The organism is Nitrospira calida, from assembly GCF_976986435.1.
Genome location: NZ_OZ335950.1, coordinates 3,076,511 through 3,131,628, shown reverse-complemented (window position 1 = coordinate 3,131,628; position 55,118 = coordinate 3,076,511). Strand labels below are relative to the sequence as shown.

The window sequence follows — 55,118 nt, the reverse complement described above, 5'->3', positions numbered from 1 at the left end:
CCCTTAACAATAAGTGTGGTGACGGAGCATCGAGACTCGACGACTGTGTCGCGGACCCAACAGATGTAGAGGCGATTGCATACAGTCGTCGCTGCAGCACCGCCGTGGACCCGGGCTTCCTGCCGCGTTACCCCCCATGTTGGATTACGGAACCGCTCGTCTTCTAAAGCGGATGACGGTGCTCGCCTACGGGGGTGTTGCACGAGGATGGGCCGGCGACGCGGATGGCATCCACTTTGCTGTGAAGGTGAAGATGTCCCGTCGTCCCGATGGGAGACGGGCATGACGTGTCGGCGCTTTTTTTATCACAAGTTCATCCCGAAAGGAGGTCTTTCATGCAAGCGAACCGAGTCGGGCTTGTCTGCCTCATCGCGCTGGCGATGCTCATTCCTGTCGCGGCTACCTCGCCCGCGTCGGCTGAGCTATACGTCGGCGGACAGTTGGGATTCACGATTCCGGAGGATTTAGGCGGGGTGAGGGAAGTGGGGGGAGGTATCCGTCTCACCGACCTCGACCTCAACAATTCGTTCACCTACGGTGCCAAGGTCGGCTATTTTCTGGAGCAGGCCAAGTGGCTGGGATTTGAAACCGATCTCTACACTACGACACCGCATCTCGAAGGTCAGGACGCAACGCGGACAAATGCGGCCGGAGTCTCGTCGAATTCTCGGGTCGTGGGGGCGCTGACCAGAGTGACGACCCTGGCATTCAGCATCGTCGGTCGCTATCCAGGCGAGCGGTTCCAACCCTATGCCGGCCTGGGCATGGGGGTCTACTTCGCTAAAGCGACTCAGGCCTTCGCCCGCGACACCGATTCGGCTCCGGGGTTTCATCTGCTCGGCGGGGCGCGGTTGTTCGTGAGCAAGGAGGTCGCATTGTTCGGCGAATACAAGTACGACCGCGCGACGTTCCGATTCCGCGATCTGGATACAAACGGGCCAGGGTCTGCGAACGGCCTGATCGGCGATTACCAGGCGCATACCCTCGTGATCGGGATTTCCTATCACTTCTTCTAAGAAATCGTGCTAGGATTAAGCCCGTCAGCGGCCGGTCGAGGGCGTGCCTGAAGCACCGGAAACCTAACGTGGACCTCATCAGGAAGAAGAACTCCTCTCCTCCGTCCGAGGAAACCATCACGTTCCTTGCGCGTGGCGTGGAACTGAGGGGCGCGATCCGCGTGGACGGCACGGTGCGGATCGACGGGCTTCTCGAAGGAGAGATTCACACCAAGGGCACGGTGGTGGTCGGCGACGAAGGCGTCGTGCGGGGCACGGTCAACACCAGTACCTTCGTGAGCAGCGGCAAGGTCAAGGCGAACATCAACGCGACGGAGAAGGTGCAACTGCTGAAGCCAGGCGTGTTGATCGGCGAGGTGCGCGCGCCTGTCTTTTCCATCGAGGAAGGCGCGTATTTCCAAGGGATCTCGGATATGGGGCCCTGCCCCTGGACCGACCAGGCGCCGCAATCCTCCGGCAACGTACACGACCTCGCCGCGCACCGCGGCAAAACCCCCGCCTTCTCCGAGAAACGGTCCGACCTCTGACACGCGCCCTCCCCACCGCTCTCGCTCACCGTCGATTCTTCCTGACGCGGCCGTTCTGTCCGGCCCGCGGCCCGCCCGGCGCGTGCCGGACGGAACGCGGAGTCGGTCCGATCTCCTTTAACCGGCGAAGGTCCTCCAGGACCGGCATTTCCTCGAAGTCCTTCTCGGTCAGCCGATCCCAGGCGATGCCCGCTGGCGGAGGCGGCGGGTCCGTGACAAGAATCGTTTGCGTCGGGGTGACGATGGCCGAGAGCGGAAGATCGGTCTCGTCCCGGGGAAACTCATCGACGAACTGCAGGTCGTGGACGGTGGTTGCGACCGGCACCGGCGGATGGCCGAGTTCGCGGAGAATCGCATATTCCAGGTCGCTGTAGCCTTCGCCTTTCCCGCAGCGACGCCCGTCGCGCGTGACGGCCACCGATCCGCACACGATCGCGTCCAGCCTGGGCAAGTCTCTCAGCGGCACCTCTTCCGCCCACGCCCGACTCGAGGTGAGCGCCGCTGCCTCGGCGATCTTCTCTTCCGGAATCGTGGCGGGATCGAGCCGCAGGAAGCCGGCCCGCAGGCGCGGCGTCGGGACGAACACGACGATGCCCCGGCGCAGCGCTTCCTCGCGGACATACCGCTGTGGCGCATCGGGGTTCACCTTGATCCGCTTGGCCGTTTTCCACGGCTCCAGCTCGAACAGGCGCTGCGCTGCGTCCCGGGCGCCGGCGAAGTTGGGGATACGCCTGTGCGGAGGAAACGGGAAGCGGGCCGCGCCCTTCTGCTGCAACCGGTCCCAGACCGCCCGCCGTGCGTCGGCTTTCGTGGCAAACCGCTGCGCGCTCAAGGTTCGTGACAAGGCCGGACCTTTCTGCTATCTAGCTACGGGCTCTCACCGTCCTGCGTAAAACGGATATGACCCGCCAACAACTCTTCTCGCTCACCTTCTTCGCGGTGCTGGTGCTGTTGTTGTTCCAGATCGGGCTGATGTTCCGCCCGTTCCTCTTTCCTATCCTGTGGGCGATTATTCTGGCACACCTGACCTTTCCGATCCACGCAAGGCTGTCGCGCTGGCTGGACGGTCGAGAAACGCTCTCCGCGGCGCTGCTGACATTCGCCATCATCGCGCTGGTCATCGTGCCGTTGCTGCTTTTGGGCGTAATGCTGGTGAAGGAAGCGCGCGGCGCCGAGCAGGCGGTGCGGGGCTGGATCGTGTCCGGCGGCATCGAACGGCTACCCGATCAGTTGGCGCGGTTGCCGATCGGAGGGGAACTGCTCAGGGACGCGATCCGGCAGGCCGAAACAAAGCCGGGCAACCTGGAGTCGTTCTTCCTGTCCAGCGCGAGGACGGTGAGCGAGTTCCTGGTGAACGAAGTCAGCGACCTTATCCGCAATGTCTTCCTGTTCGTGGCGGATTTTCTGGTCATGGTCGTCACCCTGTTTTTCTTCTTCAAGGACGGCCGGCGATGGTTGAACTCGGCGTACGAGCTCATCCCGCTCGACACCGCGCACAAGGAAAAGATCTTCCGACGATTGGATCAAACGGTGCGGGCGGTGGTGAAGGGGGTGTTGGTGACCGCCGTCGCCCAGGGGCTCCTGGCCGGCGCGGCGTACTGGGCGCTCGACGTCCCGTTTCCGGTCGTGCTTACGGCGCTGACGATGCTGCTCGCGCCGTTGCCGTTCGGAGGAACGGCGTTGGCGTGGGTGCCGGTGGCGCTGTATCTCTTCTGGGTCGGGCCGGTTGGGAAAGCGCTGGTCATGCTGGCCTGGGGCGCCGGCGTGGTCACCATGGTGGATAACATCCTCAAGCCCGTGTTGATCGGGCAGGGCGCGCAGATTCCGGTCTTTCTCTTGATGTTCAGCGTGCTCGGCGGGCTCGCGTTGTACGGCGTGATCGGCCTTTTCCTTGGCCCGATCCTGGCTGGCCTGCTGATCACCGCGCTTCAGATCTACCGCGAGGAATACTACGGTCAGGCCGCTCCGGTCTCCGAGTCAGAAACAGGCTGAGGGGCGAGCCGTCACTCAGCACTCCCTTCTCTCATTCAAGCGGGATCGTGATGGCGATGCCGCCCATGACTTCATCCAACTTGAAGTCGCGCTTGGGGCTCAACGGGTGACTGTTGTGACAACTCACGCAGGCTTTCGACACGGCGCGGTCGGCGTACACGGCCTGAAAATATCGTTTGCGGCCGCTCGTGACGACGCTGGTGAACGGACGACCCGGTTGGGCGCTGACTGTTTCCAATGCCTGACGTTCCAAGGGGGTCGCCGGCGCGTTGCGTTGGTAGATCGGCCAGAGGCTGATCAACCGATAGCGGATCCCGCTGCCGCCCTCGGCGACCAGTTTGCCGGAATGCTGGAGGAACTGGGCGGGCAAGGGCAGCGCGTTGTTCTGTTCCCAATGTTCTTCGGCGGAGACGATGCCTTTCTCCTGCATGCGATTGACGACCACCGTCGTGTACACGGTACGATCCGCCTCGATCACCGCGTGGACATAATCCGCGACCTTCTCCGGCGGGATGCCGGCCGGCAGGCTGCCGGCGTCTTTGGCGTGCAATGCAACGGCGGCGACGCTGAGCCCCGCCGCGATGATCCCGGCGAGCGCGCAGCGGCCGCTCGCTCTCCTGAACCCGTTCATGGCATCTGGTCCTCCTTGTGCGAGGCGGCGATGGTGGGGAAGGTGATCCAGCAGGTAACGCCCTGCCCTTCCGCGCTTTCCAAGCGGATGTCGCCGCCGAACTTGACGATGATGCGCTTCGCGATCGTGAGGCCGAGCCCGGACCCTTCCCCCTGCGGTTTGGTGGTAAAGAAGGGATCGAAGACCTTGGTGAGGTGCTCTGGAGGGATGCCCGGGCCGGTGTCGCGGATCATGATGGTGACCGCCGACGCGTCGCGTTCCGTCCGCAGCACCAGCGAGCCCTTGCCGCGCATGGCTTGGACGGCGTTGACCAGGACGTTGACGAATGCCTGGCGGAGCTCATCGGGCAGGGCGCTGACGCGCAGGTGCGGCTGGTAATAGGTCTGCATCTCGATGCCGAGGGTTTCGAATCCGCTCTGCACGATCGCCCAGGCCTGGTCGAGCTGTGCGTTCACATCGACGGGCGCGCGCTGATCCTTGGCTTCCCGAAACGCCTGGCCGGCGAAATCGCGGATGACAGCAGCCATCCGCCGGCCGTGCTCGACGATGTCTCTGGCGTAGGATTTGATCCGCCCCAGGTCCGTCTCTTCCTGAATAGCCTCGCCGAGTCCGAGAATGCCGAACAACGGGTTGTTCAATTCGTGTCCAATACCGGCGGTCAGCATGCCGAGGCTGCCGGATTTCTCCGCCTGAATGAGCTGGTCCTGCAGCCGGCTCTCTTCGGTCGCATCCCGCAAAACGAGTCCGATTCGCCGGCCTTCACCAGGGCGACCGCCCAGGCTGAACCATTCGTAGCGATAGAGGTGCCGGCCGAGTTGGAGTTCGCGTCGCCCGCCTCGTACCGCATGAGCCGGCGCGGGATCGAGCGGATCGCGGGCCGGCAACGGGGAAGTGTCCGCCGCGCCGGTCTTCTGCAGCGCTCCGTTGCCAGCGCGCAGGAGCTCCTGCCGAAGCTGTTGCTGTACGGACGGGTTGACACGCAGCAGGTCGAACAGCATAAGCGGCCGCGGCGCGTCGTCGGCCTCGAGCTTGAACGCGTCCTTGCAAGCCCGGTTCAGGTATTGGACCTGCTCGGCCTGGTCGACCATGATGATGGGAGTCGGCATGGCGTCGAGGATCTGGTCTGTCGATTGCTGGAGGTACTGCACTTCCTGACTTTTCAATTCCACCTGGCTGGTCAATCCGGCGAAGGCGGCTTCCAGTTGAGCGTTCATCCGATTGATCTCTTCGGCCAACTCTTCCAGTTCATCGCCGGTCCGGATGGTGAGCCGGTCGCGCAATTCACCCCGGCCGATCGCCCGCGCTGCCTCCTGCAATTGGCGGATCGGTGTGACGATCCGGCCGGCTGCGAAGGAGCCCAGCATGATCAGGAGCCCGACGGCGATCAGGCCGAACACCGACAGCCACGTGAACAGATGACGGATGGGGGCGAACAGCTCGCTGGAGGATTGCCAGACGAACGTGTGCCAGGCGGTGTCGGAGGACCCGTTGGTCGCCCGGCTGGTCTCCGGCAGCGGCGCGAAACCGATGATGGACGGTGTCCGGCCGCCGTGTCCGTCGCTGGGCGCGTTCACCCAGCCGGGCTCCAGTGGCGTGACGAGCGAAACCAAATCCGCGTCCGCCAGCCGCGCGCCGGTCGACAGGATCGGGCAGCTCATCACGACGCCGCGGCTGTCGATCAGCATCACGTGACCGGTTCTGCCGAACCGAATGGGCGCGATGGAGGGCGAGAAGAATTCTTTTGCGTCCACGATGCGGTGGAGGACGCCGATGGCTTCGTAGCGGATGCTGTCCATTACAGGCACCGACAGGGTAAAGACGTAGGACCCGACGCGGTCGTCGAACGCCACGTCTTCGATGTACATGGAGCCGATGCCCTTGTTAAAGGCGCCTTGCCACCATGCGGTTCCGCCGTGGGCGTAGGGAATATCTGAGTTCAGGCTCGCCACCAGCGCGCCCATCTTGTCCGTCAGGAACAGGGCCTTAGTGGCGGAGCGCACCGCTTGCGGCGGGGGTTGGCCGGGCTCGCCATTGGAGCCGGTATAGTACTGGCGCAGCAGCTGCGCGAGCGTGTTGTCGGTGATCTCTTTGATCAAGGCCGGATCACGGGCCTGCCAGCGGGACGCCTGCGCCGCGAGCGCCGCCTGCGCCTGCGCTTCCGAAAGAGCTTCGATCCGGTCCCGCCGCTTCTCCAATTCGGCGACGATGACGGGGTCGATCGCGATGTGCGAGGTGCGACCGATCTCTTCGCCGACGACGAGGTCGAGCTTGCGGGCCGTCTCGGTGGCGAGAGCCTTGAAGCTTTCGCCGCTGACTTCGCGGATCTCACGCGACCCTTGCAGGAACGCCATGAGCAGGCCGGCGAAGAGCGGCACCACGCCCACCAACAACATGGACAGGATCAGTTTGCCCTTCAGCCCCCAACGGGCCGGGCGTCCTGTGAACGGCCTGGCGCGGATCATGATTCGTTCTCCGGCAGAATCGGTTCGGCCGGCGGGAACTCGATGCGGAATGTGGAACCCATTCCCACTCGGCTCTCCACGCAGATCTTGCCGTGCCACTTGGCGATGATGGACTTCACGTTATAGAGACCCAGGCCTGTGCCTTTTCCCGGCGGCTTGGTCGTAAAGAACGGCTCGAAAATCCGCCCGATCAGATCCTGCGGGATGCCGCAGCCGGTGTCCGACACACCGGCGATCACGGTTCTGCCCTCGACGCCGGTGTGGAGGGTGAGTGTGCCGCCCTGCTCCATCGCCTGGACCGCGTTGGAGATCAAGTTCACGAAAACGTGCAACAATTCGTCCGGGTTGCCCGTCACGATTGGCTCGGGCGCGTAGTGCCGCACCACCGCGATGTCCTGAAACTCGACGGCGTATCGCGCGATCTTCAACGCTTCGTCCAGCTTGACGCTCAGGTCCACCCGCGCGGATTCCTCGCCGAGGGATCGCCTCGCGTAGCGCGTGAGATCGCGGCAGATCGCGCTGGTGCGGTGCACAGCCTGGACGATGTCCCGCGCGTACTCCCGCACGACCGCCGGATCTTGTTCCTCGGCCAGGTACTCGGCAAGGCCCAGGATCAGTTGCAGGGGATTGTTGATGTCGTGCGCGATGCCGGCGGCGAATGAACCCAGCCCGGCTAGTTTCTCGGCATGGAAGAGTTCAGCCTGCAGTTTGGTCTGATGTTGGATCAGATTCCAGAGCAGCCGTGTGGCGGCGCCGCTCAGCACCTCGACGCCAGGACTCTTGTGGGCGAGAACGAACCGTTCCATGTCAGGATCCCCCGTGACGTCCAGGATCAGACTGACGCCGTGGTTGGCGACGAGATCGCACACTTCATCGGTGACGGGAACGTTCAGGTCCCTCGCCCGTTGCAGGCCAGGCGCCGAAGGATTTTTGTCGGTGATGCCGACGATCACAATGCCCGGAATCTGGTGCAGCAGATCCAGGAGGGCGGTTCCGCCCTTGCCGGCGCCCAGTATGGCCACCTTGGTGGTAAGGGGTTGAGCCATCGCGTGCGCCCGTTTGCCGACCCGGAGGCGTGTGGGGGACGCGGAATGTCCCGTGCCGGGGTAAGATCGACTTCTTCTAGAGGTGCGCGATCTCCCGCCGTTCCATGGCGCGCTCGACGGCGGCCCGCAGTTTGTCGCCTTCCACCGGTTTGACCAGGTAGTCCACCACGCCGTCTCGCATGAACGACGCCGCCATATCGGTGTCGGGGAAGCCGGTCAGCACGATCAGGGGAACACGCGGATAGGCGTTGCGGAAATACGCGATGGCTTCCACGCCATTGATCTTGGGCATGCGGATGTCACAGATCACGACGTCCAGCATTACGCGGTTCTCGCCCATGTTGATGATGTCGATGGCCTTCTCGCCGTTCTCCGCTTCGAGCACATCGTAGCCGGCCTTCTGTAGCGTCAAGCGGACCACCTTTCGAATGTCCGGTTCGTCATCGACCACAAGAATGCGGCCGTTGCCGGTTGAGGAGCCGAAGAAGAGATCCGTTTTGTATTCCGTCATGTGACCCTCCTTATCTGTTGAGGTGCGCTGGACCGTGGCCCAACCCTATTCAATCGTCGTCGATCCGATGCGCAACATCGATGCCGTTGCATGTTTGTGCGATTGGATTCGGGTTTTCCGCAGGTTACGGCGAGAGTTGAAGGCAGCGGTTCCAGCCGTTGGTTGAGATCGGCCAGGCGCGCGCGAAAAGCACCACCGCTGAGCGAGCCGAAGACACCGCGACGTTTCATCAGCCAGGATGGTCGTCTTGTCATCGTGATCGTCACCGAGACCAGAGGCTTCGGATGACTAACAGCATTCCGATGGCGATGAGTCCGATCGCCGCGACGATGGTGAACGTCATGCTCCAACCCTCCTGCCGCAGGCTCATGCCCTTGTTGCGGCTCGACCACCGCAACATCCGTACCAGCGCTGCTCGATGATGTATCATGACCGGAGCGCCTGGAAACTTGCCGGTTTTCAAAATGGTTCGAAGGGGTGTCACGAGCGCTTTCTCCGCGCGCCGTTTTGCGGAATGCGCGGCGAGGCGTATCGAAACCGATACCCTGCGTATACGATTCGATAACAGTGAAGAGCGGTTTTCGGGCCGTCGGCGGCATGAAACGAGCCAAGAGCAAGCCGCGAATGGCTCGGAGCAACTTGCTCCGCGACTCGCTGTTTCCAGGGAATTGCGTTTGCCGTGAGGAGTGGGGTATTTTTACGTCGTTCTTTCGGGCACGATGATCACGCAGGACGCGCTGACGGACTATATCCGGCAGGTTATACCGGATGCGAAAGTCTCGGTGACCGATCGCACGGGGACGATGGATCATCTCGTTGTCACGGTCGTGTCGGATCACTTTAAGGGCAAGAACCTCCTGGACCGGCACCGCATGGTCTACCAGGCCCTGGCGGCTCCGATGAAGGACGGTCGGATCCATGCGTTGGAGATCACGACGAAAACGAGCGAGGAAGAATGATTGGATGTTGGCAAGGGGCAAGGGGTGAGAGGCGAGAGGGTCGGACGGGCAGTTCTCGCCAGGCGCGGCCCTGCGCCTTATGCTACATGCCTCGCGCCGGTGTTTTGTAAAAATAAGAGGAGGCCGGATCTATGGGCGACCCGATCGAAGAGGAAATCCAGCGCGAAATCAGAACCCACAAGATTCTGATCTACGGGAAGGGAACGAAGACGATGCCCATGTGCGGATTCACCCGCGAAACGATGCAATTTTTCGACAAGTACGGCTATCCCTACGAAGTCATCGACGTACTGTCGAATCCCGCCAAGCGCGAAGCTCTGACCCGGATGACCAATTGGCCGACGCTTCCCAAGGTCTTCATCGACGGCCAGTTCTATGGCGATACCGACATTCTCGATCCGATGGAGAAAAAGGGGGAAGTCGAGCCGCTGCTCAAGAAGGCGTTTGGCCGTTAAAATTTAAAATTCCCAACGCCGAAGTCTGAATAGACCGCGAGGTGCATGCAGCACTTTCCGTTCGACACTCGGCCTTCGCGCTCAGCATCGGCTGAGCGCGTTCCCACACGACTTTTCACGTTTCACCAAACAAGATTGTTCTACGATGTGCTCCGCTGCGGCGTTATCATTGCAGCGGAATGACGGTTGCTTTGTTTCTTATGCGGAAGACACGCCGAAGGAGAAAGAATGCTGGAAGGGCGTCTATCAGATCGACTGCTCGGGTCTACCCTCCTTGGGCTCGGTCGGACTGCTCCTGGGTCCGGCCGCGGCCCAGGCCGAAACGGGAGCCCCGGCTGTTCACTGGGGCGCGTTGGCCTATCCGGACCGGTCGCCGATTCTGGCGATCGCGGGGAACTTCAATCGGTTCACGGAGTTTAACAGCGAAGGGCAGCGCTTCAACAACATCAACGAGACGATGGGCTTCAACTTCGCCTCAATCAGTTGGACCGAACACCGGAGAAATTAGGAAAACTGGAGCACGAATCTGACCCTCGGCGGCGGCCTGACGGGTAACTAGCCGACCAGTCATCTGGGGAATTCCCAAAGTGCCGGTCCGCCGGATCCGGGAAGAGACGGACTTCATAATCGACGGCTCCGTCACTCGGTGGATCGATCTGGGAACGTGGCGGAACGGACTCTTTGCCGGCGTCGGGGTCTCGACCGGTAGTCTCTATCATGAGGGATTTGCGCGCGCTGGGTTCCGTCGCGCGCCGATCGGGTCGTGGATGCTTCCCGCACCCTGGGAACAGGCGGTTCCTGTTCTCGGTTGGCTGAAGGGATTTCACCTGTCGGGGATGGTGCGGTACGGACGCCTGTACTCGGGCGCTGCCTTTCGCGAGGTCTCGCCGGAATCCTACCTGGCTTAGGCCTCGGTCAGCTGGGGCATCTACGATCCCGCCAATGGGTCTCCATTCTTCGAGATCCAAATCGGGGCGATCATCGATTCCGGCATCTTCTCTGACTTTAAAGGCAACGCGTTGGAAGAACGATTCTGGACCGGCGCCATGCGGATCAGGCGGCTCACGTTTGAAACCTGGAACGACCAGTTGAACCGCAAGGATTACGGACCGACCTACGGCTTCGCGATCACCTACGACATCTATTCGGCCTTGCCGGCGTCGCTGCAATGGCGGTAGGAGGAGGCCGGGCTGGACTGCCTTCGCTTGAGGCCGGAGCCGTTTTGGTCCGCCGTAAGCCTCAGCTCCACTTGGTTGCGGAACTTGTTCCGTTCCGACTACCCGTCGAACGGAACTTCGCACAGTCCTCACCACCCGCTTGGAGCGGGCCGTTTCGCTTCGGTAACGGTCGGAGCACAAATCGGCTCTGATGCCCGCTCCAGCAGTCCAGCCCGGCTGGGGTCAAGTAGAGAAGATCCGAGGTTGTGGCCTCGCCGTGCGTTCGTTCCATCCGAGACGTAGGTGAAGAGTGCTCGTTGTTTGCGGAGCTTCGTTGGGAGCTGCTGTTTGGCCGGTGAGGGTTCCCGAGGGATACTAGCTCATGGCCGCTAAGTCGCGTTCACGTACTGCCAGAGCAGCTTCCCTACAGAAACGCCTGCGCCGGGTCTACATTGCGGCCAGGCGTTTTGCACGGTCGGTTCGGCGAGCCATCCGGACGTTGCGGGCCGCGCCGATCGGGGTCCGAGTCCTCGTCGGCGCGGTCGTCGTCCTGGTGGCTTGGCTTGCGGTCAACTGGGTGTATCAGGTGATCCGCAAGCCGACCGAACTCTTCTTTCCGATGGACGCCGCGCTCGCCAAGAGCCCGCCGGAGACGTGGCGGGAGTACGGGCCGCTCTTCCGTGAGCATTCGACCGCCGTCATCACACCCGAGCTGCTGGCTGCGCTCGCCCAGGTCGAAGGCGGGGGCAACCCCGTCGCGCGAACGTACTGGCGGGCGGGTCCGGCCCAGAATCCCTTCGAAGTCTACAAACCTGCATCGAGCGCGGTCGGCATGTATCAGATCACCGACACGACGTTTCACGAAGCGAAGCGGTATTGCATCCACAACCACGTGGTGGTCGAGGATGGGCCCTGGCACGACGTGAGATCGTGCTGGTTCAACAGCCTCTACACCCGCGTCCTGCCCAGCCATGCCATCGAGCTGACATCGGCCCTGCTAGACCGCGCCGTCGCGAGCGTGATGGCCCACCAACGGAAGTCCGCTATACTCCAGCACAAGCAAGATCTGGCGGCGGTCATTCACCTGTGCGGAGCTGGGGCAGGCGAAGCCTTTGCCAAGCGCGGCTTTCGGCTGGCACCCAGGCAACGATGCGGCGACCACGACGTCCGCGACTACCTCGTCCGAGTCAGCGCAATGAAGCGGCAGTTTGCCCGCCTGGCGGCCGGTCAACAGGAATGAATCGCTCCTCTCGCCCGCCTCGGAGCCATATGAACATATGGCTATTCAATTTTCTTCGTGTTGATGGGGAAAGGGGTCGGGAGTCTTTTCATGCCATGGAGTCTTTTCTTGCCAGGGTAAGTCACGTTTGGAGGATGGTGACTGTGATGACGGTGGACAGGTGACCGAGACATGCGGTCAGGCGATTCGGGATGAATGCCTTGTTCTTGGCGTGCGGAGGCGTTCGGAGTTCGCGACAAAAGACTCCCGACCCCTTTTGTGCTGAGCATCACGTTTGCGCGTGCCGCCGAGTCGGTGAAACGGCCGGAGTCGTGTGAAGTTTCGTTCGACACCGGTCAGCGCGGAACGAGTTCCGCAGCCAAGCGGAGGAGAGGCTTACGCCGGACTCAAACGGCTCTGGTCTTGAGCGGAAGCAGTTCAGCCCGGCCTTCTTCCTTCGCAGCCGACCTCTCCTGTTTGGCCGTGACTTTCTTCACGCGCTATCAAGGAGTCAGGTAGGGTGCTCGGCACTGCGCGCATGGAACGAGCACCGCCCACTGTTTAACAATGCAAATGATCTTGCGTGCGCGTTCTGCGAGCACGGGAGCATCCCACCTGGCTCCTCATATCCCCCACCCGCCGCTCACCTGAATATTCGCCCCATTCACGTAGCGCGCGTCGTCCGATAAGAGAAATCGCACAATGGCGACGGTATCGCCGACATTGCCGACGTAGCCGGCGGGGATGCGCTTGACCATGCCGGCCAGTTCCTCCGGCGGGGCGCTGCCGGAGTCGATGAAGCCGGGCGAGATGGCATTGACCGTGATGCCGTGCGGCGCCAGCAGCTTGGCCAATGTTCTGGTCAGGATGAGGACGCCCGCCTTGGCGATGTAATGCGCCGTCACGTCCGGTTGCGCCACCATCTGGTCGGCGTTCGCCATGCTGAAATTGATGATGCGGCCCGATTTTCTCGCCTTCATGCCGGGCGCCACGGCTTGCGCCAGATAGAAGATCGGATGCAGATTGCCGGCGAACATCTCTTCCCACCCGGCCGGGGTTTCCTCAAACAGGTTCACGCGATGATACGGGCCGGCGCAGTTGATCAATGCATCGATCCGTCCCCAGTGCTGTTCGACCTGCGCGGCGAAGTGCTTGGCGGCGACCGGGTCTGACACATCACACTGGACGGCTAACGCCTGGCCACCCCGTTCGACGATGCCAGCGCGGGTCTTGTCGGCCTCGGCTGCGCTGGTCCGGTAGCAAATGGCGACGGCCCAGTGTTGAGCGGCCAGGTCCAGGGCGATGGCGCGGCCGATGCCCTTCGCGCCTCCGGTGATCAGTGCGACGCGGGTACTCATGACACATCCTCCCTTCGGGATACGGGTTGGTCAGGGACGGCGCGGAGTCCGGCCGTCGCGCAGACGACCCGGTTCCGCCCCGTTGCCTTGGCCTGATAGAGCATCTCGTCGGCTGCGCGGATCAAGTCTGGCACGGACCGCGCGTGCGTCGGATAGGTGGCGACGCCGACGCTGACGGTGATGTGATCGGGAGCCGCCGGCGCTACTTGCCGGAGCGACAACCCGGCGACCGCGATCCGCAAGCGTTCGGCAACCGCCGCGGCGCCTTGGGTGTCCGTCTGGGGCAGGACCACCGTGAATTCTTCGCCCCCATATCGGGCCAGCACGTCGCTTTCCTTCAGCATGCGGTTGAGCGTCGTCGCCACGGTCTTCAACACCAGGTCGCCGACCTGGTGCCCGTACGTATCGTTCACTTGCTTGAAATGGTCGAGGTCCAGCATCAGCAGGCTGACGAGCTGCCCTTTGCGGCGTTCGTCCGGCAGGATCATTTTGGCCAGAAATTCTTCCAAGAACCGACGGTTATAGGCACCGGTGAGTTCGTCGATCAATGCCCGCCGTTTGGCGCGTTCCAGGTGTTGGATATGTCCGATCATCGGGGCCGCGACGCTCACCAGCGCTTCCACCCATTGACGGGTCTCGTCCGTCCAGCAACGGGAGACCGAACTCGCCAAGTGCACGACACCGATGGTGTGGCCGCCCATGACCAGTGGGATGCACCAGTAGGAACCAGGCCCGTCGTTCGACAGACTGAAAGAACAGGTCAGCCCCTGCGTTACGTCCTCGACCTTGTATTCACGTCCCGCCCGGATAACCGGACAGTGCGACGGGCGATCCCACACGGGATAGGAATCCACGCGCAGGTCGTCTCGTTTGGGCGATGACCAGACCAGTTCCAAGTGATCCTCCGAGCGATTCAGCCGCAGAATAAAAATTTGGCGCAGCGGCAGCGCCTGATGCAAGGTGTGGCTCAGCGTCCGGTAGACCTCTTCCTCCGAAATGGCCTGCTGGATCACCTGAGTTTTTTCATGGAGGTCCATCAACCGGCGGTTCAGCGATGTCAATGCGTCGGTCTGGCGCTGCAACTCCTGCGCGCGCGCCCGCTGGTTGGCGCCGATGGTTTCGTGCATGCGCCGAAGCTCGCGCCAGACGGCGCGCACTTCTTCTCCCATGGCGGTGTCGGACCATTCCGTCAGCGGCGGAGGCTCGCGGACGTCGCCTCGGTCCCCGGCAAGGTCGCGCATGCTGGCGGCCAAGTGCTGCAGGGGCGTCGTCACCACGTAACGCGTCGCGAATACCACGAGGCCGAGGATGAGAACCCCGACGCTGAGACCAGCGCCGAGCAGGATCCACTGGTCGCGCTTCACCGCCCGCAGCGGCGCATCGATGGGGATGACCAATTCGATCCCGCCGATCACGCCGTTCAGGCGGAAGTCGCGTTTGGGACTGGCCTCATGGCTGTTATGACAAGCGACGCAAGTCGGGAGGAGGGCACGGTCGGCAGCCAGGAACCGGACGACTTCCGAGCCGCCGACGGTATCGCGCCGGCTGTAAATGCGGTCGCCGTGCTCGGCCAGGAACCGGAATCCCTCTTGGTGAAACGGGTCGGTCGCGGCATGCTCTTTGTTGATCGGCCAGGGGCTGATCAGTCGGAGGCGATAGGACTGTGGCGTCAGGACCATCAGGTCCGTGACATCCTGCATCAGTGCGGAGGGAAGCGGCGGTGCGGAAGCCAGCCGGTGATAGTCGGCTGGGACCTGCGCGCCGACCTTGAGCAGACGTGGAAGGACCTCGGTGAGATATGCCTGGCGATCTCTCCGCACCTGCGTGAGCAGCGCCTCTCCGGCCGCCATCACCTGCTGTTCCAGCAACCGGACCTTCTGCCGTCCGGGCAGATACCAGGTGATGATCACGAGAAGGAGAATTAAGACGGGGGTCAGAAGCAGGAGCAGTTTGGCGGCGACCGACCAGTGGCGCGAACGGAGGGGATCCGGCGTGGCGGGAATGCCGAGGGGGTGGGGCGTCGGCGCGACAGGCGTCATGGCGGGTTCACCCTCGATCCGGGGCTGGCCCGTCCTTGCGCCTCGGGCAGGCGAGACCGAAGGCGGTCCTCAATTAACCGGAGCGCACCGGTAGTGCGCGGCGAGAGAAAGGAGACCGCTTTGCCAGCTTCTTCGATCAGCGCCAGCAGGTCGTCGATCGTATCGATGTCCCGCTGGACGGGTAACAGCCCGGTCTTGAATCCCAGGCCATCGGCCTTCAGCCGCGTGAGTTCGAACACCCGGCCGGTGGACCAGGGAATGTGTGCGAACAGTTCGGGCGCCGGTCGCTTCAACCCGATCAAATAATAGCCTCCGTCGCAGGCCGGCCCCAGCACCAGATCATGGTCCGCGAGCAGCGCGAGCGCGTCGCGGTAGGTGTCCAGCGGAAGCGATGGAACGTCCGTCCCGACGAGCAGCGCGTTCTTGTATCCCGACGAGAATATCGTCGAAAACGCGCGGGTCATGCGGGCACCGAGGTCTTCCCCTACCTGATCCAACAGCTTCACCCCGTGCCGTTCCTCCAGGATCTGAAAGAAGACGTGCCGGGCGGACGGCGCGCAGGCCAGGTAGCGTTCCAACGGGAGGCGGTGTTTGGCGATCGCGGTCTTGCTGCGCTCCAGGACATCGAGGACGAAGCTCCCGTGCAGGCTGGCGGCCTCGTCGGGCGTCAGCGGTGGACAGAGGCGTGTCTTGACCTGGCCTGCGATCGGAGCCTTGGCGAAGATGATCAGGGCGCTGTCCGAAGCGCGGTGAGAGGCGGACGCGTGCGGACTGACTCGTTCTGTCTTGCCTTTCTCCATACCTGCCGAATACCTACCTATAACTTTGTGCCGCTAGCCTCTCGCCGGCTCACGCACCGCCGCATAGAAGCGCGCGAGCCGCTCGGGGCGGATCCCAAGCCAATACAGCAACCGCAGGGTCCACATCAGGAGGATCGTCCGCACAGGGCCGCAGAGGTCCCACCGCCGATAGGAGGTCACGACCGTCGCGGACAACGCCGCGACCCGGCCCATGCGCCTGAGCCGCTTGGTGAAGTCGATATCCTCCATAAGCGGAATGTCCGCATACCCGCCCATCCGCTCGAAGACCGTCTTTCTGACGAAGATCGCCTGATCGCCTGTCGCAATGCCGGTCAGACGGGACCGCAGGTTCATCATCGCGCCGATGACGCGGCTCAGGCGCGAGTCGCGGTCGAACCGGACGTCGAACCGGCCGCCGACGCACGCCGGATCGCGCAGCGCGCTCAGGATCGCGTCTTTGGCTTCGCACGGCAACAGGGTATCGGCGTGCAGGAACAGCAGGACGTCGCTGTTCGCCTCAGCCGCTCCGCGGTTCATCTGCCGCGCGCGGCCTGAAGGAGAAGTTAGAACGGCGAGAGGCGTCGTGTGAGGTTCGAGGTCCGACGTGGCGACCTGTAACTTCGAACGTCGAACTTCGAACCGGCTGACAATCTCCCGCGTGCGGTCGTTGCTACCGCCGTCGACCACGATGATCTCGTCAAATCCGAGGCCGATGGTGCGGCAGAGCGTGCGAGGAAGTGCCTGTTCTTCGTTCAAGGTCGGAATGACGACGGCGATGGTCATCGGCTGCCTGGTCGGAGGCCGGGAAGTCAATGGTCAACCGTCAAATGGTGATCAACATGGTTCCTCCGGTATCCGTTGTCCTTGACCAACGACCGTTGACCCGTGTCACCGCTTATCCGGCGGAGCGGTCTTGAACATGAAGAACGTGACGATGGCGACGGTGGACCAGAACACGACTTGTTTGTGCCAAAACAGCACTTCACCGTAATGGAGGAACGCCAAGCCGGCCGCGACAGCCGCAGTGATGACGGTGTAGCGGATTGTCGGATTCTCGATGACGGAGCCGGCCCAGATGGCGAGGCCGCCGAAGTAGATGATCATCGGTACGATGTTGATCTCAAATCCTCCACTAATGGAGAGGAACACGTTCAGGAACCCGATGAACATGAGGGCGGTGCCGGTCATCATGCCGGCCACGTTGGTCGGATGCTCGCCTCCGGATTCCTTCTCGGGATCGCGCCTCGGCTGAGTCGGCGTCGCGGAGGAAGGCTCGTCGGGGCGGTGTTCGGAGGTCATGGACGCCGCCTTTACGATTACGATTTGAAGTGCTTGCTCAACGTCAGCCCTTGCCGCTGGTACGACGAACCGAGGACCGACCCGTAAACTTGCGTCGGGAACTCCAGCATCCTGTCATATACAACCTTAAAGAAGGTTTGTCCATCGTGGATCAGGAAGGGTACGTCGTGCGGGCGCACTTCCAGCACCACCTGGGTCCCGCGCAATTCACCTCGGCCATACCCGAATCCCGGATCGAAGAATCCGGCGTAATGGGTGCGCAGCTCCCCGCAGGCGGCTTCATACGCCATCATCTCCGCTGCGTAGCCGGGCGGCACCCGGATCCGTTCTTTGGACGCCAGAATGTAGAATTCTTCAGGTTCAAGCAACAGACTGTCTTGCCGGTGACGGCGGATCGGCTCCCAAAAGTCCAGCGCGGCGTAATAGCCGATCTTGGACAGGTCGATGACATGACTGTTTTTCTTGGCACGGTAGCCGATGATCGTGTCGTCGCCGCGGTCCGCCCCTTTCAGATCGATCCGCAGGAAGAGACCCCGGTCAGTCCGCAGGTCGCGGCTGGAGACGGGTTTGGCCGCCGGCCGGTTGTGATAAAGCAACGGCTCGGCGTTGTGGAGCTTCCTTAGCGCCGCGTCCGAGACCGCCGGCTGCCCGCGAACGAACCGGATCTGGTTGAGGGAATCGCCTGTTCTGACCTTGATGGCGAAGGAGCGCGGCACCACTTCCAGATAGAGCGGCCCGTGGTATCCCGGGCGGATCTCGTCGAAGCCGGCGGTCAGGTCCGTCACGACGCGGGTGAAGACATCCAGCCGGCCGGTGGTGCTCTTGGGATTGGCCTTGGCCCTCAAGTCTTTCGGCAACTTCAGACTTTCCAGCAGCGGGACCAGGTAAACATGGCCCTTTTCAAGGATGGCGCCGCCTGTCAAGTCCATCTCGTACATCACAAGATCCGACTGGTAGAAGTCCAGCACGTTGAGCCGGCTGGTGATCTCGGACAACTCCGGCAGAAAACTACTGATGAGCCGATAGGCTTTGCGACCCAGCCGCAGGTCCAGGCTGGCCGGCTGAATCTGCCGGTCTTCGAACGGCACCTCCGAGCGGATCGCTTGGTGCTCGATCAGCGCTTTGATCTGTTGGTAGGGCAGAATACCGTTCAGGCGGGCGGGTCGGTTCACAGGTCGTCAAGACCTCCCTCGGTTCCTTCGCCGCAAGTGGCAAACGACGGGCGCGCGCCGACCATCGGCAGTTCACGGCGGACTTCCTCGCCCTTTCCTCCGCCCTTGGGGGCGAGGGCTACGGAGAGGGGGGGCTGCGGATAATGAAACAGCTTCCGCTCATAGTTTTTCAGAATCGCGCCGTCTTCGTCCAGATGGACCAAGTAGTCGCCTGGCAGTAACGGAATCTTGCCGCCGCCGCCGGGCGCGTCGATGACGAAGTGGGGCACCGCCATCCCACTCGTGTGCCCTTGCAGCGCCCGGATGATGTTGAGCCCGGTCTCCACGCTTGTCCGGAAGTGGTTGGTGCCCTTCGTGAGATCGGCCTGATAGAGGTAGTACGGCTTGACGCGGGCCAGCAGAAGCTGATGCACGAGGCGTTTCATAACCTCCGGATCGTCGTTGACGCCTTTCAACAGCACGGTCTGCGCGCCAAGCGGCACGCCGGCATCGGCCAGCATGCCGCAGGCGGCCTTGACTTCAGGCGTCAGTTCGTCGGGGTGATTGAAATGCAGATTCATATAGATCGGATGATATTTCTTGATCATGTCGCAGAGCTTGGGCGTGATACGCTGCGGCAGCGTCCCCGGCACCCGCGAGCCGATCCGGATGATCTCCAAATGCGGAATCGTGCGCAGGGCTTTCAGGATGCGCTCCAGCAGATGATCGGGCAGGAGCAACGGGTCGCCGCCGGAAAGGATGACGTCTCGGACTTCGGGGTGCTCACGTAGATAGGCGATCGCCCGATCCAGTTCGCCTTTCTTGAGGAATCCCGGTTTGCCCACTAGGCGCTTTCTGGTGCAGAAGCGGCAGTAGATCGGACACTGATTCGTGACCATCAGGAGTACGCGGTCAGGATACCGATGCACTAGGTGTGGCACCGGACTCATCAGATCCTCTTCAAGCGGATCATCTTCCGCGTCCGCGTCGGCCATCTCGGCGATATCCGGCACGACCTGCTTCCAGATCGCGTCACCCTTTTCTTTGATCATCGCCATGACCGTCGGCGTGATACGCATCGGATACTCCCCGACCACGGCCTCGATTTCTTTCTCATCGACGCCGAGCCGTTCCGCCAGGTCTCTGGGCTTCACCACGCTCTCGGCGAGGATCTTTCTCCAGTCTTCCATCGATGACCCCATGAGGAAATAGCAAATGGTTGATAGCGAATCGCGTATGAATCGGAGCGATAGCTGATCGGCTATCCGCCGCCGGCTATCCGCTGCTTGCTGTACTTGGTTTCCAGATATGCCAGGATGTCCCGGGTTTCGGTCAGCACCGTGTCGCCGTCTTTGAGCACCGGCACATAATATTGGCCGGAGATGTCATAAACCTGTTTGCGCAGGGGCCGGAAATCCGGCACCACCACGTCTTCATAGTCCACACCCAACTCGGCCAACTTCTGCCGGACCACCGCGCATTCCGGGCACCAGTGAACGTGGTAGAGGGTCATAGCGCCACCGCGCACGGTAGCATGATCGCATCCCGCATACCGTGGATCAGTTTTTTGTCAGGCGGACACACGGTCGCCAGGATGCCGGCCAGTTCCGCCTTTTCGCCGGTGACGAAGTAGTATGGTGACAACCGCACGCGTCCTGACATGGGGACGACATCGGCTGTGGCGGGATCGAAATACGACGATTCGAAGAGCCGTCCTTTGTGGAACTCCTGCAGAACGTAGGGCGTCACCGGAAACGCAGCGAGCGCGCGGTCCAGCGCCGCCGCCCATTCCGACTGCGGCAGGTCATGGCCCACGGACACGCCTCGGCTGCCCCAGGCCAGTTCCGAGAAACCGGACGGCTTGACGACATACTGCCGCTCTTTCTGGCCCGCGCAGGCCAGTTCACGCCAGTCGCTCACCGGTCGACCGTCCAGGACAAGGCCGGGAATCACAGCGGTCGGCGGCACTGGCGCCGGATCCAGGATCCAGGTGCGCGGCATCAGCGCCGCGAGAAAGGCGAAGGTCTCTTCGCCCAGCTCCCTCCGCCAAAACGGCGCGAGCACCGGGTGATGCAGGAGTGCGAAGGCGAGCTTCTCCTCCAGTGCCGGCTTGAAAGGCGGCGTGACCAGCACCCGGCCTTTCTTCGCGCTGTACATGATGAGTTCGGCTTTCGGGATGTTTTTGAGGTCGAACAGTTCGAAGAACCGATAAACTACCGCGATCGGGCGTCCTCCGGCCTCATCGGCCAGCCGTAAGCCCTCTTCCGTGAACCGCACCTGGCGCGGCTCGATGCATTCGATATCCAGGCCGCGTTCGCGCAGACGCGCGGCGATCCATTGCATCTCCGGCCGGTAATCGCGCGCTTCTTCGGAAACCACGATCGCGACGCAACCTGGTGTATCGCCTTGCAGCGCCCGCAGCATCGCCCCGAACCCGTTGAGCATTCCATCTCGCCCGCCGACGATCTCGTACGCGCGACGCGGAGAGGATTCGATTGCGAGCTGATCGGGTCCGGCATCGACGGTTGCCGAACGACGATTCACGTCCGCGTACGCTCTGGCCAGCGCCCCGGTCAGCCCGATCCCGCCGGGCACGGAATCCAGTTCGGTGACGACAAGGCCGTCTGGGGTCGGAATGATATCGGGACGGATCACCCCCGGCAGCGAGTCGCGAAAGCGCTTCATGCGGCTAAAGGCGATCAGCGCTTCCGGCTTTCCTTGGTCGAGATAGCCTGCCGCCCAGGCCGGCTGCGTTCCCCGGACGCTGTCGAAATAAAGACGGTTCAACGCCCGATAGAAGGCCAGGAGCCGGTGGCCCAGCGAGCGAAAGACAGCTACCTGCTCGGAAGAGAGGAAAAACGGCGCCGGGCTTACGCGCCATGTGGTCGGAGCTGCATTCTTCCGGCCGGAGTCACCAACGCCGTCGTTTGGCGAGGGGTCATACAGCCCTTCACGGATCAACGTGTCGCGAATGACGGAACAGCGACGGGAGGCGGTGTCGGAAGCGGCGGAATCAAAGAGATTTCGCGTCGGCGCCAATGAGTCGTCCCTCAGTCGATAGAGGTGCAGCGGATCCGGCGAGCGTGCGCGGCCCCGGTCAATACGCGGCAAATCGTAACACGCCCTCTTCAAATCAGACAAGAGCGTGGCCGGAAGCGATGCGGCCCGTGACAGATCGCATCGCCGCCGGACCGCGATGAGCCGAGCACCTCCGGTCGGGGCGACCGAGTGTCGAAGAGAGCGGCTCCGTACGGGTACGGTGGGCCCCGGAAACCGGCAGGTTCCTTGCTCCCCTCCGAATTGCGTCGTATGATGATCAGCGCCTGCTTCAGGAGCGGTGCTTCGTCATGCGCGAGCTTCGTTACCTGCCGATGATTGTCCTTCCGCAGTTCGTCCCGAACCGGACTTGCCTGGGTTGTGAGATCTGCTGCCGCTTCCCCGAACCGGACAGCCTGCTCCGGCCCTACTTCACGGATCAGGAAATCAATCGGGCCGTCGAACGGGGGATCGATCCTGCGCATTTTCCCGCCAAAGACGGATGCCAAATCAACGTTGTGCCCGATCCTGCCGGCGAAGGCTATCTCTGTCCGGCCTTCGATCCGGTCACTTCGGAATGCCGGATTTACGAGATACGCCCGCTGGACTGTCAGATCTATCCCCTCGCGGTCATGTGGAATAGAGAGCAGCGCGAGGTGGTCCTGGGATGGGATAGGAAGTGTCCCTTTGTCTCGGGCGAGAGGCGAGAGGCCCCAGACCCATTGCCTCTCGCCTTCCATCGCCGCTTGCCCGATCTTGAGGCCTACGCCGCCCGCATCGCGTCATTGATCGAGCGTGACGACATCCTTGACACCTTCGTCCGACATCCTCGCCTGATCGGTCCCTTCCAAGACGATGTTGTGATCCTTCGTCCCCTGCCGCGACTGACGGCGCGCCTTGCCGTGAAGCGTGATGCGTCGACCGTGGAGCCCGGTGAAGCGAGCAAAGGGGTGTTCGGGTTCAGTCTATCCGATTCCCGCTTCCCGCTTCACCCGCTTACGCTCGCGGACCGTCCGCGCGTCGAGCGGGCCCTCGCGTCATCCGACCTGTCGGCGGACGACGCGCCCCTGGCCGCGTGCTCGTTTGCCTATCATTTCGTCTGGCGTGGCGTGCTTCCTTATCACTGGGCGGAACTGGAGGGACAGCTGTGCCTGTTCGCCGAATCGCCGGACGGGCTCTTTCTGGCCCTGCCGCCGCTCGGACCGGGTCCGCTTAGGCCGGCGTTGGATGCGGCGTTCGAGTTCATGCGGGCGTGCAATAGCGGGTCGTCAGTATCCCGCGTCGAGAATGTGCCGGCGCGCCTCGCGCCGCGCCTGGAGGCGTGGGGGTATCGCCTGCGGGCGAAGCCTCCGGATTATCTCTACCGGGTGTCGGACCTAGCGCGCCTGGCGGGTGATCGCTACAAATCGCAGCGGGCCGCCTGCAACCGCTTCGAACGGGAGCATCGGGGGCGAGTCCGCTTCGATCCCTATCGTGCGGACGATCGAGCAACCTGCGAGGCGTTGTTCCGCGACTGGAGTCGGCAAAAACAGCGCAGCGGGCTCGATGGAGCGGCGAAACTGATGCTGATGGATTCAAAGTCCGCTCATCGGGATATGCTCGCCCATTCCGAGGCCTTGGGCCTGTCTGGCGCGGTGGTTCGGATCGACGGGACGGTTCGCGCTTACACATTCGGCTATCGCCTCGCTCCGGCCGTCTTCTGCGTATGCGCCGAAGTGACCGATCGGGAAGTTCCTGGGTTGGCGGCCTGGGTGTTCCGCGAGTTTTGTCGTCAGGCGTTGCGGCAGGGGTACGAGTTCGTCAACACCATGGACGACTCCGACCTCTCCAGTCTCGCTCGATCCAAGCGTGCGTACCACCCCGATCGGTTGATCCCCAACTGGATTGCAAGCGTTCGATGACGTCTGCTCCGCTTCGCGTTGCCGACACGCACAGGCCGTATTCCTGGTTGCCGGCGCTTGTTCTTGTCATGGTCGCGGTGGCGCTGGCGATCGCGGCGATGGCCCTGCATGTTCTGGAAGCGCGGCTGGTCGAGACGACCGGCGAGAGTTTGCGTGTGGCCGCCGCCGGGATCTCTGACCAAGTGGATCGCTTGGTGTTCGAACGGTCCGCGGACGTCGAGCTGATGGCGCGTGCATTGAGCGATCAGGCGTGGCGATTGGAGGATGTCCATCAGTATCTGCGTTGGATGAAGACCCAATACCCCGTGTATCTTTGGTTGGGCGTCGTTGACGAGCGCGGTCAGCTGGTGGCTTCTACGGAACCCGGCATGGTGGGGCGGGAGTATGCCCAGAGCGACTGGTTTCGCGCCGCCCGGGAACGGCGTGAACCGGCGGTGGGCGATGTGGATCCATATGACTCGGTCGGCGGAGCCGAGGCAATCGCCTTCTCTGCCCCGATTCTCGCACCGACCGGGGAGTTCTGCGGCGCGGTGGCGGCACAAGTCGGATTGGCGGCTCTCGAAGAAATCGCGGCCAAGACGATGATGGCCCTTCAAGTCGGCGACGGCGGGTTGGGCCCGATCGAATATCAGTTTCTAAACGCGCGGGGCGAAGCCTTTCTCGACTCCGATCTCTCGCACAAAGGGTGGGTCAACCTACGGCAGCTCGGTTTGCCCTCCGTCCGGCTCAGCGAGTCAGGCCGCTCGGGATCTGTCGAGGAGGAGCATCTGCGTCGACGCGTCCCAGTCGTCACTGGCTATGCCCGGACGCGAGGGAATAATAAGGATAGGGGAGGACCGCAGTGGACGGTGTTGCTGCGCGTCGATCGGGACCGCATCCTGGGACCGATCCGCGGGTTGCTCTGGACGTTGGGAGGCGCAGGATTGGCTGTATGGCTTCCGATGGTGGGCCTGCTGCTGTGGGCGACCCGCCGCCTGCGGACCGAATATGAACAGGCGCGGCGGGAGAGCGAGTGGGCCCGGGCAGCGGAGACGGCGTTGCTGCAAAGCCAGGAGCGGAACCGGGTGATCGTGGATACGGCGCTCGATGCGGTGATCACCACGGACGCCGGCGGCGTCATCACGGATTGGAACGCGCAGGCCTCGCATCTCTTCGGGTGGACGCGGGAGGAGGCCGTCGGTCGGCGGTTGTCCGCTACGATTTTCCCCGAACGGGAACGGGCGGCGCATGAACAGGGGCTGGAACAGTTCCTGTCCACGGGAGAAAGCCGATTCCTGAACCGGCGGGTAGAGGTCACGGCGTGCCACCGCGACGGTCATGAGTTTCCGGTCGAATTGGCGATCGCGTCGGCGCGGGTCGGGGACGCCACCATCTTCAGCGCCTTCGTCCGCGACATCACGGCCCGAAAGCGCGCGGAATGCCGCCTGGCTTCACAGTACGCCGTGACGCGGGTGCTGTCCGAATGCCGCGCACTGACGGACGCCGCCCCGAAGATCCTACAGGCGCTCTGCGAGAGCCTGGAATGGGAAGTGGGGGTGTTGTGGCAAGTCGACCGGTCCGCCGACGAGCTGCGCTGTCTTGATCTCTGGGTCTCGCCGGCTTCGCCGGCCGATGAGTTCGTAACGGCCACCGTTTTGCACACCTTCAAGCGGGGAGTCGGACTCCCGGGCCGGGTCTGGGCCGCCGGCGACGCGGCATGGATCGCGGACGTGCTGGCCGACGCCAACTTTCCGCGTGCCCTATCGGCCCGGGCCGTCGGTTTGCACGGGGCGTTCGGATTCCCCGTTCGCGTCGGCGGCGACGTCGAGGCCGTTGTCGAACTCTACAGCCGGCAGGTGCGGGAGCCGGATGAAGAATTGCTGAAGATGGCGGCCGATCTCGGGCTGAAGATCGGCCAGTTCGTCGAGCGGTCTCGCACACAAGAGGCGCTGCGGCAAGCGGAAGCCCAGTTGCGGCAATCGCAGAAGATGGAAGCGATCGGCCGGCTGGCCGGCGGTGTGGCGCACGATTTCAACAATCTATTGACCGTCATCCGGGGCTACAGCGATCTGGTCCTGGCGCGCTTGCATCCGACGGAGCCACTGCGCAAAGACATCGAGGAAGTCAAGAAGGCCGCCGATCGCGCCGCGAGTCTCACAGCGCAGTTGCTGGCTTTCAGCCGCCGTCAGTTCGTCGCGCCGAAGCTGGTGGACCTCAATGTGGTCGTGTCGGGCATGGAAACCATGTTGCGACGGCTGATCGGCGAAGACCTGATCCAGCTCTGCACGGTGCTCGATCCGCAAGCCGGCCTGGTCAAGGCCGATCCCGGACAGATCGAGCAGGTCGTGATGAATCTGGCTGTGAACGCGCACGACGCCATGCCGACCGGCGGAACCCTGACTATTGAAACCCGCGGCGTCCAGATCGCCGAATCCCCGGGGCGGAATGCCCAGCCGGTGGACCCCGGTTCGTACGTGATGTTGGCGGTCAGAGATACCGGCTGCGGTATGGATGAGGAGACGCAATCGCATCTGTTCGAACCCTTCTTCACGACGAAAGAGAAGGGTAAAGGGACAGGACTCGGACTTTCCACGGTCTATGGCATCGTCAAACAGTGCGGTGGTCATATCACGGTCGAGAGTAAGCCGAGTCATGGGACCGCGTTCACGATCCTTTTCCCGCGCGCCGATGAGACGGCGGAGACGACGGAGCCCGGCGTCATGGCGTCCGGTGAGTCCCGCGGCAAGGAAACCGTCTTGCTGGTGGAAGATGAGCCGGGCGTGAGGGGGTTAGTGCACAACACTTTAAAACTGCACGGGTATACCGTGCTGGAAGCCCGGCACGGCATCGAAGCGTTGCTGACTGGTGCCCAACATATGGGGCCGATCCATCTGTTGTTGACGGACGTGGTCATGCCGCAGATGAGTGGGCCGGAGGTTGCCGAACGGCTTGCGGCCGTCCGTCCCGGGCTGAAGGTGCTGTACATGTCCGGCTATCCGGACCATCCGATTTTCTCGCGAACGGGCGTGACAGCCCATGCCGCCTTCCTGCCGAAGCCCTTCACGCCGAACGCCCTGGCGCGCAAAGTGCGCGAAGTGTTGGACGGCGCGGCTTGATCTTCCCCCCGCTTTCCGCTTAAGGTGGCGCCTGGTTGGATGGCGAACAGCGGGTAGCCGGCAGCCAATAGCGCAGAACCATTCGCGCTCGGACGACAGCCGGCGAGGCGAACAACGACGTTCAGAAACCCCGGATCGAATCATGCACAAAGGCCAAGAGGTGGAAATCGACCAGTACCGAGTGCGGGAGGAGCCCTTCTACGCGGAGGTGCGCGGGGAAATCGGGCTGTTCACGATCGCGGCTCGCAATCGGATGCCGGTCATGCTCAAAGGGCCGACCGGCTGCGGCAAGACGCGCTTCGTCCAGCACATGGCATACCGCCTGAATCGCCCGCTCATCACCGTTGCCTGTCACGAGGACCTTACCGCCTCGGACCTGGTCGGGCGGTACCTTTTAAAAGGCCAGGAGACGGTGTGGGTGGACGGCCCTCTGACGCTCGGCGTCAAGCACGGCGCCATCGTCTATTTGGATGAAATCGTCGAGGCGCGCAAGGATACGACGGTGATCATCCATCCGTTGAGCGACGACCGCCGGCTGTTGCCAATTGAGAAAAAAGGCCAGATCATCGAGGCCGTCGACGACTTCATGCTGGTGATTTCGTACAACCCCGGCTACCAGAGCGTGCTCAAGGAATTGAAACAGAGCACGAAACAGCGGTTCCTGGCCATCGAGTTCGACTATCCGACCCGCGACATCGAAACCCGGGTAATCGAGCGCGAGGCCGGCGTGAACAAGGAGACGGCGGAACGGCTGGTGACGCTCGGCGCGAAGGTCCGTAATCTCAAGAATCATGGGCTGGAAGAAGGGGTCAGCACGCGGCTCCTCATCTACGCTGGGACGCTGATCCGACAAGGCGTGCCGCCCGAGCAGGCCTGCGATGCGGCCGTGATTCGCCCGATCACCGACGATCCGGATATGCAGCGGAGCATCCAGGAAGTGGTGAAAGCGATCTTTTGAAAAGCCGCGCAGTGAGTGGCGCGCGGGGCAAGGGAACGACGCTGCTATTCCGGTGAGTTCTCCCCCAATCGTCCAAGACAGCCCTGCCGGGGCGATTCTTTTCGTGCACGTGCAGCCCAAGGCGGCGCGGACCGAGTACGTCGGGCTCCACGGGGAGGCGTTGAAGGTCCGAGTCGCCGCGCCGCCGGCCGAAGGTGCAGCCAATGAAGAACTGTGCCGGTTCCTCGCCGCGACGTTCGGTCTCCCGAGGCGCGCTGTCGAAATCGGTTCCGGAGCGACCGGGCGGCGCAAGCGCGTTCTGTTAAGAGGAGTCAGCGCGGTGAACGTGTGTCAAGCGTTCGGGGTGTCGGCGTCGCTGCAGAAAGAACGGGCATGAACCGCTGCCTGTTCGGCACCAGGTTTTCATGCGGGCTAGGTCCGGGTCTGGTGGTCGCCTTCGCAATCTTCGGTCTCGCCGGTTGCTCTGGTCCTCACCCGGTGCTTTACCCCAATTCCCATTTCACCGCCGTCGGCCAGGAAGCGGCCGAACGGGACGTGGCCGCGTGCAAACAAATGGCGAAGGCGGCAGGCGCCGAACCGGGAACCGGTCAAGTCGGGGAAGTGGCCGGCAGTACAGCGGTCGGTGCCGGGATCGGGGCAGCCGGGGGCGCGGTCGGAGGAGCAGTGATCGGCGTGGCGGGAAGCGGGTCCGCCATCGGTGCGGCAAGCGGGGCGGTGTGGGGCCTGATCACCGGGCTGTGGCGCGTGTTCACGGGCGACGGCGAACGGAATCAGATCTCTCGTCGCTTCATCGAGCGGTGTCTCACGGAAAAGGGGTACGAGGTCGTCGGATGGGAGTAGCCGGCGTCGTGCGCATCAACAAACTCTTTCAGCCTCGCGCGGTCACAACAAAAAGCAGCCGGGGAAGTCGGCTAGCAGGCATTGGAGGCGGATGGAGATCCGCTCCAGCCGCGCGATGTCGTCCTTGGACGGTTTGTCGGGGTTCACCCGTTCTAACCATTCGAGGTCCCGCTTCAATTTCCAGAGCGAGAGGGCGGACGTGCCAGGAATCTTGCTTTGCTCGTCCGCGGCGAGAGCGAGCAACGGCCGCAAGCTTGCCAGTTCGTCACCGAAGACCAGCCGATCATTGTCGAATCCATATGGCCCTTGGTCCTGATCGATCAATTGGACGAGGTCTTGTAACCACGCCACCGTCGCGGCCATCCGTTCGTAGTGCAGCGTGTCAGGCAAGTCGGACGGCTGGTGATAACGCGGTGTGCGGCCTGCCGAGAGAAACAGGAACGGGACTCGGGCGTTCCGGAATGCGTCATAGTCGCTGAACGCGACTTGACCGAGCAGTGGGATCTCTTCGACCAGATGCAGGCCGACGGGAAGCACGGTAAGGGGTGGGTGGCCGGAGACGAGAGGCGAGAGGGTCGAAGCCACGGCCTCAAGCCTGGCGCCTCGCACCTGGGGCCTGCTCGCCTGTTTGAGGCGAGCGTACAGCTCCGGACTCTTTTCCGCTCCCGCTGCAAAGATTGTCTCTCGCAAGGGCTCCCAATGAACCCCGCCCATGAGATCCATGATGACCGCGGCTTGGATGTCAGACGGTGCGCCGATCTCCGCCGGGAGGTGGTCGACGAAGTGTTGCGATCCCATGAGCGATGTGCGGATATAAGGCGGCTCTTCCGTATTGAACGCGGCGAACAGCGCCCAATGCGCTCGGAGAGGCGGCAGAATTCGGGCGGTTTCGATCAGGATCGCGACCGCAGACGCGTTGTCGTCGGCGCCCAGGTATCGGCCGCCCAAATGATCGTAATGCGCCCCGATGACAATCCACCGCGAAGCCGGATCGGGCGGGGTCGAAGGATGCCTGCCGAGGAGGTTGTCTCCCAGCGCCGTCGAGACTGATTGCCGGTATCCCTTTAACGAGGCCAACGGGGCAAGCCCGGCTTCCTGGAATCGGGCTTCGATGTAGGCGGCCGCCTTCCGATGGCCAGGGGTGCCCGGTTTGCGTCCTGCGAGGTCAGGGCCGGCCAGAAAGTCGACGTGGGCTTTCAACCGTTTGGCGAGGTCGCTGGTGATGGGGAGGGTCTTGGGATCGACAGCGGCCATGGCGAACCCGCACGGAATGAACCCGGCGAAGATGAGATGCAGCGAGATGGGGAGCCACAGTCGCCGCCGGATGTCACCCTGTGGCGAAGGGACGGGCTGGTCGATCAAGGGGTCGGCCCTGGCTCGATGGCGGCGGGCACTTGCACCCGGCCGGGCTCGCTCTGTGTGTGCGCCCTATGACGAAGCGCACGACCTTTATCCGGAGTCGGGTCGGTGATCAGACCGTAGACCTGCCGGCCTTCGTGGTCCTCCGGGAGGTACTCGGTGATCGGCATGCCGTCCTCCCGCACGAACAGCAGACAGTGACAGTACTTGTAGATCTGCATCTCGTCACAGGCGCAAATCCATCGCCGCAGCTTGGCCTCCGCTTGCTTGTCCTGGTAGAAATTGCACGGGCAAAGCGGCCTTCCCAATTCGTCCACGTGCGCGGCCAGACCCTTGACGACCGCTTCGGTCACGGCGGGATTGGGATGAAACGTCGTGCCGCTCTTTTCCGCGAATCCCCGCACGAACTTCCATATCTTCTCTACACTCTCTGGACGTGGTTCGGACATGCTGATTCTCCTAACACCGGCGCATCCAACCGATGCTTGCAAGGCGACCTCTGCGTGAGCCCGCAGTTTACAAGCGAAAGGGCCTCCTTTACAATCCGACCCTTCGTGAAGAAGGTGAGGGGCGAGGGACGGTCCAGCAAGCTCTTCCGCTCGTGCCCGCACATGCAGTCGGCCGAGATGGCACCGAATGAACAATTAACTGCGCGCTTGACCGAACACCTCGGCCGGGCGACCGCCGTCGAGTTGGTCGAGGCTCTCGCGAGGACCGCCGGGCGTCCCGATTCGGTGCGGGCGGCTCTGATCCTGCTGGATGAACTGGAAGAGGTTTCCCCCAAGTCCGCGCGGTGCGCGATCGAAGCGTTTCCCGAACTGATGCGTCGCGGCTGCCTCGCCCATGCCGTGCCGTGGCTGGATCTCGGGATCGCCATCGCCGGATCCTCCGGCGCAGCGGCGATGAAGTACTTCAAGGAAAGTCCCCTGTTGCTTTGCGCCGTTGAATCGGACTCCGAGCGCGCGCAGATGCTCGAGGTCGCGTTGGAGTGGGCCGAACAGGATCCGAACGTGACGCTGGAATTGTTCAGGGTCGCGCCGGAACTGACGAGGATATTGCCGGTGGCTCAGTTGCGCGCCTGGGGCGAGATCGGCGCCGAGTTGGCCCGTGTGGATTATGTCGTGGGGGTCGAATTTATCCGGCAGAGCCCGCAGGTCGTCCGCGTGCTCCGGCCCGACGATCTCCGGGCGTGGGCTGTCTTCGGAATGAAGCTGGTCGCGCAGAACAGCCTCGGCAGGACCGACTACCTGGGCACGCTAGAATTCTTCCGGACCAGTCCGGCCATCCTTGGCGATCTCGACGGCGATGCGGTCCGACAGGCCGTGGTTACGCTCGGTTCGCTGCTCGCCGACCGCTCGCCCGATGCGGCGGTCGCGTTTTTGGCGGAAGCGCCGGCTATCATGCGACGCCTGCCCGGCCTGGATTGGCGCCTGCGGGTCTTGCGGTACGGCGCATTGGTCGGGGAACGGGATGCCGAAGCGGCGCTGGCCTATCTGCGTCGTGCGCCCGAATTGGCGGCGCTGATCGGCGATGTTGCCGACGCCGGGAGCAAATTCGAGACCTGGTTCAGAGCCGGCATGGAGACCTTGGCCTACAGTGTGGAAGGAGGGCAGGCCTACTTCGCCCTGGAGTCGGTCAAGGCGCTGGCCTCGGCGGAGCAGGCGATGAGCGGGGTGCCGCTTCGGTTCGTCGCCCGATCCCTCAAGTTGTTCGCGGAAGCGCTCTGCGGGACCGACGTGACAATCCGTGCTTTGCCGGAATTCAGCGGAGCCGACAAAGAACCGGTTCGCGCCACTGTGGGGGACGATGGGCGCAGCATCGCCTTGCCGGCAATCCTGCGACGCTACCCGACACGGGAGGAGAATATCCGGCTCTATCATGTGATGACGGCGCACGAGGCGGGGCATCTGGAATTTGGGACCTATCATCTGAATGCCCAAACGCTGGCCGACCTGGTTGAGGAAGTCCGTCGACGAACCGGGAGAGACCCGCGAGGCGAGCAGGACGTGTCGGGAAAGCCCGTCGCGCCCGTCGTGCAGACCCTTGGGCAGTTCTTCAATCTTTATCCGCAGCCGGGGCTCATCCGGGACTTGTGGACGATTTTGGAAGATGCCCGGGTTGACTATTTGCTGCGGCGGGAATATCCGGGACTCAGCCGTGACCTCGCACGCCTGGCCCGTGACGCGGCGACGACTCGCTCGCTCGGGCACGGATTGTCGGTCCGCGAGTTGGTCGTCGATGCGCTGCTCTTACTCACCACCGCTGAACCCGGTACCGTGCGGATTCCCGATCCGGTGGCGGAAATTGTCGAGCGGGCCTGGCGGCTCTGCCAACGCGTGCTCAGGCCGGAAGCGACGGCGGAGGACGCCATCCGGGTCGCGCATCAAGTGTACGGGCTGTTGGAGGAGATAGTGGGCGCGTCTTCTCAACGCGAGGCCAGTGGAGGATCCGTCCAAGAGCCGAATCAGGGCGCGGGACCGCGATCGTCTGAAGAGCTCACGGGCGACTATCGGCCTGTGACCAACTGGGCCTATCGGGGCGCCATGAATCCGGATCGAGTACGGGATCGAAGCCGGACGGGCGAAGAATCGGTTGGATCCCCGGGCGGCTCCGAAGGCGACCTGGAAACGGCAGGAGGCGGAATCGGCGGGTCAGCCAGCCCGGCGGAGGCGGTCAAACGGGATCACTCCGCGGAAGCGCCGCACCGAGAAGCTACTGGAGAAGGATTGACGGCTGGCGAGGTCTGGCCAACCGTGCTGGAGGAGTGGCTGCTGGCCGAGAACGAGCAGAGGGAGCTTGCGGGCGGTCATGCGGCCGGCGCGCGCGTGTTTCGGTATCATGAATGGGACGCCGCGATTCAAGACTATCGGACGAATTGGTGTCAGGTCGTGGAGCGGGCGGCCGCCGAAGGTCCCTCCGATTTCATCGAAGAGACGCTGGCTGCCCATCGCGCGGGCATCAGACTGCTGCGGCGTTATTTTGAAAGCCTGCGACCGCCGGGATTGCGGCGCGTGCCCGGCCGGTCGGACGGTGACGAGGTCGATCTGGACGCGGTGGTGCGGAGCAGGGCCGACGCCGCCGCGGGCGTGGAACCGTCGGATCGCCTCTATGTGCGACGCGAAAAGCGAGAACGGCGGGTCGCCGCCGCGTTTCTGATCGACATGAGCGGGTCGACCAGCCGACAACTCTCGGACGGGCGTCGCATTATCGATGTGGAGAAGGAAAGCCTCGTGCTCCTGTGCGAAGCGCTGGAGGCGGTGGGCGACCACTATGCCGTGTACGGCTATTCCGGTCGCGGACGGTTTCAAGTCGAGTTCTTCGTCCTTAAGGAATTCGGCGAGCCGATCGGCGGACGGGCGGCGTATCGTCTCGGCGGGATCGCGCCGCTCCATCAGAATCGAGACGGCGCGGCCATTCGGCATGCCACGCGGAAGCTGCTGGCGCAAGCCGCCAAGACCCGCCTGCTGGTTCTCCTCAACGACGGCCGACCACTGGATGACGGCTACCGGGACGACTACTCGCTGGAAGATACCAAGGCGGCGCTCCGGGAAGCGCGCTTTCGCGGGGTCGAACCGTTTTGCATTACGGTCGATCGGGAAGCCGATGACTACGTGCGCCGTCTGTACGGCGACGTGCGGTTTCTGGTCATCGACCGCGTGGAAACGCTGCCCGAACGGCTGCCGATGGTCTATCGGCGCTTGACATTGAGCTAGCAGCGAAGAACTCGGGATATTGCGATTCCCGCTATTCACCACCAACACGTTGCCAAGCGCGATGACAAATCAAAGCGTGCCGCCCTGGCTCTACAAACTGTTTACCGGTCACCAGTATCCCTATGTGCGGCGGCAGGCTAAGTTTGCGAACCGGGGCATCAAGCCCGGCGAGGAACGGCCGGAACCGACCCCTGAAGAAATCGACGCGAAGTTCTGGGAAATTTATCCGCGGTGTTCGGTCAAAATTCTGCAGGAGGTGAAAACCGGCATGATCGTCAGCTTCGTGGAATTGGACGAGTATGCGCCCGGCACGTATCAGGAACTGATCGATCATCCGGAGGATTTTCTGGCCAAGAGATACGGCAAGAAAAAGATCAAGGTGAACTTCTACGACGGCGAAAATTTCGTTTGCACGATCAATTTCAAAGTCGGGGGCTGGACGGGGCACGAGCACTGAGGATCTCTGAATGATGAGTTCTGGGTGCTTGGAGCGATCCAACAACTCGGAACCCAGCGCTCTTCACTCAGAACTCGACCGGAGGGGACATGGGCAGGCCGAAGGTTACTGTGGTCGGGGCGGGGAACGTCGGAGGGACGGTCGCTCAACGGCTGGCGGAGAAGAATTGTTACGACATCGTGCTGGTAGACATCGTCGAAGGCGTTCCTCAGGGCAAGGCGCTGGACCTCACCCAGGCAGGCCCGGTGTGCGGCTACAGTTCCCGCATCGTCGGCACCAACGGCTATGAAGAAACGGTCGGCTCCTCCCTCGCTGTGATCACCTCGGGTATTCCGCGCAGACCCGGGATGAGCCGGGATGAACTGCTGGCGACCAACGCCAAAATTGTGCAATCGGTCGTGCGCGAGGTTGCGTCTCGGTCTCCCGACGCGATTCTGGTCATGGTCACCAATCCGCTGGATGTGATGGTGCATGTGGCTCGGCGGGTCAGCGGATTTCCCAAAGGCCGCGTCCTGGGCATGGCCGGCGTGCTGGACGCGGCGCGGTTGCGGGCGTTCATCGCCCAAGAACTGGGCGTCGCCGGAACGGACGTGCAGGCGATGGTCCTCGGCGGGCACGGCGATACGATGGTGCCGTTGCTGCGGTATACGACGGTGGCCGGACGGCCGGTCACCGAGCAGTTGCCCAAAGAGCGGTGGGACGCGTTGATTCAACGCACGCGCGATGGCGGCGCCGAGATCGTCAATTTGCTGAAGGCTGGCAGCGCCTATTATGCGCCGTCGGCGTCCGTCGTCGAAATGGTCGAAGCGATTCTGAAGGACCAAAAGCGCATCCTGCCCTGCGCCGTGCTGTGTGAAGGCGAATACGGCCTGCACAATGTGGTGGTCGGGGTGCCGGTCAAGCTCGGCCGAAACGGAGCCGAAGCCATCGTTGAATACGAACTGACCGCCGAGGAACGCGCGGCGCTGCACGCCTCCGCGGCTGCTGTGCGGGACCTCTGCACGGTCGTCGATCGTCTGATGGCGTGAACGCATCATCAACCGTCACGCGCCAATCGCCGGTTGTGACGTCTTGTCGATCTTCCCGATGACGCTCGATGAACGAGCAGTGGCAATGACGGGTCCGGATGCTTGACATTGCGGCGCGGCTTGCAGTAGACACTCCGGCTTAGCGGTTAACCGAAAGGTGGTGACATGATGACATTCCTCGAAAATCCTTACCAAACGATGGCCGCAGGATTCGCGCTGACGATCGTGTTGGTCGGCATATGGCTGGCGATGGTTGGCATGCCGGAGGGCGGAGCCTGGTTTGAGCAGATCTTCCGCTGGATCCATTTTCTGGCCGGCATCATGTGGATCGGGCTTCTGTATTTCTTCAACTTCATCAATGCCGGCTTCCTGAAATCGCTGGACGCCGGCCAAAAAGGGGTCGTGATTCCGCGCTTGATGCCGGTCGCGCTGAATTGGTTCCGTCACGGCGCGACCGTGACCGTGTTGGCGGGGTTGGTGTTGATCTTTTACCTGCATCCCTCGCTTGAGGGCACCGGCGACAAGGCGATATGGATCGGCGGTCTCCTGGGATTGATCATGATGACGAATGTCCATGCGATAATCTGGCCCTGTCAGAAGAAGATCATCCAGTGGACGAAGGAGTCCGCGGAGACCGGCAAGCCGACCCCTCCGGAAATGGCGGCTGTAGCCAAGAAGGCGCTCTATGCCTCGCGCATCAATATGATGCTGTCGATTCCGATGCTGTTCTTCATGGCGGCTGCCAGTCATCTCAAATAAGTCCCGCGCGACCCTCCCCGCTGTGCGGCCGGGAGCGGGGAGGGTCGAATCACGGCTGTCAGTTCCTCCCGCCGTCGGGCCTCGCGCGGAATCCCCTGACAAGCTCAGACGTCGTAGCGGATCCCACGACAGCCGTCCGGAGAACCGGTGCCGCGTGGACGACCGGTATGCCCATCGGGATCTAGGCCCCTTGGCCCTAACTCCTTGAGAATCTGGCCCATTCGCCGGAACTTGGCTTGACGAGCGAGGTAAGCGGGCCGTATAGTTAGTCCCTCCACTGGCTTTTTCCGGAGAAACCTGGTGACGGTTGTGGAACCGCGTGTGCTGCAACAACTCGACGGGCCACCGTGGAAGATCGACCCCTATTTGAAAGTCGGCGGGTATGAGGCCTGGCGCAAGTGTGTGACCGAGCTGCAACCGGAGGACATTGTCAGTGAAATTAAACGGTCCGGACTGCGCGGGCGGGGCGGCGCCGGTTTCCCGACCGGGACCAAGTGGGACAAAGTTCTTCACCACCGCGTCAAGGAGCGCTATTTCGTCTGTAACGCTGGGGAACATGAGCCCGGAACGTTCAAGGACCGGTATCTCCTCCAACACGCTCCCCATCAATTGCTCGAGGGATGTTTGATCGCGTCATACGCGGTCAACGCCAAGGCTTCGTTCATTTATATCAATCACGAGTATCGCGAGGAGCATGAAAACCTGAAAAAGGCCCTCGCTCAGGCCAAGGAGCGGGGCTTTGTGGGCAAGAACATCTTCGGCAAAGGCGTCGATATCGAGATCGAACTGTTTGCCGGTCATGGGAGCTATGTTGCGGGGGAAGAGACGGCCATGTTGGAGTCGATGCAAGGACGACCGGCGATGCCCCGGCAAAAGCCGCCGTTTTATCCCACCGACTTCGGCCTTTACGGCAAGCCGACACTGGTGAACAACGTGGAGACGCTCTGCAATGTTCCGCGCATTCTCCGAAACGGTGCCGACTGGTTTACTCAGGTGGGTACGGAAAAATGTCCGGGCACGATGCTGTTCTCGCTCAGCGGAGCCGTGAACCGGCCGGGTGTGTATGAGATGCCGATGGGGACGACGATCCGCCGACTGATCGAGGAGTGCGGAGGCGGGGTCTCAGGCGGGAGGAAGGTGAAAGCTGTGTTTCCAGGCGGCCCGGCGTTCTCGATGGTCACGCAAGACCAACTGGATCTGCCGATGGACTTCGATTCTCTCAAGAAAGCCGGAACGGGACTCGGCTCGGCCGGCGTTATCGTCGTGGACGACGCGACCTGCATGGTGGCCCAGACACTGAAATTTTCCAATTTTTTTAAGACCGAGAGTTGCGGACAGTGCCCCCCTTGCCGCATGGGGACGATTAATCTCGCGACGCTGGTCGACAAAGTGGAGCGTGGCGAAGGGACCCAGAAAGATCTCGACAGTCTGTTGCAGCTCTGCGGATTCGTGAAAGGGACCGGGTATTGTACCTTGGTGACCGGGGCAGCGGTGTTGGTGCAGAGCAGCTTGCGGTTGTTCCGGCATGAATACGAGGAGCATATCCGGCTGCGACGGTGTCCTTATCGTCCTATGGCGGCCGGGATCGACTCTTGTGCGTGAGGAAAGCCGGCGATGCCGCGCGTGACGTTCCTGCATCCTCAAGGAAAGAGCGGCGATGTGGAACCCAATGTGACGCTGCTGGAGGCGGCTCAGAGGCTCGGGTTCCCTCTGAATCATGACTGCGGAGGGAACGCCTCCTGCACGACCTGCCGGGTCGAGGTGCAGGCGGGCGGTGAAAACCTCTCGGAGATCGATTTTGACGAGCAAGACCTTTTGGATCGGGAAGCGTTGTCGGAACCGTGGCATCGCCTCGGGTGCCAGGCCCGGGTCTTGGGCGATGTGATCGTGCGGGTGCCGAAATCGAAATGGGAGTCGCCGTCGTCTCCGGAACGGGACGCTCGGGCCAGCGACCATGAGTGCAGCCTTCCATAAGGGAAGTGGTGTGATAGACTACGGACAGGTCAAGAAGGGAGGAAAACAATGATCACCATTACGCCGGTGGCCGAGCAGAAGATCAAGGAACTAATGGCCGAAGAGAAGGATACGGTCGGTCTGCGGATTTACGTCCGCGGCGGTGGGTGTCACGGGTATCAGTACGGGATGGCTTTTGAATCCAAACTGTCCGATGACGATACGGTCATCGAGAAGGGGGGCGTGAAGGTCATTCTGGATTCGCAGAGCGCGCCGCTGCTGAGCGGGGCGGAAGTGGATTATGTTGACAGCCTGCAGGGGTCTGGCTTCGCCATCAAAAATCCACAGGCTAAGACAACCTGCGGGTGCGGCAGCTCGTTCAGCGCCTAAACAGGGTCATCAGCTTTCAGCCTTCGGACGAAAGCTCCGCAGCGCGGATGAAGTCGAGCGAGGGGCCGGAGTTGCCTTTCCGCAGGAAGCGCAATTCCGGCCCGATTCGTTTTGTCCTCCGAACGATCGTCCGGGGCTGTCTTCGAGCAGCTTGAAATCATGGATCGGGTCAGCGTCACACGGCGGTATCGGTTCTGCGCACAGCATCGGCTGCACACCGAGCAGCTCTCCGAGGAGGAGAACTGGGCCGTGTTCGGGAAGTGCAATAACCCCAACGGCCACGGGCATAACTACGTGGTGCTGGTCACGGTGACGGGCGAGATCGATCCTCGGAGCGGCAGCGTGATCGATCTGCGGGAGTTGGACCGCCTAGTGGACGACGCGATCGTGAAGCGTTTCGACCACCGGGATTTGAATCAGGACCCCGGTTTCGCCGGCCGAACCACGACCGGCGAAAATCTGGCCATGCTAATTTGGGATCTCCTCGTCGCGCGTATCCCGCGAGGCCGGCTTGAGAAAGTTGGGGTGATCGAAACCCGCGACAACTATTTCGAATATGCCGGATCGAGCCCGTGCCGAGTGACGATAGATGGAGCGTCTCATGGGTGATCGTCTGTCGACAGCGAAACGAGCGGGGCGCCACCGGGTCGTTCGCGCCGACGGCCGTCCAGCCGAGGTCGAGGACCTCCAGGTCCTGATCGCCGATCTCTTGGCCATGCTCGGCGAGCAACCGAGGAGGAACGGGCTCCTCAAAACGCCCGAACGTGTGGCGAAGGCCCTGCGGTTCATGACCCAGGGCTATCAGCAGGACATCGAGCGATTGCTCAACGGCGCCCTGTTCCCGATCGACTACGACGAGATGGTGATTGTGAAGGATATCGACTTCTTCAGTCTCTGCGAGCACCATCTGCTGCCGTTCTTCGGCAAGTGCCACGTTGGGTATATCCCCAACAAGAAAGTGGTCGGGCTGAGCAAAATCCCGCGCGTGGTGGACGCCTTCAGCCGGCGGCTCCAGGTGCAGGAACGGTTAACGGTCCAGATTGCGGAGACCCTGCAGTCGAAACTAAACGCCCACGGCGTCGGGGTCGTGATCGAGGCCCGCCACCTCTGTATGATGATGCGCGGCGTCGAGAAGCAGAACACCATCGCGGTAACCAGTTCCATGCTAGGGGTGTTCAGAAGCCAGCAACAGACGCGGGACGAATTCCTCAAGCTGATTCGGCGGGGTAGCGTCGGAGATCCGGATTAAGCGGCGTTGCGTGATCGATGCCGAATCGGCGCACCGCGAATTCAAACTTTCTCTCCCTCGATGCTTTCCATAAACGCGCTCACCGCTTGATTGAAGAGTTCCGGTTGCTCCATGTTACTGAGGTGGCCGGCGCCGGGAATGATCTCCAGCCGAGCACCGGGGATGCCATCGGCGAGGCATCGGTTCTCTTCCGGCGTGGTCAGCCTGTCTTGATCGCCGACCAGAACCAGGGTCGGGAGGGTGATCGTCTTCAGAAGCGGCGTCGAATCGGGTCGTTCCGCGATGGCCATGAGATCGCCGACAATTCCGCTGATCGGTGTACTCAAGATAATGGCCCGCACCCGCTCGACCAAGGCGGGGTTCTTCTGCATAGTGGACGGGGAAAGGAGTTTGGGAACCATCTCGTCGGCGACCGCCTTTGGTCCTTCCTGGTGGACCTTCTGTGCCAAATTGAACCGCCAGGTCGCTTGGGCCGGCTGGTCGGCTTCGGCCCGGGTATCCGCGAAGATCAACCCGCGAATGCGGTCGCTATGGCGGCGATACATGGCAAACAGGACATACCCTCCCATCGACAACCCGGCCATGACCGCCCGTTGGATCGAGAGGTGGTCCAAGAGCGCATTCACATCGTCCGCATACTGGTCCAACGTATAACGCCACAGCGGGGCGTCCGATTCGCCGTGTCCACGCAAGTCCACGGTGATGACCCGAAACCGCTGCGACAGGGTGCTCTCTTGAGCCGCCCACATGGTCCGGTTCAAGGGGAAGGCATGAAGGAATACAATGGGTGTCCCCGCGCCTCGGTCATCATAGGCGAGACGAACACCGTTGACTTCAACAATCATTGGCCCGCTCCTACGTCGGTCACGAATGGTTGCGTTTATGCAGTGTTCCCCTATCAAGAGAAGGCCAATTCGTCAAGGGGCTCCAACCGTCCAAAGGTTGTGAGACTGTGCGCGCCATTTACGGGTGTGCGTCCGGCGGTATACAATCCCGTCGCGCATCGCGTGAGCCTATGGCCGATCCACGACAGTACGAAGGCAATCTCTTTTCGAGTCCGGGCGAGCGGAAGGCCAAGCAGGTCCCTCTCGCTGAGCGTATGCGCCCGCAAAGCTTTTCGGACTTCGTCGGTCAGGAGGAGATCGTGGCGCCTGATCGGCCGCTGCGGCGTGCGATCGAAACGGATCATCTCTCGTCGGTCATTTTCTGGGGGCCGCCTGGGTCCGGAAAAACCACGCTTGCGCATCTCGTCGCGCGGCACACGAAGGCGGAATTCGTGCCATTTTCCGCCGTCACTGGGGGGATTCCGGAATTGCGCGACATCATCCGCGGCGCCGAGCAACGGCGCGCGCTTCACGGCCGGCGCACGATTCTGTTCGTCGATGAAATTCATCGCTTCAACAAGGCCCAGCAGGATGCCTTTCTTCCGCACGTGGAGCGGGGGACAATCGTTCTGGTCGGCGCAACCACGGAGAACCCGTCGTTCGAAGTGATCGCCCCTCTGCTTTCGCGCTCCCTGGTTGTCGTCCTCAAACCGCTGTCGGATGACGCGATGAGCCGGATCCTGGAACGGGCCCTGGCGGACAAGGAACAGGGTCTCGGAACGCTCCGGATCGACATGACGCCGGAAGCCAAGCGCCGATTGATCGGGTTCGGAAACGGCGACGCTCGGGCCTTGCTCACGGCGCTGGAATTCGTGGCGACCCAAACGCCGGCCGGCCGGGACGGACGTCGACTGCTCGATGAGCGGGTATTGGAGGCGGCGGTGCTGAAGAAATCGCTCCGTTACGATAAGTCCGCGGAAGAACACTACAATCTGATCTCGGCCTTCATCAAAAGCTTGCGGGATTCGGACCCTGATGGAGCCCTCTACTGGTTGGCGCGAATGCTGGAAGGAGGTGAAGATCCCAAGTTTATTGCCCGGCGCCTGGTCATTTTCGCCTCGGAGGACATCGGCAACGCCAACCCGCTTGCCCTGGTGGTCGCCACCGCAGTCTTCCAGGCCGTCGAGTTCGTCGGATTGCCGGAAGCCCAGATCAACCTGGCCCAGGGGACCGCTTACCTGGCTTCCTGCCCGAAGGACAATGCCTCGTATGTCGGCCTGCTCGAAGCGCTTCGAGACGCACGCGAGTTCGGCAACTTAGGCGTTCCCCTCCACTTGCGGAACGCGGTGACCTCGCTGATGCGGGATCTCGGGTATGGGCAGGGATATCGGTACGCGCATGAGGACCCCATGGCGAAAGACGAGCAGACCCATCTGCCAGAGCGGCTCAGCGGCAGGCGCTACTATCGGCCCAAAACGCTGTGACCGCGGCCCGAAATTGATTGTGGACAAACGATCCTGTTCGGTTATACTTAAGGGCAACGCCGGGGATGCGGGCATGGGATCGGTCGCAACGCCCAATGAGCGTCGGAAATACGTACGGGCCACGCTGGTGGGGTCCGCCCACATCATGCCCAAGAGCGGAAGCAAAGGGGTCACTGCTGTCCTGGACAATGTCAACAAGATCGGCGCCGGCCTGCATGCCAAGGAAAAATTGCCGGTCAATGAGAAAGTGACCGTCTCCTTGGCGTTTCTGGACCCTGAGGGAGTGGAGCAGCAGGAGAAGCTCTCCGGAAGCGTGGCGTGGGTCAAGCCGTGGGAAAGAGGCTTTTTGATCGGTGTCGTGTGGGATGAACTGGTGACGAAAGAGAAGAACCGCTGGCTGTACTACTACCTGGAAGAAACCCTCAAGGAAGCGCCGTAGCCTTATGCCTCCAGCGACTGTTTGACGCTGTTGAGTTCCTCCGCCAAGTGTTCCCACCGAGCCGTCAGTCGCTCCAGATTCTTCTTCCAGGTTTCCTGTTCTAGGTGAAGAGCGTGCCATCTAGCGAAATCCTGATAGAGGGCTGGATCGGCGAGTTCCTGATCGCGTGCCCGGATCTTCCGCTCGATCTCGGCGATCTCAGCCTCCGCGCGCGCAACCTGCTTTTCCAGTCTCGCCTGAATCTTGGACAGCTCACGCCGGTCCCTGGCGTTGGATTTCGACGCCGGGGATGCCGTGAGAGTGGCCGCTCCACGCGGTCCTGTATCCTGCGCTTCGAGTTCCTCGCGCGTTTCCTTGATCGACTCCAGTTCCTGCGCTTTTTTCCAGAGGTAGTACTCGTAGTCGCCGAAATAGTTCTTCGCTTGACCGTCTTCGATCTCCACCACGCGCGTCGCAATGCGTGTCAGGAATGTCGGGTCATGGGAGATGAAGATGATGGTGCCGGGGAACTCCGCGAGCGCGTCGGTCAGCACGTCCACCGAGGCCGGATCTAAGTGGTTTGTCGGTTCGTCCAACAACAATGTGTTGGCCGGCTCGACGAGCATCCGCGCGAGGGCAACACGGTTGCGCTCGCCGCCGCTCAGCGCCTTGACGGGCTTCTTCTGGTCAGGACCAGAGAACAAGAACGCACCCGCAATCCCGCGCAAGAAATTCATCTCGGCTTGCTTCGAGACCTCGGCCAATGAGTCGAGAACGGTATGCTCCGGGTTGAGCGCCTCGGCCTGATGCTGTGCGAAATAATGCAACGTCACACCGTGTCCGACGGTTCTGGCGCCCTTGTCGAACGGCAGGACCCCGGCCAATATTTTGAGCAGAGTGCTTTTGCCCGCTCCATTCTCGCCGACCAGCGCCACTCGCTCTCCGCGCTCGACGGAGAAGTCGAGCGACTCATAGACCACCTTGGCTCCGTAACTCTTTGCGACCCCTTTCAGTTCGAGGACCTGCCGACCGCTCGCCGGGGGGACGGGGAAGGTGAAGCGCACACGCTTGGGGTCGCGCGTCCGCTCGATCAGTTTGATCTTTTCCAGTTGCTTGATGCGGGACTGCACCTGGCTGGCTTTGTTGGCCTGGTAGCGGAAGCGGTCGATGAATTTCCGGACGCGGGCGATCTCCTTCTCTTGCCGTTTAGCTGAAGACTCCCGTTGGGCGTCGTGTGCCGCCCGCTGTTCGCGGAACGCGGTATAGTTGCCGCGGTACTCCTGGATCGTGTGGTGGCGGATCTCCCAGATATGCGTCGCGATCCGGTCTAGGAATCCGGTGTCGTGGCTGATGACCAGAATGGTCATCCTTGTGCGCAACAGAAAGCTTTCGAACCATGCTTGCGTCGGTTTGTCGAGATGGTTGGTCGGCTCGTCGAGCAGCAGGACGTCGGGATTCGACAACAAGAGATGCGCTAGCGCGACGCGCATGCGATACCCGCCCGAGAGGGCTTCGACCGGCCGGTTGAAGTCCGCCTCCCCGAAACCGAGTCCGGACAAGATGCGCTTGGCCTCGTACTCGGGATAGTGGTCGTGGTGAGCGGCGTCCAAGACCGTTTTGCCCGCGATCGTTTCGAGGTCCTGCGGCAGGTATCCAATCCGTAATCGCGGTCGCCTGCGAATGACGCCCTTGTCCGGAGAATCCTCTCCAAGGATCATCCGGAAGAGCGTGGTTTTCCCGACTCCATTCGGGCCGACTAAACCGACCCGCGTGCCAGGCCGCAGGTGCGCTGACGCGTCCTTCAGCAGGATCTTTGCGGCATATTGCTTGCTGACACACTCGATCTGGAGCATGAATCAAACAGGGCGGGTCTTTCCTGCACAGCAACGACGATAGAGTCTGGTGAGTTCTGGCTCAACCGGACGTTGGTTGGCGCGCAAAACAATCGCAATGAAGGGTCTGATCCGTCGACACCAGGAGCAACCGAAGAGCGGCCAACGGGAGAAGCCAGCGCGGTTTGGTGGAGCTGGCCGGGATTGAACCGGCGACCTCGTGAATGCCATTCACGCGCGCTCCCAACTGCGCCACAGCCCCACCCCTTCTCAGTGCCGAGTTTGTGAGTGATAAGTTCCGAGTGACGTGAAAGACGGGCGCATGCTAACACGCGGTTTCGGGGCAGTCAAGGAAAGGGAGAGCGAGGAACGAGGCTGTCAGACATGCGCCGCGAGAGAGCCGGACGCATCGTCACGCTTCAACTTCATGCCGGTTGTGCGAAAGCAGCCGTGTGCACGCAGCTTGACAAACGAGGAGGAGCGTCCATAGGATGAGCCGCTTTTGGCTCTGATCTTGTGGGTCAGGGCTCTTTTTTCGAGAAACAGAACGCAAGCCGGTGGGAGGATGGGTAATCTGGTTGTCGTCGGAACCCAATGGGGAGATGAGGGCAAGGGCAAGATTGTGGACATCCTGGCTCGCGACGCCGACGTTGTGGTGCGGTACCAGGGGGGATCCAATGCCGGCCATACCGTCGTCAACCAGCGGGCCACGTTTGTCTTTCATTTGATTCCTTCCGGTATCCTCTACCGAGGAACGCTGTGCATCATCGGCAACGGGGTGGTGGTTGATCCGGAGGCGCTGATCGCGGAGATGGATCGACTTCAGGCCAAGGGCGTCAAAATCGGCAAGAATTTTGTGATCAGCCAGCGGGCCCATTTGATCCTGCCCTATCATAAGGCCATTGAAAAGGCCTCGGAACAATCGAGAGGCTCACGGCGCATCGGGACCACGGGAAGGGGAATCGGGCCCTCGTACGCGGATAAAATGGCCCGCATCGGCATCCGGGTGGGAGACCTGTTGAATCCTTCGCTGTTCCGGCGCAAGCTGGAGGAAAACCTGGTCGAAATCAACTGGTTTCTCGAACGACTCTACAAGGTTGACGGTTTTCAACTCGAGAAGGTGTTCCAACAATACATGGGCTATGCAGAACGGCTGAAAGGCTACATCGCCGATACAGTCACGCTTCTGAACAAGGCGATCGACGAGAAACGCACCGTGTTGTTTGAAGGCGCTCAGGGAACGCATCTCGATGTCGACTTCGGCACCTATCCCTACGTCACTTCGTCCAGCGCTGTGGCGGGCGGCGCCTGCACCGGCACGGGTGTCGGACCGACGAAGATCGATGCCGTTCTCGGGGTCACCAAAGCCTATACGACGCGTGTCGGGAGCGGACCGTTCCCGACCGAGCTGACGGATGCTGTCGGGTCTGGGTTGCAAGAGCGGGGCAAGGAGTTTGGCGCGACAACCGGGCGGCCGCGCCGGTGCGGATGGTTTGATGGTGTCTTGGTCCGATACGCGACCAAAGTCAACGGCCTTGCCTCTTTGGCGGTGACCAAGCTCGACGTGCTGGATGGGTGTAAGGAGTTGAGGGTATGTACGGGTTATAGGCATGAGGGCAGGTTGTATCGTGAGATGCCGGCTGATCTGCAGGTCTTGACGGAGTGCCAACCAGTTTATGAAACTCTTCGTGGTTGGAGCAGTCCCACTACTGGTATGACGAGTTATAAGAAGTTGCCGGCAGAGGCCAAGCGCTATTTGAATCGGGTGGAGGAGCTGGCAGGCTGTCCGATTGACATCATCTCCACCGGCTCTAAGCGAGACCAGACGATCATTCTCCGCAATCCGTTAACCGTCCGAAGCCGGAAACGGCAGTGCTAGTCCCGTTGATCCGTTACTGGTCAGATGCAGCCGCACCGCCCTTCGATGGCGTGAGTGCCCGGTGGCGGATAACGGCGAACGTTTCCAACAGGTGAGCCGCTAGCTCAGTCGGTAGAGCATCGCCCTTTTAAGGCGAGGGCCCTGGGTTCGAGTCCCAGGCGGCTCACCAGTTTCAACGACTTCTGCTCGCCACAGGGATCGTTTCAACTTCCAGCCGCCTTCTGGCCAACTGTTGCAAGCCGCTCATCTGCTTGACCTCGGCGACGCACATGGTAAGAGTAAGAGAGAAAGAGAGGGGTGAGCGGGAGTCTGGCTGGCCCGCGGAAGAAGCGAACGGGAAAACTTGGAGGGTTGGGAGAACCGGCCATCGCGGCAGAGCGGTAAAACCGGCTTATGCACCCCACTTCGTCAGAGTCTGGCGCACTCCTGGTGGTTGACGACGAACCCGAGATCCGGACGCTCGTCTTTAACACGCTTTCGCCGCTGGGCTATGCGGTGCTGCTCGCCAAGAAAGACGAATGGAGAGATGGCCTATTTTTCCAGCAACATCGCGGTCGGGTTCATCTGCTGATGACGGACATGCTCATGCCGGCCATGAACGGTCTGGAACTCGCCACTAAGGTTCATGCCCTGAGTCCGAAGACACGTATCCTCTATTTGTCCGAAAACGATATCGTGAAAGGCGCCTTTGCTGAGGAATCTCAGGTGCCTTCCTCCCGAAGCCATTCACCGGCGCAGAGCTAGTGCGCAAAGTCCGTGAGGTTTTACGGACTTCCGATCGTTAGCGGAGCCGAGAAGGGCTCTGATGCGACGGTCCGGCGCACTCGCCCGATGGGCCAACCCCGGGTCCCCCGGATTCCTCGCAACATAGGGCCAGTCGCTGAGCATCGGCGAAGCGGCATCGATCTGGAATTCAGGCAAAACGGAAAGGATTAAGTTCGGAGGGAATTCTTCAGGGCTTGGACGGCCGCCCGAAGCCGGCTGTTCTCATGAGAGGTTATCTCCGTGAATTGCACGCCGAATTCCTCTCCACGGCACCAGCGGACCGTCCCTCGGTCGACACGAATAGGAGGGTCCTGTCCCGGCAGATGAAGGCGCAATCCGAGTTGCATGCCCGTAAACACGGACAGACGGCTGTTCACTCGACATCCGCTTGATGAGAGATCCAGAACCATCCCGGCATGTTCATGCGCCTTGATGCTGGTCAAGACTGCGTGAAACGAGACCGGAAATCGCTGTTCTTTTCGCAGAATCATGTCCGTCTCATGGCCGGGATGAAACCAGCTGGTACTATTCTGGCCGTTGTCGAATGGGCGATCAAGCTCTTTCCCAGAATCTGAACCGGGCGGGACGGGAGCAGGCGGGACGCACGGTTAAGAGCGACTTTTGTCGCCGGTATGATCCGAGACCAAGCGGGACAAACAGGCCTGTTCCTTTTCTGAGAGGCGTAAAAATTCCACGCCGAATCGCCGTCCCTTGGCCCACCGGACAGCGGCGCGGACGTTCCGCAACAGGCGTTCGTCAGGGAGATAAACGTTGAGACGAACATAGTCGCCGACCCGTAAGGCTTTCTCGCTCTCGATCGCACAGCCGGGCGTGGAAATATTGACGACCGTTCCTTCACCCAGGCCATATCCGCTCGAAAAAATAGCGGGGATTCGGATCGGGATTCTCAGGGTCTGGCGCCCTTCCCGGGACCGCTCTCCAGTCGAGTAGGTATCTTTCGACATAGGTCCTGCTCGCGACCGTGCTTGGACCCCTAAGCTAGGGCGGGTTTTCCGGTAAGTCAAGCTCGACATGCGGGAGACCGAACAAATTGGAGAATCAACCCGGCCGGCGGTCGTGTCTAGGACGCGACATGACCGACCGTGCTGTCCCGTTGAGCCATGCGGCAGACAGGGGTATGGGAAAAACCGTCGAAACAGCAACAAGAGGAGGCCGCCGGTAACCACGCTCGCCACGATGATGTCGCACTCAGCGAACAACAGACCTCGCAGCATCTGACGCTGGAACTCCTCGTCTTCCAATTCGGCGCCCAGACACTTGTGAGCGGTTCTGGATTCAAGCTCGCGCAAGGCGTTCTCGATCGCGAGGAGAAGGGCCACCGCATCTCCTCGCTGCAAGGAAGAGATGGCCTCGGATGGAAGACTAGCGTCAACCTGAGCAGCCAACCATCGCCTGTGCCGCAGATGATCGAGCAGCCAGAGGCCGGGCGTTCGCATTCGATGCTGCAGCGACGGCGAGAAGGATGTCCAGTAAGTGCTCAATGATCGGTCTGAGCTGTTCTTCCGCATTTGAGGAGCGGGTCCCAGAAGACCCGCTGACCGGTCGCCGCATAGCCCCTGAAACTGCTTTCCGCCAACGCCGTGAGGTGTTGAAGTTTGGATAGGTCTTCCCGGACAAGGGCCTTCGGTGCGGTTCATCCAATGCGTTTCGCCGGCGCTAAATCAATTCGGCCAGGCCGGCGATGTCGAGACAAGTCACAGGAACGCTCCGAGCAGGAGGATCAGATCCCGCTTCGGCACGGTCGTGTATCCCCTCTCCCAATTTTTGCAATCCCGCTCATCCCGCCATTCTGGTTCCGGACTTCCAGCTTCGCTTGGACCCTGCCGCCTTCACGGCGGAGGCAAGGAGTTCGAGCAGCGCCCCTGCTTCATAAGGCTTTTGAACCCAGGCGACGGCGCCCCGTTCAACCGCCTGAGGACCAAGGGCCGACAAGTTGCCGGAGACTATGATGACCGGGGTCTCCGGCCACGCCACCCGGCTTAACGCGAGCAATTCCAACCCGTTCAGTTTCGGGAGGCGGTCGTCGGTAATCACGGCGTCGAACCGCCGTTTCTTCATTTCGCTCAGGGCTTCGAGCCCGTCTCCGGCGGTGTGGACATTGTAGCTTTTGCTTTCCAGCAGGCCCGATAACAGGTGTCGTGAACGTTCATCGCCGTCCACAATCAAGATTCTTTTGCCGTAACCATCCATGACATCCTCCTTTTTTCGCTGTTCTTACGCTTACTCCGCCTTAGGGGTTTAAGGGACTGGACAAGATTCGGCCGCCGGTCAGGTTTTTGTCTATTGGTCCAAGCCTAGCGAAGGGGTATTTCTAAGCCAACGACAAGGATGGGACGGCTTATCATCCGAGTCACCTTCCCGGGGCGAGGGGAGGGAGAGTGACCCATGAAAGGGTTGGGGCGGTGGTTGCTGGCGCTGATCTTCGTGATGGGCCCAAGAATATCCCTAGGCATGCCCATGGCGGCTGCGCAACCGGCGGCTTCCCCTCAGGTCATCAAGGGAGAACTCTTGTCCATCAAAGGAGAAGTGTATCTGGTGCGGGATGTGTTTGGGCGGCTGGTGCGATTGCGGGTCAACAAGGATACCAAGCGGGAGCGGCTGGTCGTTCCGGGCGAGAAAGTGGAAGTAGAAATGATGCCGGACGGGCGCGCCCTCTCGATCAAGCCGGCGCAGTAACGCGCAGGCCGTCGTGAACTGACTTGAAAAGGAGCGGGAGAATGAGAATCGCGCAGGTGGCGCCGTTATGGGAAAGCGTCCCTCCGAAGCTGTACGGGGGGACTGAACGCATTGTGTCGTATCTCACGGAGGAATTGGTCAGGTTGGGGCACGAGGTCACCCTGTTCGCCAGTGGAGATTCCCACACGGCGGCCAAACTGGAGCCAATCTGCCATCAGGCCCTGCGCCTGAACACCGGTGTCTTTAACCGTGACGCGCCGCTGATTCTCCAGTTGGAGAGGGTCTTCGGCTCTCCAGGCGATTTCGATCTGATTCATTCGCATCTTGATTTTCTAGGGTTTCCGTTGGCCCGGCGCTGTCCGGTGCCGGTGGTCACGACGCTCCACGGACGGCTCGATCTGCCGGAGCTCGAACCGGTATTCCGTGAGTACGCCGAAATGTCCTTGATCTCGATCTCTGATGCCCAACGGCGGCCGTTGCCGTGGGCTAACTGGCAAGCGACGGTCTACCACGGTTTGCCGCGCAATCTGTATCACTATCATTCCCGGCCGGGGCATTACCTGGCGTTTCTAGGACGCATTGCGCCGGAAAAGCGCCCGGACCACGCGATCGAGGTCGCCAAGCGCGTCGGCATGCCGCTGAAGATCGCGGCCAAGATCGATCCGGCCGATCGTGAGTATTTCCGCGCCGAAATCGAACCGCTGCTGTCGCATCCGCTGATCGAGTTCCTCGGAGAGATCACGGACGATCAGAAGGATGATTTTCTCGGCGGGGCGTACGCGCTGCTAGCGCCCTATGATTGGCCCGAGCCGTTCGGATTGGTCCTGATCGAAGCGTTGGCTTGCGGCACGCCGGTGCTGGCCTATCGGCGGGGCTCCATTCCGGAAATCATTCAGGACGGCTTGACCGGATTCGTCTGCGAGTCCCTGGATGAGATGGTTTCCAGGGTGGAGCACGTTCCGTTCCTCGATCGCCGACAGTGTCGGCAGGTATTCGAGGAGCGGTTCACAGTGGACCGGATGACGAAAGATTATCTCAATGTGTATGAGCAGATCCTCAGCGAGGAAGTGCGATTGACTTCTCTGGAGCCGGAATTCGGCTCTCGCTCGGTGTCGCGGATGAATCGACAAACTCGTCTGTCCCTCCATCCCGGAGTGCAGCCATGATGCGCAGAAGGAGAATCACTTCCAGCGATCCTCAGCCCGATCAGCATGGTCCTTCCGGCTGGCACCTGTTAAGGACGAAGGACTTCGCACTCCTGTTTGCCGGGCAGGCAATCTCGCAGATCGGCGACAGCCTCAACAAGGTCGCGCTGCTGTGGTTCGTGTACACGTTGACCGGCTCGGCGCTGAAGATGACGGTTGTGGGATTGCTGCAAACGGTCCCGCCGTTGATCTTCGGTCCGCTGATCGGGGTCTACCTGGATCGATGGCCCAAAAAACCGGTCATGATCGCGGTGGATTTGGTGCGTACCGTGATGATTCTGCTGATCCCGCTGCTCTATGCGTTTGACGCGCTGACGTTGGAACGCCTGTACCTGCTGGTGTTTCTCACCGCGGTCGTCTCCACGATCTTCGGCCCTGCGCTGGCCTCCTCGATTCCTATGATCGTGCCACGGTCCCGGTTCACGGCGGCCAATGCCTTACTGCAAAGTACGACGAATGTCGGTCTGCTGGTCGGGCCAGCAGTCAGCGGCGTCGGGATTGCGCTCATCGGCGCGCAGAACGTGCTGTATGTCGATGCCGCGACGTTCTTGATTTCGGCGTTATGTCTGATGCCGATCCGCATGCGGGAATCATGGAGACCGAAAGAAGGGGAAGCTGAGACCCTGCAGGTGCTGCAGGAGCTCCGGATCGGCTTTCGGTTCGTGTTCCTGCAACATCGGGCGGTGTTTTTCCTCATGGTGACCGCCGCCCTTTTCACTCTCGGGTCGAGCGCGTTCGTTTTCCTGCTTCCAGTGATCGCGAAGCAATTACTCAAAGTCGGCCCTATGGAGATGGGATGGCTTTGGTCGGCCCTGGGGGTCGGCATGTTGGCGGCATCGGTCTCGTTGGCCTGGCTGAAACAGGGCGAATTGCGCGAGCGTCTGCGCATGATCGCCGGGTCATTGGCCGTCGCGGGTCTGGCGGTCTGCGGACTGGGCTTGGTCAATCTGCCCATCGTCTCGGCCGCCTTGGTCGTTGTTATCGGCGGAAGCACCGCGCTGTTTACACCGATCGTCTGGGCGATGCTCCAGGAGTTGACGCCGGAACGGCTGCTCGGGCGGGTCTTTACCACGTTCAGCACCGGGGGAATGTCAACCGCAATGGCGGGCATGGCCGGATTTGGATGGGCGGCCGATTCCCTGGGCCCTGTGGCCAGCTTAATGGGTATCGGCTTGACCTTGCTTCTAACGGCCGCGGTAGCTGAAGTGTTCAGCCGTCGGTCGCAGGCCGTGGCTCCCGTTTCATCTACCCCGGTGCCTCTTCTTGTGCGGTAAGCAGCGGACCCTTCAGCGCGCTGCCATTGTGATTCTCCCGATGGGCCGTCCACTGCGCTCGTCTTGGTTGCTCTTGCCGTGGCGGTTATGCATCGTGACCGCGTTCTGTTGCTGGTCGCTGCTCTTCACCGGTGTTCTTTCAGCCGAGGAACCGTCGGGCGAGCCGCCAGCCAAGGTTCAGAAGCCGGCGGAGAAGGGATCGAAGGAACAACCTCCACCGGCCAAGCCTGCTGAATCACCGCGACCCAAGGATCAAGAGGAACGACCGACCAAGAAGGAGGAGGTGCCGGCGCAGGAATCTTCCGCAAAGGAACCTTCCAAACCTCCCCGAACCTCGCTGATCCTGACGGTCAAACTGGCGCTGATGGCGACGCCGCAAGTGTTCCCGTATGACATCGAAGTGGAACAGAGCGATCATCAAGTCACCCTCACGGGAAAGGTAGCGAGCGAGAATGAGAAGATGGTGGCTACTGAGGTTGCCAAATCGGTGGACGGTGTCGCGTCCGTACACAACAAGTTGGAAGTGGTGCCGGAGCTCAAACAAGCGCTCGCTCACAAGCGGGACGAAGTGATCTCCCAATACGTGAAGGAACGTTTTGCCAAGAGTACGACACTGAAATCCGCCAACTTCGATGTCAAGACGGAAAACGGTATCGTAACCTTGGGCGGCGTGGTACGATACCAGGTGATCATTCTCGAAGCGGCCGAGGCAGCCAGGCTGGTCCCCGGCGTCAAGGCCGTACGGACGGACAAGGTCCGCGTCGAAGACAAGGAGTGATGCCCGGGCACAGCCTCACGCCGGCGACCTACGCGTCTCGTGCCGTCCTCTCCGCCGACCACGCCGCCGGCGTTCAGCGGCTCCTGTTCGCGCGGGACTTCGGACTGGTGTGGCTGGGCCAACTGGTTTCGCAAGTCGGTGACGGCGTTTCCAAGTTGGCGCTGCTCTGGTTCGTGTATTCGATCACCGGGTCGCCGATCAAAACGACGGTGATCGGCTTGCTGCAGACCATCCCCCCGATCATTCTGGGGCCGGTCATCGGCGTCCTCGTGGATCGCTGGTCCAAGAAGCTCCTCCTCGTTTCCTCCGATATCGCGCGCGCACTGTTGATTGGAGTGATTCCCTGCCTGATTTCGGCCGAATCGTTCACGATCGAGATGCTCTATCTGCTGGTGCTGCTGCACGCCATCGCGACGGCGATCTTCGGTCCGGCCCTCATCGCGGTGGTGCCCATGATCGTAGCCAAGCGGCAGTTCACAGCGGCCAACGCGCTGCTGCAAGGCACCACAAGCCTCGGGATCGTGATGGGGCCGGCGCTCAGCGGGATCGGGATCGCGTTGTCGAGTTCACAGGAAGTCCTATGCATCAACGCCGTCACGTATCTGCTGTCCGCCGCGTGCCTCCTGCCGGTCCGCTTGACGCACTCGTCCACCGTGACAGTCGAAAGGTCGTCCGCGGCGCCGCTGCTGCGAGACTTGATGGAAGGCGTGCAATTTCTCCTTCGCCGGCAACCGGCGTTGTTGTGGCTTATCGCGACGGCGGCGCTCTATACGTTCGGGACCAGCGCCTTGACCACGCTGTTTCCGGTGTTCGGTCGGAAGCTGCTCGACTTGGGACCCGTCGAGGTCGGCTATCTGTGGTCGGCGCTGGGCATCGGTCTGCTTGCGATGTCGATAGTGTTGGTCCGCTTCACAGAGTGGGACCTTCCGCGTCGGACCGCGTTGATCGCGGCGACCAGCGCGGTCAGCGGGACGGCGATTTGCGGATTGGCGTGGATCCGCAATCCTTTGGCGGCGGCCGTGCTGATGGCTGTGATAGGGTGCGGCATGGGCGCGCTCACGCCGATTGCGTGGGGGGCGGTGCAAGAGCTGTCGCCGCGCGAGATCGTCGGGCGGGTTCTGGCTCTCTACGGCACGGCCGCAATGGTGGCTGCGATCGCCGGGATCAGTGCGTTCGGATGGATCAGCGAGAAACTAGGCGAGTCGACGAGCGTGAACGGTATCGGTCTTGCGCTGCTCGTCACCGCGCTGTTCGCAAGCCGGTTCAGGCGTCTGTTGACTCGGTTGCTCATGAACGGGACATGAGCGGTATGCTGGTTGAGACGATCGTCCGTTCCAGATGGCTGTCACCGATGTCTCTAGGATTCCGGCTCTCCCGATCGCGATCACCCAATAATCCGGTCATCAAGTGCAATCCAGTTAAATTTGTTCTGACCGCCCGGAGCCGTCCTGGGAATGCCCTTCGGTCTCTGCCCGGACGCTTCTGACCCGTCGCCGGGTTTCTGTTCTCTCTCCGCCGAGGCCGACAGAAAGGGCCAGCCCTTGATAAACCCAGTGCGCCGCCTTGGTGCACCTGCCCGCCTGCGGCAAGACACGCGTCGGTGGAATGTGGCAAACTTGATAAGTTATGTGCGCTAGCGGTCCCGCCGGCCTGTTTGCCGGAAAAACTCGCAGACTCGGAAACGGGCTTGACCATAGCGGAGACTAATTGTATAAATGTGACTATATGGTCACGTTAGATTTGCTAGTCGCTTATGGGCTAGAGGTCGTAAGAGGGCGGCGAGGGCTTGGCGCCTTAAAAGAAGGGGAAAACTCGCAGGCGCAAGACTTCGCTTGGAAGCACTCGACGGAACGGGGTTCGCCCACGACGGGGCAAGGCCCTCTGGCCCGCGGGTCGTCCGACAAGAAAGAGTGTCACGCGACCTAGAATTCTGTCACGCACCTGGAGTGGAAAGAAAAGCAGCGGTTGGGTGGTGTGTAGGTCGGCCGTCGACAGCAAAACAGCACAGGGGTCTGTTCAACCCTCCGATCGGTCCCGGTGCATGCAGCAGGAGCGTGTGATTTCGTGAACATCATGCCCCTACGGGTGGATCTGGGACGGCGAGGCGGTGCGTCGACAGGGCAGGAAGAAGAAAAAAGGAGCGGCGTGAAGGCGCTTGTCGAAAGAACCGAATCCTTACTGGGTCGGGTCGGCCGTGTCCTTAAGAAGTCGGCCATCCCTGAAGGCATCGGAAGGCAAGCCTTGTTGCCGGTGTGGATGGCCCAGCGATCACTTGGTCCTTTGTTCGCGCGAAGCCGGGCTGAGCAGACCCTTGGAAGCGCGGTGTAGCCGTTCGATGGATGGAAAGCGCGCACGCCTGAAGAGTTCGAGCATGATGCGGGGCGCATTCCGTTAAGGAACTTGAGCAAGTTGCACGATCACGACGGCGATACCGGTTAACGCCGAACGAAGAAAGGAGGGATAAGCGTGAACAACCGAACCGCATACGGTGCGGCCGGCGGTGTGGCGTTCGTCACCGGACTGTTGGTCGGCGTCAGAGCCGGTCTGTTACTGGCTCCGCAATCTGGATCGAGAACACGTCGACAACAGCGATCGTTGGTGG

Annotated in this window: 56 protein-coding genes and 2 tRNA genes (1 of these 58 cut by a window edge); 35 read left to right on the top strand and 23 right to left on the bottom strand. The window is 61.8% G+C overall.

What is annotated here, in order from left to right; translation table 11 throughout:
* Window positions 1-335: 335 nt before the first annotated feature.
* Together ACWHTU_RS15240 and ACWHTU_RS15235 are read left to right on the top strand one after the other, a co-directional pair.
* Window positions 336-1,016, top strand: a complete 681-nt coding sequence (locus tag ACWHTU_RS15240) for an outer membrane beta-barrel protein (RefSeq protein ID WP_447860245.1) — start codon at window positions 336-338, stop codon at window positions 1,014-1,016.
* Window positions 1,017-1,084: 68 nt separating this feature from the next.
* The gene (locus ACWHTU_RS15235) at window positions 1,085-1,543 is read left to right on the top strand and encodes a bactofilin family protein (RefSeq protein ID WP_447860244.1); all 459 of its coding nucleotides are present in this window, start codon (window positions 1,085-1,087) and stop codon (window positions 1,541-1,543) included.
* 25 nt (window positions 1,544-1,568) lie between these two features.
* Here ACWHTU_RS15235 and ACWHTU_RS15230 read toward each other — a convergent pair whose 3' ends face one another.
* The gene (locus tag ACWHTU_RS15230) at window positions 1,569-2,387 is read right to left on the bottom strand and encodes a 5-formyltetrahydrofolate cyclo-ligase (protein WP_447860243.1); all 819 of its coding nucleotides are present in this window, start codon (window positions 2,385-2,387) and stop codon (window positions 1,569-1,571) included.
* Between the two features lie 56 nt (window positions 2,388-2,443).
* Here ACWHTU_RS15230 and ACWHTU_RS15225 point away from each other — a divergent pair, with 56 nt between their 5' ends.
* Complete coding sequence (locus ACWHTU_RS15225) at window positions 2,444-3,535, top strand: AI-2E family transporter (protein ID WP_447860241.1); 1,092 nt, start codon at window positions 2,444-2,446, stop codon at window positions 3,533-3,535.
* A 31-nt stretch (window positions 3,536-3,566) separates the two neighbouring features.
* On the opposite strand, the gene ACWHTU_RS15220 is transcribed toward ACWHTU_RS15225, so the two are convergent.
* The 5 genes from ACWHTU_RS15220 to ACWHTU_RS15200 form a co-directional block, all read right to left on the bottom strand.
* A complete protein-coding gene (locus ACWHTU_RS15220) occupies window positions 3,567-4,166 on the bottom strand; it encodes a Tll0287-like domain-containing protein (RefSeq protein WP_447860240.1) in 600 nt (199 codons plus the stop codon).
* Window positions 4,163-6,628 (bottom strand): ATP-binding protein, encoded by a 2,466-nt coding sequence (locus ACWHTU_RS15215; RefSeq protein WP_447860238.1) that lies wholly within the window; start codon window positions 6,626-6,628, stop codon window positions 4,163-4,165. Before ACWHTU_RS15215 ends, ACWHTU_RS15220 begins: the two co-directional genes overlap by 4 nt.
* Window positions 6,625-7,674, bottom strand: a complete 1,050-nt coding sequence (locus ACWHTU_RS15210; protein ID WP_447860237.1) for a sensor histidine kinase — start codon at window positions 7,672-7,674, stop codon at window positions 6,625-6,627. Before ACWHTU_RS15210 ends, ACWHTU_RS15215 begins: the two co-directional genes overlap by 4 nt.
* A gap of 76 nt (window positions 7,675-7,750) precedes the next feature.
* Window positions 7,751-8,185, bottom strand: coding sequence for a response regulator (locus ACWHTU_RS15205; RefSeq protein ID WP_447860236.1), 435 nt, complete (start codon window positions 8,183-8,185; stop codon window positions 7,751-7,753).
* 262 nt (window positions 8,186-8,447) lie between these two features.
* Complete coding sequence (locus ACWHTU_RS15200; protein ID WP_447860235.1) at window positions 8,448-8,615, bottom strand: hypothetical protein; 168 nt, start codon at window positions 8,613-8,615, stop codon at window positions 8,448-8,450.
* 289 nt (window positions 8,616-8,904) lie between these two features.
* On the opposite strand from ACWHTU_RS15200, the gene ACWHTU_RS15195 reads away from it, so the two are divergent.
* The 6 genes from ACWHTU_RS15195 (at window position 8,905) to ACWHTU_RS15170 (ending at window position 11,996) form a co-directional block, all read left to right on the top strand.
* Window positions 8,905-9,144 carry a BolA/IbaG family iron-sulfur metabolism protein gene (locus ACWHTU_RS15195; protein ID WP_447860234.1) on the top strand — a complete coding sequence of 80 codons (240 nt, stop codon included), beginning with the start codon at window positions 8,905-8,907 and terminating at the stop codon, window positions 9,142-9,144.
* A gap of 131 nt (window positions 9,145-9,275) precedes the next feature.
* A complete protein-coding gene (locus tag ACWHTU_RS15190) occupies window positions 9,276-9,599 on the top strand; it encodes a glutaredoxin family protein (RefSeq protein ID WP_447860233.1) in 324 nt (107 codons plus the stop codon).
* 169 nt (window positions 9,600-9,768) lie between these two features.
* A complete protein-coding gene (locus tag ACWHTU_RS15185; protein WP_447860232.1) occupies window positions 9,769-10,107 on the top strand; it encodes a hypothetical protein in 339 nt (112 codons plus the stop codon).
* A 79-nt stretch (window positions 10,108-10,186) separates the two neighbouring features.
* A complete protein-coding gene (locus ACWHTU_RS15180) occupies window positions 10,187-10,507 on the top strand; it encodes a hypothetical protein (protein WP_447860230.1) in 321 nt (106 codons plus the stop codon).
* Window positions 10,508-10,618: 111 nt separating this feature from the next.
* Window positions 10,619-10,777 carry a hypothetical protein gene (locus tag ACWHTU_RS15175; RefSeq protein ID WP_447860229.1) on the top strand — a complete coding sequence of 53 codons (159 nt, stop codon included), beginning with the start codon at window positions 10,619-10,621 and terminating at the stop codon, window positions 10,775-10,777.
* Window positions 10,778-11,138: 361 nt separating this feature from the next.
* Window positions 11,139-11,996 carry a lytic transglycosylase domain-containing protein gene (locus ACWHTU_RS15170; protein ID WP_447860228.1) on the top strand — a complete coding sequence of 286 codons (858 nt, stop codon included), beginning with the start codon at window positions 11,139-11,141 and terminating at the stop codon, window positions 11,994-11,996.
* 602 nt (window positions 11,997-12,598) lie between these two features.
* On the opposite strand, the gene ACWHTU_RS15165 is transcribed toward ACWHTU_RS15170, so the two are convergent.
* The 9 genes from ACWHTU_RS15165 to ACWHTU_RS15125 all read right to left on the bottom strand — a co-directional run bounded on the left by ACWHTU_RS15165 (window position 12,599) and on the right by ACWHTU_RS15125 (window position 21,733).
* The gene (locus ACWHTU_RS15165) at window positions 12,599-13,333 is read right to left on the bottom strand and encodes an SDR family NAD(P)-dependent oxidoreductase (protein ID WP_447860227.1); all 735 of its coding nucleotides are present in this window, start codon (window positions 13,331-13,333) and stop codon (window positions 12,599-12,601) included.
* The gene (locus tag ACWHTU_RS15160) at window positions 13,330-15,372 is read right to left on the bottom strand and encodes a diguanylate cyclase (RefSeq protein ID WP_447860226.1); all 2,043 of its coding nucleotides are present in this window, start codon (window positions 15,370-15,372) and stop codon (window positions 13,330-13,332) included. Before ACWHTU_RS15160 ends, ACWHTU_RS15165 begins: the two co-directional genes overlap by 4 nt.
* Complete coding sequence (locus ACWHTU_RS15155; protein WP_447860225.1) at window positions 15,369-16,172, bottom strand: TIGR04282 family arsenosugar biosynthesis glycosyltransferase; 804 nt, start codon at window positions 16,170-16,172, stop codon at window positions 15,369-15,371. Before ACWHTU_RS15155 ends, ACWHTU_RS15160 begins: the two co-directional genes overlap by 4 nt.
* Window positions 16,173-16,205: 33 nt before the next feature.
* On the bottom strand, window positions 16,206-16,955 hold the full coding sequence (locus tag ACWHTU_RS15150; protein WP_447860224.1) for a TIGR04283 family arsenosugar biosynthesis glycosyltransferase: 750 nt from the start codon (window positions 16,953-16,955) through the stop codon (window positions 16,206-16,208).
* A 105-nt stretch (window positions 16,956-17,060) separates the two neighbouring features.
* Window positions 17,061-17,471: a hypothetical protein gene (locus ACWHTU_RS15145; RefSeq protein ID WP_447860223.1), complete on the bottom strand. Its 411-nt coding sequence runs from the start codon at window positions 17,469-17,471 to the stop codon at window positions 17,061-17,063.
* Window positions 17,472-17,488: 17 nt separating this feature from the next.
* Entirely contained in the window at window positions 17,489-18,643 is a 1,155-nt protein-coding gene (locus ACWHTU_RS15140; protein ID WP_447860222.1) for a 2'-deoxycytidine 5'-triphosphate deaminase, read from the bottom strand.
* The gene (locus ACWHTU_RS15135) at window positions 18,640-19,812 is read right to left on the bottom strand and encodes a KamA family radical SAM protein (RefSeq protein ID WP_447860221.1); all 1,173 of its coding nucleotides are present in this window, start codon (window positions 19,810-19,812) and stop codon (window positions 18,640-18,642) included. Before ACWHTU_RS15135 ends, ACWHTU_RS15140 begins: the two co-directional genes overlap by 4 nt.
* A 71-nt stretch (window positions 19,813-19,883) precedes the next feature.
* The gene (locus tag ACWHTU_RS15130) at window positions 19,884-20,135 is read right to left on the bottom strand and encodes a glutathione S-transferase N-terminal domain-containing protein (protein ID WP_447860220.1); all 252 of its coding nucleotides are present in this window, start codon (window positions 20,133-20,135) and stop codon (window positions 19,884-19,886) included.
* The gene (locus tag ACWHTU_RS15125) at window positions 20,132-21,733 is read right to left on the bottom strand and encodes a hypothetical protein (protein ID WP_447860219.1); all 1,602 of its coding nucleotides are present in this window, start codon (window positions 21,731-21,733) and stop codon (window positions 20,132-20,134) included. The genes ACWHTU_RS15130 and ACWHTU_RS15125 overlap by 4 nt, the downstream gene beginning before the upstream one ends.
* Before the next feature lie 236 nt (window positions 21,734-21,969).
* Here ACWHTU_RS15125 and ACWHTU_RS15120 point away from each other — a divergent pair, with 236 nt between their 5' ends.
* From ACWHTU_RS15120 to ACWHTU_RS15100, 5 genes are all read left to right on the top strand, one after another.
* Window positions 21,970-23,559, top strand: a complete 1,590-nt coding sequence (locus ACWHTU_RS15120) for a phosphatidylglycerol lysyltransferase domain-containing protein (protein ID WP_447860218.1) — start codon at window positions 21,970-21,972, stop codon at window positions 23,557-23,559.
* Window positions 23,556-26,654 (top strand): PAS domain S-box protein, encoded by a 3,099-nt coding sequence (locus ACWHTU_RS15115; RefSeq protein WP_447860216.1) that lies wholly within the window; start codon window positions 23,556-23,558, stop codon window positions 26,652-26,654. Before ACWHTU_RS15120 ends, ACWHTU_RS15115 begins: the two co-directional genes overlap by 4 nt.
* A gap of 142 nt (window positions 26,655-26,796) precedes the next feature.
* The gene (locus tag ACWHTU_RS15110) at window positions 26,797-27,612 is read left to right on the top strand and encodes a CbbQ/NirQ/NorQ domain-containing protein (protein WP_447860215.1); all 816 of its coding nucleotides are present in this window, start codon (window positions 26,797-26,799) and stop codon (window positions 27,610-27,612) included.
* A gap of 52 nt (window positions 27,613-27,664) precedes the next feature.
* Window positions 27,665-27,988 carry a DUF167 domain-containing protein gene (locus ACWHTU_RS15105; RefSeq protein ID WP_447860214.1) on the top strand — a complete coding sequence of 108 codons (324 nt, stop codon included), beginning with the start codon at window positions 27,665-27,667 and terminating at the stop codon, window positions 27,986-27,988.
* A complete protein-coding gene (locus ACWHTU_RS15100; RefSeq protein WP_447860213.1) occupies window positions 27,985-28,452 on the top strand; it encodes a glycine zipper family protein in 468 nt (155 codons plus the stop codon). Before ACWHTU_RS15105 ends, ACWHTU_RS15100 begins: the two co-directional genes overlap by 4 nt.
* A gap of 42 nt (window positions 28,453-28,494) precedes the next feature.
* On the opposite strand, the gene ACWHTU_RS15095 is transcribed toward ACWHTU_RS15100, so the two are convergent.
* Together ACWHTU_RS15095 and ACWHTU_RS15090 are read right to left on the bottom strand one after the other, a co-directional pair.
* Entirely contained in the window at window positions 28,495-29,814 is a 1,320-nt protein-coding gene (locus ACWHTU_RS15095) for a M28 family peptidase (protein ID WP_447860212.1), read from the bottom strand.
* The gene (locus tag ACWHTU_RS15090) at window positions 29,811-30,260 is read right to left on the bottom strand and encodes a ferredoxin-thioredoxin reductase catalytic domain-containing protein (protein WP_447860211.1); all 450 of its coding nucleotides are present in this window, start codon (window positions 30,258-30,260) and stop codon (window positions 29,811-29,813) included. Before ACWHTU_RS15090 ends, ACWHTU_RS15095 begins: the two co-directional genes overlap by 4 nt.
* 177 nt (window positions 30,261-30,437) lie before the next feature.
* On the opposite strand from ACWHTU_RS15090, the gene ACWHTU_RS15085 reads away from it, so the two are divergent.
* The 9 genes from ACWHTU_RS15085 to folE all read left to right on the top strand — a co-directional run bounded on the left by ACWHTU_RS15085 (window position 30,438) and on the right by folE (window position 39,360).
* The gene (locus ACWHTU_RS15085; RefSeq protein WP_447860210.1) at window positions 30,438-33,524 is read left to right on the top strand and encodes a hypothetical protein; all 3,087 of its coding nucleotides are present in this window, start codon (window positions 30,438-30,440) and stop codon (window positions 33,522-33,524) included.
* A 61-nt stretch (window positions 33,525-33,585) separates the two neighbouring features.
* Window positions 33,586-33,981: a hypothetical protein gene (locus tag ACWHTU_RS15080; RefSeq protein WP_447860209.1), complete on the top strand. Its 396-nt coding sequence runs from the start codon at window positions 33,586-33,588 to the stop codon at window positions 33,979-33,981.
* A gap of 89 nt (window positions 33,982-34,070) precedes the next feature.
* A complete protein-coding gene (gene mdh, locus ACWHTU_RS15075; protein WP_447860208.1) occupies window positions 34,071-35,009 on the top strand; it encodes a malate dehydrogenase in 939 nt (312 codons plus the stop codon).
* A gap of 165 nt (window positions 35,010-35,174) precedes the next feature.
* Window positions 35,175-35,768, top strand: a complete 594-nt coding sequence (locus tag ACWHTU_RS15070; RefSeq protein WP_447860207.1) for a urate hydroxylase PuuD — start codon at window positions 35,175-35,177, stop codon at window positions 35,766-35,768.
* Window positions 35,769-36,068: 300 nt separating this feature from the next.
* Window positions 36,069-37,370 carry an NADH-quinone oxidoreductase subunit NuoF gene (nuoF, locus tag ACWHTU_RS15065; protein ID WP_447860206.1) on the top strand — a complete coding sequence of 434 codons (1,302 nt, stop codon included), beginning with the start codon at window positions 36,069-36,071 and terminating at the stop codon, window positions 37,368-37,370.
* A 12-nt stretch (window positions 37,371-37,382) separates the two neighbouring features.
* Entirely contained in the window at window positions 37,383-37,742 is a 360-nt protein-coding gene (locus ACWHTU_RS15060) for a 2Fe-2S iron-sulfur cluster-binding protein (protein ID WP_447860205.1), read from the top strand.
* A 48-nt stretch (window positions 37,743-37,790) separates the two neighbouring features.
* Entirely contained in the window at window positions 37,791-38,111 is a 321-nt protein-coding gene (gene erpA, locus ACWHTU_RS15055) for an iron-sulfur cluster insertion protein ErpA (protein WP_447860204.1), read from the top strand.
* A 159-nt stretch (window positions 38,112-38,270) separates the two neighbouring features.
* Window positions 38,271-38,720: a 6-carboxytetrahydropterin synthase gene (locus ACWHTU_RS15050; RefSeq protein ID WP_447860203.1), complete on the top strand. Its 450-nt coding sequence runs from the start codon at window positions 38,271-38,273 to the stop codon at window positions 38,718-38,720.
* Window positions 38,713-39,360 (top strand): GTP cyclohydrolase I FolE, encoded by a 648-nt coding sequence (folE, locus tag ACWHTU_RS15045; RefSeq protein ID WP_447860202.1) that lies wholly within the window; start codon window positions 38,713-38,715, stop codon window positions 39,358-39,360. The genes ACWHTU_RS15050 and folE overlap by 8 nt, the downstream gene beginning before the upstream one ends.
* A gap of 41 nt (window positions 39,361-39,401) precedes the next feature.
* On the opposite strand, the gene ACWHTU_RS15040 is transcribed toward folE, so the two are convergent.
* On the bottom strand, window positions 39,402-40,205 hold the full coding sequence (locus ACWHTU_RS15040) for an alpha/beta fold hydrolase (RefSeq protein ID WP_447860201.1): 804 nt from the start codon (window positions 40,203-40,205) through the stop codon (window positions 39,402-39,404).
* A 170-nt stretch (window positions 40,206-40,375) separates the two neighbouring features.
* Here ACWHTU_RS15040 and ACWHTU_RS15035 point away from each other — a divergent pair, with 170 nt between their 5' ends.
* On the top strand, window positions 40,376-41,668 hold the full coding sequence (locus ACWHTU_RS15035) for a replication-associated recombination protein A (protein ID WP_447860200.1): 1,293 nt from the start codon (window positions 40,376-40,378) through the stop codon (window positions 41,666-41,668).
* A gap of 73 nt (window positions 41,669-41,741) precedes the next feature.
* A complete protein-coding gene (locus ACWHTU_RS15030; RefSeq protein WP_447860199.1) occupies window positions 41,742-42,107 on the top strand; it encodes a PilZ domain-containing protein in 366 nt (121 codons plus the stop codon).
* A gap of 2 nt (window positions 42,108-42,109) precedes the next feature.
* Here ACWHTU_RS15030 and ACWHTU_RS15025 read toward each other — a convergent pair whose 3' ends face one another.
* Together ACWHTU_RS15025 and ACWHTU_RS15020 are read right to left on the bottom strand one after the other, a co-directional pair.
* Window positions 42,110-43,939: an ABC-F family ATP-binding cassette domain-containing protein gene (locus ACWHTU_RS15025; protein ID WP_447860198.1), complete on the bottom strand. Its 1,830-nt coding sequence runs from the start codon at window positions 43,937-43,939 to the stop codon at window positions 42,110-42,112.
* 165 nt (window positions 43,940-44,104) lie between these two features.
* Window positions 44,105-44,180 (bottom strand) — tRNA-Ala (locus tag ACWHTU_RS15020).
* A 303-nt stretch (window positions 44,181-44,483) separates the two neighbouring features.
* Between ACWHTU_RS15020 and ACWHTU_RS15015 the strand changes: the two genes are divergently transcribed.
* From ACWHTU_RS15015 to ACWHTU_RS15005, 3 genes are all read left to right on the top strand, one after another.
* Window positions 44,484-45,797 (top strand): adenylosuccinate synthase, encoded by a 1,314-nt coding sequence (locus ACWHTU_RS15015; RefSeq protein WP_447860197.1) that lies wholly within the window; start codon window positions 44,484-44,486, stop codon window positions 45,795-45,797.
* A 93-nt stretch (window positions 45,798-45,890) separates the two neighbouring features.
* Window positions 45,891-45,966: transfer RNA gene (locus ACWHTU_RS15010), tRNA-Lys, on the top strand.
* Between the two features lie 260 nt (window positions 45,967-46,226).
* Window positions 46,227-46,541 carry a response regulator gene (locus ACWHTU_RS15005; RefSeq protein WP_447860195.1) on the top strand — a complete coding sequence of 105 codons (315 nt, stop codon included), beginning with the start codon at window positions 46,227-46,229 and terminating at the stop codon, window positions 46,539-46,541.
* A 188-nt stretch (window positions 46,542-46,729) separates the two neighbouring features.
* Here the strand turns inward: ACWHTU_RS15005 and ACWHTU_RS15000 are convergent, their stop codons facing one another.
* Window positions 46,730-47,053 (bottom strand): PilZ domain-containing protein, encoded by a 324-nt coding sequence (locus ACWHTU_RS15000; RefSeq protein ID WP_447860194.1) that lies wholly within the window; start codon window positions 47,051-47,053, stop codon window positions 46,730-46,732.
* A gap of 117 nt (window positions 47,054-47,170) precedes the next feature.
* Complete coding sequence (locus ACWHTU_RS14995; protein ID WP_447860193.1) at window positions 47,171-47,527, bottom strand: PilZ domain-containing protein; 357 nt, start codon at window positions 47,525-47,527, stop codon at window positions 47,171-47,173.
* 156 nt (window positions 47,528-47,683) lie between these two features.
* On the opposite strand from ACWHTU_RS14995, the gene ACWHTU_RS14990 reads away from it, so the two are divergent.
* Window positions 47,684-48,067: a hypothetical protein gene (locus ACWHTU_RS14990; protein WP_447860192.1), complete on the top strand. Its 384-nt coding sequence runs from the start codon at window positions 47,684-47,686 to the stop codon at window positions 48,065-48,067.
* Window positions 48,068-48,359: 292 nt separating this feature from the next.
* Here ACWHTU_RS14990 and ACWHTU_RS14985 read toward each other — a convergent pair whose 3' ends face one another.
* Window positions 48,360-48,773, bottom strand: coding sequence for a response regulator (locus ACWHTU_RS14985; protein ID WP_447860191.1), 414 nt, complete (start codon window positions 48,771-48,773; stop codon window positions 48,360-48,362).
* Between the two features lie 195 nt (window positions 48,774-48,968).
* Here ACWHTU_RS14985 and ACWHTU_RS14980 point away from each other — a divergent pair, with 195 nt between their 5' ends.
* From ACWHTU_RS14980 to ACWHTU_RS14955, 6 genes are all read left to right on the top strand, one after another.
* Complete coding sequence (locus ACWHTU_RS14980) at window positions 48,969-49,259, top strand: hypothetical protein (protein ID WP_447860190.1); 291 nt, start codon at window positions 48,969-48,971, stop codon at window positions 49,257-49,259.
* A gap of 41 nt (window positions 49,260-49,300) precedes the next feature.
* Window positions 49,301-50,425: a glycosyltransferase family 4 protein gene (locus ACWHTU_RS14975; protein ID WP_447860189.1), complete on the top strand. Its 1,125-nt coding sequence runs from the start codon at window positions 49,301-49,303 to the stop codon at window positions 50,423-50,425.
* Window positions 50,422-51,738 carry an MFS transporter gene (locus ACWHTU_RS14970; RefSeq protein ID WP_447860188.1) on the top strand — a complete coding sequence of 439 codons (1,317 nt, stop codon included), beginning with the start codon at window positions 50,422-50,424 and terminating at the stop codon, window positions 51,736-51,738. Before ACWHTU_RS14975 ends, ACWHTU_RS14970 begins: the two co-directional genes overlap by 4 nt.
* Before the next feature lie 40 nt (window positions 51,739-51,778).
* Window positions 51,779-52,516: a BON domain-containing protein gene (locus tag ACWHTU_RS14965; RefSeq protein ID WP_447860187.1), complete on the top strand. Its 738-nt coding sequence runs from the start codon at window positions 51,779-51,781 to the stop codon at window positions 52,514-52,516.
* A complete protein-coding gene (locus ACWHTU_RS14960; protein WP_447860186.1) occupies window positions 52,516-53,820 on the top strand; it encodes an MFS transporter in 1,305 nt (434 codons plus the stop codon). The genes ACWHTU_RS14965 and ACWHTU_RS14960 overlap by 1 nt, the downstream gene beginning before the upstream one ends.
* 1,162 nt (window positions 53,821-54,982) lie before the next feature.
* Window positions 54,983-55,118, top strand: the 5' portion of a protein-coding gene (locus ACWHTU_RS14955; protein WP_447860184.1) for a YtxH domain-containing protein. Its footprint extends 92 nt past the window's final position; the window shows 136 of its 228 coding nt (coding positions 1-136); it begins with the start codon at window positions 54,983-54,985; its stop codon lies beyond the right edge, outside the window.

What these genes read in the sequence shown, in the direction of transcription:
- ACWHTU_RS15115 (WP_447860216.1), top strand. Translation starts at nt 23,556, where the DNA reads ATGACGTCTGCTCCGCTTCGCGTTGCCGACACGCACAGGCCGTATTCC.
- ACWHTU_RS15035 (WP_447860200.1), top strand. Translation starts at nt 40,376, where the DNA reads ATGGCCGATCCACGACAGTACGAAGGCAATCTCTTTTCGAGTCCGGGC.
- ACWHTU_RS15120 (WP_447860218.1), top strand. Translation starts at nt 21,970, where the DNA reads ATGCGCGAGCTTCGTTACCTGCCGATGATTGTCCTTCCGCAGTTCGTC.
- ACWHTU_RS15085 (WP_447860210.1), top strand. Translation starts at nt 30,438, where the DNA reads ATGGCACCGAATGAACAATTAACTGCGCGCTTGACCGAACACCTCGGC.
- ACWHTU_RS15135 (WP_447860221.1), bottom strand. Translation starts at nt 19,812, where the DNA reads ATGGAAGACTGGAGAAAGATCCTCGCCGAGAGCGTGGTGAAGCCCAGA.
- ACWHTU_RS15170 (WP_447860228.1), top strand. Translation starts at nt 11,139, where the DNA reads ATGGCCGCTAAGTCGCGTTCACGTACTGCCAGAGCAGCTTCCCTACAG.
- ACWHTU_RS15225 (WP_447860241.1), top strand. Translation starts at nt 2,444, where the DNA reads ATGACCCGCCAACAACTCTTCTCGCTCACCTTCTTCGCGGTGCTGGTG.
- ACWHTU_RS15100 (WP_447860213.1), top strand. Translation starts at nt 27,985, where the DNA reads ATGAACCGCTGCCTGTTCGGCACCAGGTTTTCATGCGGGCTAGGTCCG.
- ACWHTU_RS15040 (WP_447860201.1), bottom strand. Translation starts at nt 40,205, where the DNA reads ATGATTGTTGAAGTCAACGGTGTTCGTCTCGCCTATGATGACCGAGGC.
- ACWHTU_RS15165 (WP_447860227.1), bottom strand. Translation starts at nt 13,333, where the DNA reads ATGAGTACCCGCGTCGCACTGATCACCGGAGGCGCGAAGGGCATCGGC.
- ACWHTU_RS14960 (WP_447860186.1), top strand. Translation starts at nt 52,516, where the DNA reads ATGCCCGGGCACAGCCTCACGCCGGCGACCTACGCGTCTCGTGCCGTC.
- ACWHTU_RS15000 (WP_447860194.1), bottom strand. Translation starts at nt 47,053, where the DNA reads ATGATTCTGCGAAAAGAACAGCGATTTCCGGTCTCGTTTCACGCAGTC.
- ACWHTU_RS14990 (WP_447860192.1), top strand. Translation starts at nt 47,684, where the DNA reads ATGCGGCAGACAGGGGTATGGGAAAAACCGTCGAAACAGCAACAAGAG.
- ACWHTU_RS15155 (WP_447860225.1), bottom strand. Translation starts at nt 16,172, where the DNA reads ATGGAGAAAGGCAAGACAGAACGAGTCAGTCCGCACGCGTCCGCCTCT.
- ACWHTU_RS15090 (WP_447860211.1), bottom strand. Translation starts at nt 30,260, where the DNA reads ATGTCCGAACCACGTCCAGAGAGTGTAGAGAAGATATGGAAGTTCGTG.
- ACWHTU_RS15130 (WP_447860220.1), bottom strand. Translation starts at nt 20,135, where the DNA reads ATGACCCTCTACCACGTTCACTGGTGCCCGGAATGCGCGGTGGTCCGG.
- ACWHTU_RS15215 (WP_447860238.1), bottom strand. Translation starts at nt 6,628, where the DNA reads ATGATCCGCGCCAGGCCGTTCACAGGACGCCCGGCCCGTTGGGGGCTG.
- ACWHTU_RS15195 (WP_447860234.1), top strand. Translation starts at nt 8,905, where the DNA reads ATGATCACGCAGGACGCGCTGACGGACTATATCCGGCAGGTTATACCG.
- ACWHTU_RS15025 (WP_447860198.1), bottom strand. Translation starts at nt 43,939, where the DNA reads ATGCTCCAGATCGAGTGTGTCAGCAAGCAATATGCCGCAAAGATCCTG.
- ACWHTU_RS14975 (WP_447860189.1), top strand. Translation starts at nt 49,301, where the DNA reads ATGAGAATCGCGCAGGTGGCGCCGTTATGGGAAAGCGTCCCTCCGAAG.
- ACWHTU_RS15220 (WP_447860240.1), bottom strand. Translation starts at nt 4,166, where the DNA reads ATGAACGGGTTCAGGAGAGCGAGCGGCCGCTGCGCGCTCGCCGGGATC.
- ACWHTU_RS15070 (WP_447860207.1), top strand. Translation starts at nt 35,175, where the DNA reads ATGATGACATTCCTCGAAAATCCTTACCAAACGATGGCCGCAGGATTC.
- ACWHTU_RS15240 (WP_447860245.1), top strand. Translation starts at nt 336, where the DNA reads ATGCAAGCGAACCGAGTCGGGCTTGTCTGCCTCATCGCGCTGGCGATG.
- ACWHTU_RS15015 (WP_447860197.1), top strand. Translation starts at nt 44,484, where the DNA reads ATGGGTAATCTGGTTGTCGTCGGAACCCAATGGGGAGATGAGGGCAAG.
- ACWHTU_RS14995 (WP_447860193.1), bottom strand. Translation starts at nt 47,527, where the DNA reads ATGTCGAAAGATACCTACTCGACTGGAGAGCGGTCCCGGGAAGGGCGC.
- ACWHTU_RS15080 (WP_447860209.1), top strand. Translation starts at nt 33,586, where the DNA reads ATGACAAATCAAAGCGTGCCGCCCTGGCTCTACAAACTGTTTACCGGT.
- ACWHTU_RS15110 (WP_447860215.1), top strand. Translation starts at nt 26,797, where the DNA reads ATGCACAAAGGCCAAGAGGTGGAAATCGACCAGTACCGAGTGCGGGAG.
- folE (WP_447860202.1), top strand. Translation starts at nt 38,713, where the DNA reads ATGGGTGATCGTCTGTCGACAGCGAAACGAGCGGGGCGCCACCGGGTC.
- erpA (WP_447860204.1), top strand. Translation starts at nt 37,791, where the DNA reads ATGATCACCATTACGCCGGTGGCCGAGCAGAAGATCAAGGAACTAATG.
- ACWHTU_RS15150 (WP_447860224.1), bottom strand. Translation starts at nt 16,955, where the DNA reads ATGACCATCGCCGTCGTCATTCCGACCTTGAACGAAGAACAGGCACTT.
- ACWHTU_RS14965 (WP_447860187.1), top strand. Translation starts at nt 51,779, where the DNA reads ATGGGCCGTCCACTGCGCTCGTCTTGGTTGCTCTTGCCGTGGCGGTTA.
- ACWHTU_RS14980 (WP_447860190.1), top strand. Translation starts at nt 48,969, where the DNA reads ATGAAAGGGTTGGGGCGGTGGTTGCTGGCGCTGATCTTCGTGATGGGC.
- ACWHTU_RS15160 (WP_447860226.1), bottom strand. Translation starts at nt 15,372, where the DNA reads ATGACGCCTGTCGCGCCGACGCCCCACCCCCTCGGCATTCCCGCCACG.
- ACWHTU_RS14970 (WP_447860188.1), top strand. Translation starts at nt 50,422, where the DNA reads ATGATGCGCAGAAGGAGAATCACTTCCAGCGATCCTCAGCCCGATCAG.
- ACWHTU_RS15060 (WP_447860205.1), top strand. Translation starts at nt 37,383, where the DNA reads ATGCCGCGCGTGACGTTCCTGCATCCTCAAGGAAAGAGCGGCGATGTG.
- ACWHTU_RS15210 (WP_447860237.1), bottom strand. Translation starts at nt 7,674, where the DNA reads ATGGCTCAACCCCTTACCACCAAGGTGGCCATACTGGGCGCCGGCAAG.
- ACWHTU_RS15205 (WP_447860236.1), bottom strand. Translation starts at nt 8,185, where the DNA reads ATGACGGAATACAAAACGGATCTCTTCTTCGGCTCCTCAACCGGCAAC.
- ACWHTU_RS15190 (WP_447860233.1), top strand. Translation starts at nt 9,276, where the DNA reads ATGGGCGACCCGATCGAAGAGGAAATCCAGCGCGAAATCAGAACCCAC.
- ACWHTU_RS15030 (WP_447860199.1), top strand. Translation starts at nt 41,742, where the DNA reads ATGGGATCGGTCGCAACGCCCAATGAGCGTCGGAAATACGTACGGGCC.
- ACWHTU_RS15200 (WP_447860235.1), bottom strand. Translation starts at nt 8,615, where the DNA reads ATGATACATCATCGAGCAGCGCTGGTACGGATGTTGCGGTGGTCGAGC.
- mdh (WP_447860208.1), top strand. Translation starts at nt 34,071, where the DNA reads ATGGGCAGGCCGAAGGTTACTGTGGTCGGGGCGGGGAACGTCGGAGGG.
- ACWHTU_RS15050 (WP_447860203.1), top strand. Translation starts at nt 38,271, where the DNA reads ATGGATCGGGTCAGCGTCACACGGCGGTATCGGTTCTGCGCACAGCAT.
- ACWHTU_RS15145 (WP_447860223.1), bottom strand. Translation starts at nt 17,471, where the DNA reads ATGACCTCCGAACACCGCCCCGACGAGCCTTCCTCCGCGACGCCGACT.
- ACWHTU_RS14985 (WP_447860191.1), bottom strand. Translation starts at nt 48,773, where the DNA reads ATGGATGGTTACGGCAAAAGAATCTTGATTGTGGACGGCGATGAACGT.